The sequence below is a fragment of the Butyrivibrio sp. AE2032 genome (genome assembly GCF_000702965.1).
Genome location: NZ_JNLF01000003.1, coordinates 1,386,029 through 1,443,699 on the forward strand (window position 1 = coordinate 1,386,029; position 57,671 = coordinate 1,443,699).

The 57,671-nt window shown below is 44.6% G+C and carries 44 protein-coding genes (2 of these 44 running past the window's edge); 41 read left to right on the plus strand and 3 right to left on the minus strand.

Annotated features, from left to right (window positions below):
* From ftsH to BO18_RS08350, 31 genes are all read left to right on the plus strand, one after another.
* Positions 1-346, plus strand: the final stretch of a protein-coding gene (ftsH, locus tag BO18_RS08200; protein ID WP_034445266.1) for an ATP-dependent zinc metalloprotease FtsH. It extends 1,994 nt beyond the left edge of the window; the window shows 346 of its 2,340 coding nt (coding positions 1,995-2,340); its start codon lies beyond the left edge, outside the window; the stop codon is at positions 344-346.
* A gap of 106 nt (positions 347-452) precedes the next feature.
* Positions 453-2,324: an excinuclease ABC subunit UvrC gene (gene uvrC / locus BO18_RS08205; protein WP_034445268.1), complete on the plus strand. Its 1,872-nt coding sequence runs from the start codon at positions 453-455 to the stop codon at positions 2,322-2,324.
* Positions 2,325-2,399: 75 nt separating this feature from the next.
* Positions 2,400-3,344, plus strand: a complete 945-nt coding sequence (hprK, locus tag BO18_RS08210) for an HPr(Ser) kinase/phosphatase (RefSeq protein WP_034445270.1) — start codon at positions 2,400-2,402, stop codon at positions 3,342-3,344.
* A 1-nt stretch (position 3,345) separates the two neighbouring features.
* The gene (locus BO18_RS08215) at positions 3,346-4,281 is read left to right on the plus strand and encodes an ROK family glucokinase (RefSeq protein ID WP_034445273.1); all 936 of its coding nucleotides are present in this window, start codon (positions 3,346-3,348) and stop codon (positions 4,279-4,281) included.
* A gap of 13 nt (positions 4,282-4,294) precedes the next feature.
* A complete protein-coding gene (gene murB / locus BO18_RS08220) occupies positions 4,295-5,206 on the plus strand; it encodes a UDP-N-acetylmuramate dehydrogenase (RefSeq protein WP_051688579.1) in 912 nt (303 codons plus the stop codon).
* 1 nt (position 5,207) lies between these two features.
* On the plus strand, positions 5,208-6,077 hold the full coding sequence (rapZ, locus tag BO18_RS08225) for an RNase adapter RapZ (RefSeq protein ID WP_034445276.1): 870 nt from the start codon (positions 5,208-5,210) through the stop codon (positions 6,075-6,077).
* Between the two features lie 3 nt (positions 6,078-6,080).
* Positions 6,081-7,025, plus strand: coding sequence for a DNA-binding protein WhiA (gene whiA / locus BO18_RS08230; RefSeq protein WP_034445277.1), 945 nt, complete (start codon positions 6,081-6,083; stop codon positions 7,023-7,025).
* Between the two features lie 19 nt (positions 7,026-7,044).
* Positions 7,045-7,308: an HPr family phosphocarrier protein gene (locus tag BO18_RS08235; RefSeq protein WP_034445279.1), complete on the plus strand. Its 264-nt coding sequence runs from the start codon at positions 7,045-7,047 to the stop codon at positions 7,306-7,308.
* A gap of 279 nt (positions 7,309-7,587) precedes the next feature.
* Positions 7,588-11,373 carry a diguanylate cyclase gene (locus tag BO18_RS32550; RefSeq protein WP_081860960.1) on the plus strand — a complete coding sequence of 1,262 codons (3,786 nt, stop codon included), beginning with the start codon at positions 7,588-7,590 and terminating at the stop codon, positions 11,371-11,373.
* Entirely contained in the window at positions 11,373-12,275 is a 903-nt protein-coding gene (locus BO18_RS08245) for a GNAT family N-acetyltransferase (RefSeq protein ID WP_034445282.1), read from the plus strand. Before BO18_RS32550 ends, BO18_RS08245 begins: the two co-directional genes overlap by 1 nt.
* 153 nt (positions 12,276-12,428) lie before the next feature.
* Positions 12,429-14,222, plus strand: a complete 1,794-nt coding sequence (locus tag BO18_RS08250) for a Na/Pi cotransporter family protein (protein WP_034445284.1) — start codon at positions 12,429-12,431, stop codon at positions 14,220-14,222.
* Positions 14,223-14,243: 21 nt separating this feature from the next.
* Positions 14,244-15,398, plus strand: coding sequence for a serine hydrolase domain-containing protein (locus tag BO18_RS08255; RefSeq protein WP_034445285.1), 1,155 nt, complete (start codon positions 14,244-14,246; stop codon positions 15,396-15,398).
* A gap of 15 nt (positions 15,399-15,413) precedes the next feature.
* Positions 15,414-15,974 (plus strand): NUDIX hydrolase, encoded by a 561-nt coding sequence (locus BO18_RS08260; protein ID WP_034445287.1) that lies wholly within the window; start codon positions 15,414-15,416, stop codon positions 15,972-15,974.
* 5 nt (positions 15,975-15,979) lie between these two features.
* Entirely contained in the window at positions 15,980-16,729 is a 750-nt protein-coding gene (locus tag BO18_RS08265) for a Crp/Fnr family transcriptional regulator (RefSeq protein WP_051688581.1), read from the plus strand.
* Between the two features lie 178 nt (positions 16,730-16,907).
* Entirely contained in the window at positions 16,908-18,263 is a 1,356-nt protein-coding gene (mgtE, locus tag BO18_RS08270) for a magnesium transporter (RefSeq protein ID WP_185752447.1), read from the plus strand.
* A gap of 99 nt (positions 18,264-18,362) precedes the next feature.
* The gene (aspS, locus tag BO18_RS08275) at positions 18,363-20,171 is read left to right on the plus strand and encodes an aspartate--tRNA ligase (protein WP_034445290.1); all 1,809 of its coding nucleotides are present in this window, start codon (positions 18,363-18,365) and stop codon (positions 20,169-20,171) included.
* Between the two features lie 223 nt (positions 20,172-20,394).
* Positions 20,395-20,673 (plus strand): AtpZ/AtpI family protein, encoded by a 279-nt coding sequence (locus tag BO18_RS08280; RefSeq protein WP_034447170.1) that lies wholly within the window; start codon positions 20,395-20,397, stop codon positions 20,671-20,673.
* 25 nt (positions 20,674-20,698) lie between these two features.
* Positions 20,699-21,109: an ATP synthase subunit I gene (locus BO18_RS08285; protein WP_034445292.1), complete on the plus strand. Its 411-nt coding sequence runs from the start codon at positions 20,699-20,701 to the stop codon at positions 21,107-21,109.
* Between the two features lie 10 nt (positions 21,110-21,119).
* Positions 21,120-21,887 (plus strand): F0F1 ATP synthase subunit A, encoded by a 768-nt coding sequence (locus BO18_RS08290; RefSeq protein ID WP_034445294.1) that lies wholly within the window; start codon positions 21,120-21,122, stop codon positions 21,885-21,887.
* A gap of 72 nt (positions 21,888-21,959) precedes the next feature.
* On the plus strand, positions 21,960-22,241 hold the full coding sequence (gene atpE / locus BO18_RS08295) for an ATP synthase F0 subunit C (RefSeq protein WP_034445296.1): 282 nt from the start codon (positions 21,960-21,962) through the stop codon (positions 22,239-22,241).
* A gap of 181 nt (positions 22,242-22,422) precedes the next feature.
* Positions 22,423-22,917, plus strand: coding sequence for a F0F1 ATP synthase subunit B (atpF, locus tag BO18_RS08300; protein WP_034445298.1), 495 nt, complete (start codon positions 22,423-22,425; stop codon positions 22,915-22,917).
* 118 nt (positions 22,918-23,035) lie between these two features.
* Positions 23,036-23,575, plus strand: a complete 540-nt coding sequence (atpH, locus tag BO18_RS08305; RefSeq protein WP_034445300.1) for an ATP synthase F1 subunit delta — start codon at positions 23,036-23,038, stop codon at positions 23,573-23,575.
* Between the two features lie 178 nt (positions 23,576-23,753).
* Positions 23,754-25,277 (plus strand): F0F1 ATP synthase subunit alpha, encoded by a 1,524-nt coding sequence (gene atpA / locus BO18_RS08310; RefSeq protein ID WP_034445303.1) that lies wholly within the window; start codon positions 23,754-23,756, stop codon positions 25,275-25,277.
* Between the two features lie 20 nt (positions 25,278-25,297).
* Positions 25,298-26,161, plus strand: coding sequence for an ATP synthase F1 subunit gamma (atpG, locus tag BO18_RS08315; protein ID WP_034445305.1), 864 nt, complete (start codon positions 25,298-25,300; stop codon positions 26,159-26,161).
* Positions 26,162-26,179: 18 nt separating this feature from the next.
* Positions 26,180-27,574, plus strand: coding sequence for a F0F1 ATP synthase subunit beta (gene atpD, locus BO18_RS08320; RefSeq protein WP_034445307.1), 1,395 nt, complete (start codon positions 26,180-26,182; stop codon positions 27,572-27,574).
* 5 nt (positions 27,575-27,579) lie between these two features.
* Positions 27,580-27,993, plus strand: a complete 414-nt coding sequence (gene atpC, locus BO18_RS08325; protein WP_034445309.1) for an ATP synthase F1 subunit epsilon — start codon at positions 27,580-27,582, stop codon at positions 27,991-27,993.
* Between the two features lie 483 nt (positions 27,994-28,476).
* A complete protein-coding gene (locus BO18_RS08330) occupies positions 28,477-30,279 on the plus strand; it encodes a sugar ABC transporter substrate-binding protein (protein WP_242856534.1) in 1,803 nt (600 codons plus the stop codon).
* A gap of 82 nt (positions 30,280-30,361) precedes the next feature.
* The gene (locus BO18_RS08335; protein WP_051688582.1) at positions 30,362-31,318 is read left to right on the plus strand and encodes an ABC transporter permease subunit; all 957 of its coding nucleotides are present in this window, start codon (positions 30,362-30,364) and stop codon (positions 31,316-31,318) included.
* A gap of 12 nt (positions 31,319-31,330) precedes the next feature.
* A complete protein-coding gene (locus BO18_RS08340) occupies positions 31,331-32,245 on the plus strand; it encodes a sugar ABC transporter permease (protein WP_034445313.1) in 915 nt (304 codons plus the stop codon).
* Between the two features lie 348 nt (positions 32,246-32,593).
* Complete coding sequence (locus BO18_RS08345; protein ID WP_034445314.1) at positions 32,594-33,637, plus strand: hypothetical protein; 1,044 nt, start codon at positions 32,594-32,596, stop codon at positions 33,635-33,637.
* 42 nt (positions 33,638-33,679) lie between these two features.
* Positions 33,680-34,708, plus strand: coding sequence for a hypothetical protein (locus BO18_RS08350; RefSeq protein WP_034445325.1), 1,029 nt, complete (start codon positions 33,680-33,682; stop codon positions 34,706-34,708).
* A gap of 274 nt (positions 34,709-34,982) precedes the next feature.
* Here BO18_RS08350 and BO18_RS36275 read toward each other — a convergent pair whose 3' ends face one another.
* Positions 34,983-37,796, minus strand: a complete 2,814-nt coding sequence (locus tag BO18_RS36275) for a carboxylesterase family protein (protein ID WP_330379472.1) — start codon at positions 37,794-37,796, stop codon at positions 34,983-34,985.
* Positions 37,797-38,048: 252 nt separating this feature from the next.
* Here BO18_RS36275 and BO18_RS08360 point away from each other — a divergent pair, with 252 nt between their 5' ends.
* The 3 genes from BO18_RS08360 to BO18_RS08370 all read left to right on the plus strand — a co-directional run bounded on the left by BO18_RS08360 (position 38,049) and on the right by BO18_RS08370 (position 43,396).
* Positions 38,049-39,614, plus strand: a complete 1,566-nt coding sequence (locus tag BO18_RS08360; RefSeq protein WP_034445327.1) for a glycoside hydrolase family 43 protein — start codon at positions 38,049-38,051, stop codon at positions 39,612-39,614.
* A 15-nt stretch (positions 39,615-39,629) separates the two neighbouring features.
* A complete protein-coding gene (locus BO18_RS08365) occupies positions 39,630-41,381 on the plus strand; it encodes an SGNH/GDSL hydrolase family protein (RefSeq protein ID WP_081860961.1) in 1,752 nt (583 codons plus the stop codon).
* A 113-nt stretch (positions 41,382-41,494) separates the two neighbouring features.
* A complete protein-coding gene (locus BO18_RS08370) occupies positions 41,495-43,396 on the plus strand; it encodes a sialate O-acetylesterase (protein WP_051688583.1) in 1,902 nt (633 codons plus the stop codon).
* 201 nt (positions 43,397-43,597) lie between these two features.
* Here BO18_RS08370 and BO18_RS32555 read toward each other — a convergent pair whose 3' ends face one another.
* A complete protein-coding gene (locus BO18_RS32555) occupies positions 43,598-44,500 on the minus strand; it encodes an AraC family transcriptional regulator (protein ID WP_051688584.1) in 903 nt (300 codons plus the stop codon).
* A gap of 89 nt (positions 44,501-44,589) precedes the next feature.
* Between BO18_RS32555 and BO18_RS08380 the strand changes: the two genes are divergently transcribed.
* On the plus strand, positions 44,590-46,590 hold the full coding sequence (locus tag BO18_RS08380; RefSeq protein ID WP_034445329.1) for an alpha-glucuronidase: 2,001 nt from the start codon (positions 44,590-44,592) through the stop codon (positions 46,588-46,590).
* Here the strand turns inward: BO18_RS08380 and BO18_RS08385 are convergent.
* Positions 46,587-47,447, minus strand: a complete 861-nt coding sequence (locus BO18_RS08385) for an AraC family transcriptional regulator (protein WP_034445331.1) — start codon at positions 47,445-47,447, stop codon at positions 46,587-46,589. The two genes, BO18_RS08380 and BO18_RS08385, sit on opposite strands and share 4 nt — an antisense overlap.
* A gap of 172 nt (positions 47,448-47,619) precedes the next feature.
* On the opposite strand from BO18_RS08385, the gene BO18_RS08390 reads away from it, so the two are divergent.
* The 6 genes from BO18_RS08390 to xylB form a co-directional block, all read left to right on the plus strand.
* A complete protein-coding gene (locus BO18_RS08390) occupies positions 47,620-50,472 on the plus strand; it encodes a glycosyl hydrolase 115 family protein (protein WP_207643566.1) in 2,853 nt (950 codons plus the stop codon).
* A gap of 1 nt (position 50,473) precedes the next feature.
* Positions 50,474-51,415 carry an ABC transporter permease gene (locus BO18_RS08395; protein ID WP_034445336.1) on the plus strand — a complete coding sequence of 314 codons (942 nt, stop codon included), beginning with the start codon at positions 50,474-50,476 and terminating at the stop codon, positions 51,413-51,415.
* 15 nt (positions 51,416-51,430) lie between these two features.
* Complete coding sequence (locus tag BO18_RS08400) at positions 51,431-52,303, plus strand: carbohydrate ABC transporter permease (RefSeq protein WP_034445338.1); 873 nt, start codon at positions 51,431-51,433, stop codon at positions 52,301-52,303.
* 74 nt (positions 52,304-52,377) lie between these two features.
* Entirely contained in the window at positions 52,378-54,099 is a 1,722-nt protein-coding gene (locus tag BO18_RS08405) for a sugar ABC transporter substrate-binding protein (RefSeq protein ID WP_034445340.1), read from the plus strand.
* Positions 54,100-54,295: 196 nt separating this feature from the next.
* Positions 54,296-56,410, plus strand: coding sequence for a glycoside hydrolase family 3 C-terminal domain-containing protein (locus BO18_RS08410; protein ID WP_034445342.1), 2,115 nt, complete (start codon positions 54,296-54,298; stop codon positions 56,408-56,410).
* A gap of 165 nt (positions 56,411-56,575) precedes the next feature.
* Positions 56,576-57,671 carry the 5' portion of a xylulokinase gene (gene xylB, locus BO18_RS08415; RefSeq protein WP_034445343.1) on the plus strand. The gene runs 443 nt beyond the window's last position, so only the first 1,096 of its 1,539 coding nucleotides appear in the window; it begins with the start codon at positions 56,576-56,578; its stop codon lies off the right edge, out of view.

A 57,671-nucleotide genomic window follows, 5' to 3' on the forward strand; every position in this document is an offset into this window, starting at 1 on the left:
TCCGGTAAAGAAGCCCAAGAAGGATGAGCCTGATGTTAAGGACGTAGCCAGCGAAATTGGAGCGGCAGCAGGCGCTGCTGTTGCTGAAGCTCAGAACGCCATTGAGGCGGCTGCTTCAGAGGCCATGGGAAAAGCTGCTGATCCAGGCGCAGTAGTTGACAGCGCTGAGAAAGCAGTTGGTGAAGCTATAGAAAAGGCTGCAGATATTGAGGAACAGGTGGCTGAGACTATTGTTGACGATAAGCCCGGATTTATTGAGGAGAAAGCTCCTGATAATGAAAAGCCTTCAAAGGGCAGAGACGGACTGTTCTCACACGTTCCACAGGATTTTGACAAGAAGGACTGATAATTAATTATGTGTATGAAAAGAGCTATGGGAGGACATGTTAAATGCGCCCATAGCTCTTTTGCATCCTCTTTAAAAGTTCCGGGAATGGTGGTTTAATTGAAGTATGTCGGGATTTGATATCAAAGAAGAACTGAAAAAGCTCCCCAATAAGCCGGGAGTTTATATAATGCATGACGAGGCTGACACCATAATGTATGTGGGAAAAGCCATAAACCTTCACAACCGTGTAAGGTCTTATTTTCGTTCAAATATCGGAAGAGGCCCTCAGATTGACAGGATGGTAAAGCAGATCGCAAGGTTTGAGTACATTGTCACGGACTCTGAGCTTGAGGCCCTGGTCCTGGAGAACAACCTTATCAAGGAACACAGTCCCAGATATAACACTATGCTCAAGGATGACAAAACCTATCCTTATATTAAGGTGACGGTGTCTGAGGATTATCCAAGGATTCTTTTCTCCCGCCTCATGAAGAAGGACAAATCCAGATATTTCGGGCCTTTCACCAGTGCTGCAGCAGTGAAGGATACTATAGAGCTTATCAATAAGCTTTATGGCCTTAGAACCTGCAATAGGGTTTTGCCAAGAGATATTGGTGCTGAGCGTCCCTGCCTCAACTATCATATGAAGCAGTGCTGCGGACCCTGTACCGGAGAGATTTCCAAGGAGGACTACAGAGCCAGGATAGATATGGCGCTGGATTTCCTCAATGGTAATTATGGCGTCATATTAAAAGACTTGCAGGAAAAAATGGAGGCTGCTTCAGAGGAGCTTGATTTCGAGAACGCAGCAAAATATAGAGATCTCATAGCTTCTGTAAAGGTGGTTGCCCAGAAGCAGAAGATGACGGATTCATCAATGGAGGACAAGGATATTGTTGCCATCGCCTCGGATGATAATGACGCAGTGGTGCAGGTTTTCTTTGTGAGAGATGGACGTCTTATAGGAAGAGAGCATTTCTATATGACCCACGTTTCTGAGAATCCCCAGTCGGAGATTTTGGAGAACTTTGTTAAACAGTTTTATGCCGGAACACCCTTTATTCCGAGACAGCTTCTTTTGCCTGAACCCATAGAGGATATGGAGATTATTGAGAAGTGGCTCACTCAAAGGAAGGGAAGCAGAGTATACATAAGTGTTCCTGAGCGCGGACAGAAGGAAAAGCTCATGGAGCTGGCTGCCTCTAATGCCCAGCTGGTTCTTTCCAAGGATAAGGAGAGGATAAAGCGGGAGGAGGGCCGTACCATAGGCGCAGTAAAGGAGATAGAAAACCTATTGGGAATAAAAGGCCTTAACCGAATGGAGGCCTATGATATTTCCAATATAAGCGGGTTTGCCAATGTTGGCTCCATGGTGGTCTATGAGAAGGGTAAGCCTAAAAAGAGTGACTACCGTAAATTCAGGATAAAGACTGTTGCAGGGCCTGATGACTACGCCTGCATGCATGAGGTCCTTACAAGAAGGCTGCTCCATGGAATTGAGGAAAAGCATGAGCTTCAGGTCAGGGACATAGATGCGCAGTATGGCTCTTTTACCAAATTTCCGGACCTTATCCTTATGGATGGTGGAAGGGGACAGGTGAATATCTGCCTCCAGGTTCTGGAAGAACTTGGAATCAGCATCCCCGTCTGCGGAATGGTAAAGGACGACAATCATAGGACCAGAGGTCTTTACTTTAATAATGTAGAACTTCCTATAGATACCAGGTCAGAGGGCTTTAAGCTCATCACAAGGATACAGGATGAGGCCCACAGATTTGCCATAGAGTACCACAGGTCTCTTAGGAGCAAGGCTCAGGTAAAGAGTTCTTTGGATGATATACCGGGCATAGGACCTGCCAGGCGAAAGGCTCTCATGAAGAATTTTGAGACCATAGAGGACATCAGAAATGCCTCAGCAGAAGAGCTTTCAAAGGTGCCTGAGATCCCTGAAAATGTGGCGGAGCAGATTTACGATTTCTTTCACCAAACGGATTGATAATATTTGAACAGGCCCGTTTTCTGTGATATTATTTAGGCGTCGCAAATATAGATTTTTTCAAAGGAGATTCCCATGTCTAGTGTAAGTTTGAAAACTATCATTGAGAAAATGAAGCTTGAGAACCTCACTCCTGAGCTGGATGTCAAGAAGATCAGGATAAGCCAGCCGGACATTAACAGACCGGCTCTTCAGCTGGCTGGTTATTTCGAGCACTTTGAGGCAACAAGACTTCAGATCATTGGCTTCGTAGAGTATACCTATATGGAGTCGCTTCCAGATAACAAAAAGGAAAAGATGTACAGGGAATTCCTTTCTTTTGATATCCCGGGAGTTGTTTTCTGCAGAGAGCTCACTCCGGATCCACTTTTTGTAAAGATTGCCGTTGAGGAGAAGGTGCCTGTTCTTATTACAAAGAAGTCCACTTCCTCATTTATGGCAGAGATAATCAGATGGCTCAACGTTAAACTTGCGCCCTGTATTTCAATTCACGGCGTTTTAGTTGATGTCTTTGGTGTAGGCGTTCTTATTACCGGTGAGAGTGGTATCGGTAAATCAGAGACAGCCATTGAGCTTATAAAAAGAGGACATCGTCTTGTTTCCGATGACGTTGTTGAGATCAGAAGAGTAAGTGAAGAGACTCTTATTGGTACGGCCCCTGACATAACCAAGCACTTCATCGAAATGAGAGGTGTTGGTATCATCGATGTTAAGACCCTCTACGGTGTATCAAGCGTTAAAGAGACCCAGAACATTGACCTTGTTATCAAGCTTGAGGATTGGGACAAGGATAAGGAATATGACAGACTTGGACTTGAGGAAGAGTACACAGAATATCTTGGAAACAAGGTTGTGTGCCACAGGATCCCTATCCGTCCAGGAAGAAACCTTGCTGTAATCTGTGAGTCGGCAGCAGTTAACCACAGACAGAAGGCAATGGGCTACAATGCAGCTCAGGAGCTTTATAACAGAGTACAAAACTCCCTTGCAAAGAGAAGAAATGAGGAGGATGACGACTAATATGACAAGATACGTTTTTGGTGCAGACGTTGGAGGAACAACTGTTAAGATAGGACTTCTTACTGAGACCGGTGAGAAGGTGGATTTCTGGGAGATCCCCACAAGAACAGAGAACCACGGCGAGAACATTATTCCTGATATAGCTGATTCAATCAGAGCTAAGATGAAGGAAAAGAATATAGAAGATACCCAGGTAGTTGGTGCAGGTGTAGGAGTTCCCGGAGCAGTAAATGCAGACGGACTTTGCTACCAGGCTGTTAACCTTGGCTGGGAGAGAGTAAATGTAGTAAATGAGCTTCACTCAAAGCTTAAGCTTCCTGTAAAGGCAGGAAATGACGCTAACGTAGCAGCTCTTGGAGAGGCCTGGAAGGGCGGCGGACAGGGCTATCCTAACATGTGCCTTGTTACTCTTGGAACCGGAGTTGGAGGCGGAATCATCATTGAAGGAAAGATCCTTACAGGTGCTAAGGGATCAGGCGGAGAGATCGGACACATCCACCTTGTAGACGATGAGCCTGAGACCTGTGGATGTGGTAAGCATGGCTGCTTTGAGATGTATGCCAGCGCAACAGGTGCAGTAAGACTTGCAAAGAGAGTTCTTGCTTCAACAGATGAGGACAGCGTTCTTAGAAATAAGGACTTCGAGTGCAGAGATATCTTTGATGCAGCAAAAAGTCGCGATAAGCTTGCTGTAAAGGCAGCAGAGCAGTATGGCTACTACCTTGGAAAGGGAATTGCAGCTGTTGCTTCAGTAGTAAACCCTGAGATCATCGTTCTTGGTGGCGGTGTTTCTAAGGCGGGAGATATGCTCTTTGATCTCCTTAAGCCAAGCTTTGAAAAGTACGTATTCCCAGGATGTAAGGATGCAAAGTTTGCCCTTGCTAAGCTTGGTAATGATGCAGGCGTTTACGGCGCAGCAAAGATGATGATCAATTGATCGGGGACACAACTTGAACAACGAGATAATAACGTATTTAAAGGATATAGTTTCAGAAGAATATATCCATATAGATGAACCTATGAGCAGGCACACCACATTTAGAACTGGTGGGCCTGCCAGCTTATTTTTATGCCCCGGAAATGAAAAGGAGCTTGAAAAGGTTGCGGACATAGTCAGAAAGCTTGGTCTGCCTTCCTTCATTATAGGAAATGGAAGTAACCTTCTGGTTTCTGATTCCGGCTTTGACGGTGTAGTAATTTCCCTTGAGAGACTGAACAACATAAGCCTTGTGGGAGATATTGAAATTCTCGCTGAGGCGGGAGCTTTGAACAGTGCCATAGCCTCTTTTGCCAGAGATAATGCCCTTACAGGCTTTGAGTTCGCTGCAGGGATTCCCGGAACCATAGGCGGAGCCATGATAATGAATGCCGGAGCATACGGCGGAGAGATGAAGCTTATTACCAAAGAGGTAAAGGTTATTTCTCCATCCGGTGAGATCATGACCTTAAGTGCGGACACAATGGAGTTTGGTTATAGGACCAGCGCCATTAAGGGCAGAGGATATATCGTAATTTCTGCGCTTCTTGCGCTTACTAAGGGTTCGGCAAAAGAAATATCGGAAACAATGAAGGAGCTTGCCTTAAAGCGAAAGGAAAAACAGCCCCTGGAGTACCCAAGCGCCGGATCTACCTTTAAGAGACCTGAGGGATATTTTGCAGGAAAGCTCATTGAGGACGCGGGTCTTCGTGGTTTTTCCGTGGGCGGAGCACAGGTTTCTGAGAAGCACTGCGGTTTTGTCGTAAATAAGGGCGATGCCACATCTTCAGATATTTATGAACTGATAAAAGAAGTAAAGAGCAGAGTTTATGCATCTTCCGGAGTTACGCTGGAGCCGGAAGTAGTGATGGTTGGAGAATTCTGATATGAGATTTGTGATCGTAACCGGAATGAGTGGCGGTGGAAAAGCAACGGCCATACATATGCTTGAGGATGCAGGATTTTACTGTGTTGATAACCTGCCGGTTTCTCTGATAGAAAAGTTTACAGAGCTGATAACAATGCCCGACTCAGGAATCAGCAAGGTTGTACTTGGAGTGGATGCCAGAGCGGGCCAGAGTTTTGAAGGAGTTGCCGGTATCATAGATTCCATGAAAGAGCGTGGAATACCGGTTGAAGTTCTTTTCATGGATGCCAGTGATGAGGTCCTGATAAAGCGATATAAGGAGACCAGAAGGATCCACCCAATGAATTCCCCCGGAGACAGGATCGAAGACGGAATTTCCAAAGAGAGGGCAGTTCTTGCTGAGGTTAAGAAAAAGGCGGACTATATTTTAGACACCTCAACCCTTCTTACCAGAGAGCTGAAAAAGGAGCTGGATAGGATATTCGTAGAGGATGCAGAGTATAACTCTCTTATGGTAAATATCATGTCCTTTGGGTTTAAGCATGGGATTCCATCAGACGCGGATCTGGTGTTTGATGTGAGATTCCTGCCTAATCCCTACTATATTGATGAACTCAAGCATCAGACAGGAAATGACAAGCCTGTTCAAGACTATGTAAAAAGCTTTCCTGCCTGCACAGAATTTGTTGACAAGCTAACGGATATGCTTACATTCCTGATCCCGGGATATGTCCAGGAGGGCAAATATCAGCTTGTTGTTGCCATTGGATGTACCGGCGGCCAGCACAGAAGTGTTACTATCGCAAATGAGATTTATGACAGGCTTAAGAGTGTGGGAGGTAACTTCGGTCTTAAGCTTTATCACAGAGACGTTAAAGAGGCTAAGTAAGAAATGTCTTTTTCCTCAGAGGTAAAAGAGGAACTGGAAAAGCACACTGGTTCTTCCCGGCATTGTCAGCTGGCGGAGCTGACAGCGATCATAACCAGCATAGGTTATGTGGGCATTGGAGAAGATGGCGAAATGACGCTGTATCTGCAGGCGGATAACAGCCTGGTGCTTAGAAAGTTCTTTACATTATTAAAAAAAGCATTTAATATAGTTACTAGCATTTTGGAGGATATTCCCGATGTGAAGAGCAAAGGCCGTATTTACAGGCCGGTTCTTCGTGACAGGGAACAGCTAAGGGCTGTACTGAAGGCCACCAGGCTGATGGAAACAGACGGAAGTGTCAGGGATTTTGAGAATGGGGTAAGCCCTATGATCACGAAGAATTCCTGCTGTAAAAGAGCTTTTCTCCGGGATGCATTTTTGTGTATAGGCTCAATCAGTGACCCAAATAAAGGTTATCATCTGGAGTTTGTCTGTACCAGTGAAGGACAGGCAAATCAGTTAAAAGAGCTTATAGAGAGCTTTGATATAGAAGCAAGAATTGTACTTCGAAAGAAGTATCATGTCCTCTATGTAAAAGAGGGCGCCGGAATCGTAGATCTTCTTAACATCATGGAGGCGCCTGTTAGTCTTATGAATCTTGAGAATCTAAGGATACTCAAGGAGATGAGAAATTCTATTAACAGACGAGTCAACTGTGAGGTTGCTAACATTACCAAGACTGTTAATGCAGCCACTAAGCAGATAGAGGATATCACCTACATAAGGGATAATTTTGGTTTCAGACAGCTGCCAAAGAGCCTTAAGGAAATGGCCCAGGTGCGGCTGGAACACCCGGATGCAACACTTTTGGAGCTGGGTGAATACCTGGATCCCCCGGTAGGAAAATCTGGAGTTAATCACAGGCTTCGTAAGCTATCCGAGCTTGCGGACAGGATAAGAGGTTAAAGGTTCTAAGGAGGAAATTATGTTAACAAAATCTATCGAGATCAAGCTGCCAAGAGGATTGGAAGCAAGACCTGTTGCTGAGCTGGTTCAGCTTGCAAGCAAGTATGAGAGTACCGTACACATCGAAGCTCAGTCTAAGAAGGTTAATGCAAAGAGCATCATGGGAATGATGACACTTAACCTTACTTCTGGCGAAGCTGTTACAGTTATTGCAGAGGGAAGCGACGAGGAGTCAGCAGTAGCTGATCTTGAGAACTTTCTTCAGGGAAGTGGCCAGAACTAAGCCGTAAAATAAAAAAAGCCCCTATAAAAGGGAGGATGCCAGGTAAGCTTCCTTACCTGGCATATTATGAAAAAGTTTTTGTTTGGTATTGTCTTAACTCATCTGACAATATTATAATAACAAGCTTTTATGTCTAAAAGATGATTTGAAGTAACCATTCTTTTAATGATTTGTAAACAAATTATGAACACCAAAAAGCGAGATTATTAATCTTCTTTTTGGTGTTTTTTTATCATTAATTCGTTGAGTAGCTACTTGCATAATGATAAAATTAAGTGTATGAAGGCATTCCTTTCGTGGAAGAACTGGATCATTATAGCTATTTGTGTCGGTGTGAATCTTTGCGGCAGAAAGTTGGCGTTAGGTTTAGATCTGCCGTTGTGGCTTGATTCTGCAGGCACTATTTTTGCTGCAATAGAACTGGGACCGATAGCCGGAGCGTTTTGTGGTGTTCTTCTTAACTTTTTTGCGTCCCTGGGTAAACCACAGGAGATGCCCTATATGCTGGTATCTGCAGCAATTGGTATATCTATAGGTGTTCTTTATCCAAGGCAGAAGTCTGCACATTTCAGGATTATTTCGGCAGGAGTTCTGACGGGTATTCTAAGTTCAATTATTTCCACCATAATTAATATGTATACGTACAACGGCGGAACAGGTAATGCCTGGGGAGATGCTCTTATGGAGATGCTCTCAAGGGATATTCAGCTTCCTGTGGTGAATACTTTTTTGGGGCAGGCATTTGTGGATGTGCCGGATAAAGTAATAAGCCTTTTGGCTGCTGTTTTGGCCTCAAGACTTTTCCATACGTTGGAAAAGAAGCCGTCAAATGCAGCGCCTTTCATGCTTCTTCCTCTTATTGCTTCTGCCCTTGTTTTCTCAGTGCCGGTTCCGGTAAAAGCTGCGGATTTCGGGGCAGAATACGCCGGGAATGTGTATGATGTTGAGAATGGTCTGGAGGCTGTAGAAGTAAATGACGTTGCTCAGACTGATGATGGATATATGTGGATAGGATCCTATTCAGGACTCTATGTCTACGATGGCTATAAATTCAGGCTTGCTTCTTTGGATTCCAGGATAAAGAATGTGATGGCTCTTTTTAAAGACAGCAAGGGCAGACTGTGGATAGGAACCAATGACAGTGGTGTGGCCTGCTATGATCCTAAATCGGAGCAGGTAGATTTCTATTATACCGATAATGGGCTGTCATCTGATGCAATAAGAGATATTACAGAGGACAACAAAGGAAATATCTACATAGCCACTATATCTCAGTTGTGTATGATAACTCCCGAAGGCTCAGTGGATACCTTTGCTGCCAGGAGTTTTTCCGGAATTCTCAAACTGTGTTCAAGTGGCGACTCTGTGGCCGGGATCAGAAGTGACGGATATCTCATCATATTTAATGAGGATAAGATCACTTATGTGTTGGCAGGGGATTTTACTGAAGTTGCAGTAGAAGAAGAGGGAAATTATATAGTAGGAACCAGCTCAAATATGACTGCAAGGCTGAGGATCAAGGATGGAGCAACTGATCTTATGACCAAGCAGTATACCGGAAAGCTGAAGTACTTCAATGACATTTTGTATTCAAAGAGTTTAAAGGGATACTTTATAGCCTGTGAAAATGGTCTGGGATTTGTCTCTGATAAAGGAACGGTAACAGATCTTTCCAGCAATGACTTTGACAGTTCTGTGGTAAGCGTTTTTTCCGACTACCAGGGTAATATATGGTTTGGATCCAGTAAGCAGGGAGTTAAAAAGTTTTCCTGGAATCCTTTCGAGGATATTTTTTCAAGAGCCAGCGTAGACGGAGAAGTTGTAAACAGCGTAATGGTAAAGAAAGGGCTCTTGTATGCGGGAACCAATAACGGACTTGTGACTATAGATCTTAAGACCTATTATTCTGTTCCGGTACCACACCCGGAGTTTTTTAAGGATGTTCGTATCAGAAATATAATGTGTGACAGCAATGAAAACGTTTGGGTCAGCACCTACGGCCCTTACGGACTTATTAAGCTGCGCAGCGATGGCACTGTTGCATCATTTAACAGTCAGAATGCAAAGACAGAAGGAGACAGGTTCATATTCAGTGTGGAGCTGTCTGATGGCAGGATTGTGGCAGCAAGTAATACGGGACTTACTTTTATCAAAGGTGAGAAGGTGGTAAAAACTCTTGGGGAAAATGAGGGGATATCCACTCAGATATTGTCTTTGGTAGAAAGAGAAGACGGAACCCTCTACGCAGGAACTGACGGCGGCGGAATTCTTGTGTTAAAGAACGATGAGATTGTAAGAACCATCGGAACAGCAGAGGGCTTAAGGACTCTGGTTGTCATGAAGATCGTGCCTTGTACAGGAGGATATCTGTATGTGACCAGTAATGCCATCTACTATGATAATGACAAAGAGATAAGAAGACTTGAGAATTTTCCTTACAGCAATAACTACGATATTTTTATCTCCGAAGAGGGGAAGGCGTGGGTATTTTCAAGTGGTGGAATCTATGTGCTGGATGAAAAGGATCTTTTAAATGACACTCAGTACAGTTTTATGCTGCTTAACAGAAGCAGAGGTCTTAATACGGCAATTACCGCCAACGCCAATTATGTTCTTAACGTAGAGAGACTCTACATATCCTGTACAGATGGTGTACGAAGAGTATCCATCAAGAATTACGATTCCTTCAATAACGAGTTCAAGATTGGTCTCTCTGAAATAATGGTTGGAGATCAGAAGATAAAACCTATTGATGGAGTATATACTATTCCTGCTGTGTCCGGACGAATTCAGTTTGACGTGGCAGTGATGAATTATTCACTTTCTAATCCTATGATCCACATTTTCCTTGAGGGGGCTGAGGATCAGGGTATTACCTGCTACCAGAAAAATATGCAGCCACTTTCCTTTACAAATCTTCCCTATGGAGATTATAAGCTCCATGTTCAGGTGCTGGATACAGCCGGAATTGATGTGGTAAGGGATGAGGTGTTCCCGGTAAGGAAGGAATCCCAGCTCTTTGAACGCGGATATTTCAGGGTTTACCTTTACCTTGTATGCTTTTTGTTTATACTATATCTTGGATGGGCGATTGGCGACATCCTTCATAACATGAACAACGTGCAAAGATTGCAGCAGGAGGCTACCAAGGACCACCTGACAGGGCTTCTTAACAAGAGGGGCGCTGAGGATACCATGAACGAAGCCTGCAGGAATAACTCTGGAATTTTGGCGGTTTTGGACCTGGATAGCTTTAAGCCTGTAAATGATATTTTTGGTCATGACAATGGTGACAGACTTCTCATGGCTCTTGCAGATCTTATGCGAAGAACAGCTGGAAGCGATGATGTGCTGTGCCGTGTGGGCGGCGATGAGTTTGTTGCCTTTTATAAGTATGCCACCGGAAGTGATATAAAGGAAAAGACAAGGATCCTCAATGAGGAGCTCATAGAGGTTGCGAAGCATATCCTGGGCGAAGATATGAACATTCCCCTTGGCGTGTCCATAGGCGCTGTTGCTGTTGCAGAAGACAACGAGGAGAGCTATGAGGAGCTGTTTAAAAAGGCGGATAAAGCTCTTTATATAGTGAAGAATTCCGGCAAACATGACTATGTGATCTACGAGGAGTCACTGTTCAGGAGTGAGGAAAACTCAGACAGGGCCAACATAAGCGGAATTGCTGAGATCAGGGCAATTATCGGAGAGAGAAACAAGAGCAGCAAACCATACAGAGTTGAGGACGGAAGGCTCAGAGAGATCTACAGGCTTCTTGTAAGGCTTGGGGACAGTGCGGTCATGAACTCCGTTATGATACACTTTATTGTGACCGGAGAAAAGGGCAAGATAGTTCCCCACGACATAATGGATATATTCCTGGAGGTGCTGGACGACAGTCTTAGAAGTACGGATGTTTATGGCTATGACAACCACAACACTGCTATTGTGATCCTTACAAATACCGATCCTGATTTTGCTGTGGTGACAATAGAAAGAATAGAAAATAAATGGAAAGAGCACCCTAGGACCCAAGGATACTCAGTCACCTATGAGAAGGAGATGCTTTAATGCTTAGATCCGTTGCTTTTTTGATGGATGAAAAAGATAGAAATAATGAGACTCTGCGCACTGCCATTCTTGATGAAACTGGATATATCAGGGATTGTGGCTATGGCGCAGAGATTTCTTTTGACAAAGAAAAGCTCCCTAAGGAACGGGAGACGCTTGTTGTAACGGACAGCCCCGATCTGGCAAAAGAGCTTTTGGATGCGGGATTCTATGTTACCGGAATGCTCCATGACGGGAACAAGGGAATGCAGTTTCCTCAGGTGAAGTATGTGTTTGGCGAGATCGATCAGGTGGACATGGATTCTTTTGTTAAGGTCTACCAACGCTATGCAGGGGAGCCCTGGGAAATACTGCGGACGGAGCGCCTTATCATAAGAGAGACCACCCTGGAAGATGTGGATGAGTTTTACAAGCTGTATGCGGATCCGGAGATGACTCTTTATATGGAAGGACTCTTCGAGGATCCAAAGGATGAAAAGAGATATCAGAAGGATTACATTGAAAAGGTGTATTATCTTATGGGCTTTGGGGTTTGGACCTTGCAGCGCATAAGTGACGGAAAGGTTATTGGAAGAGCAGGGTACTCGGTGAGGAACGGCTTTGACGAGGTGGAACTGGGATTTCTTGTGGGTAAAGAATACCAGAGACAGGGCTACTGTATGGAGGCCTGCAGAGCGATCCTGGATTATGGAAGGGATATGCTGTCCTTTGATAAGGTACAGACTTTAGTAAAAGAGAAAAATGAGGTTTCCATTCATATATGCAAAAAGCTGGGCTTTCAGGAGACCGGCAAGGTAAATGTGGAAGAGAATATCTATGGCAAGCAATATAACCAGGGGAAGAAGGTGGCATTAAGCCAGTCTCAGTATGGGGATTATGTAAAGATGACACTGAGTTTCTGAGCCCCGGGGGACTTTTTTGACCATAGTCAAACTTTTTATGGTATTTTTTAGGTTTATCCTGTAATATATAGCATGTAACATGCAGAAATAGTATGGATTGGCAGGTATGAAGAGCGAGAAGCTCTTGAGGAGAGTGCCTGTCTCGGAGGAAAAATGGATTCACTTGAAGTATTTACATTGATAGCAGGCCTGGTTGGAGGCCTTGCGATGTTCCTTTACGGAATGAATGTTATGAGCGGCGGTCTGACAAAAGCCGCAGGTGGCAAGCTCGAAAGCGTTCTTGCCAAGGTTACTGAACATCCCTTTATCGCATACCTTTTTGGTGTGGGAGTAACGGCGCTGGTTCAGTCTTCTTCAGCATCTACCGTTATGGTAGTTGGTCTTGTTAACTCAGGAATCATGACTCTAAAGCAGGCTGTAAATGTTATCCTTGGTGCTAACCTTGGTACAACCTTTACTGCATGGCTTCTTTCATTAAATGCGATCAGCAGCGACAATTTTCTTATCAATCTCTTAAAGCCAAGGTCCTTTACGCCTTTCCTGGCGCTTATCGGTATTGGGCTTTATATGTTCGCAAAGAGCGACAAGAAGAAAAATGTGGGAACCATTTTATTAGGTTTCTCTGTTTTGATGTTTGGTATGAGCACCATGTCAGATGCTGTATCACCACTTAAGGATGTGGAAGGCTTTAAGGCGGTTCTTACAACCTTCAGCAATCCGCTTATCGGATTTTTGGTTGGTATCATCTTTACTATGGTAATCCAGAGTTCAGCAGGAACCATCGGTGTACTGCAGGCTTTGTCCCTTTCTGTAAAGATCGATTACGGCATTGCAATTCCAGTGGTTGTTGGTGCGGAGGTAGGAACCTGTATCACAGCTATCCTTTCATCTCTTGGTGCCAATAAAAATGGTAAGAGAACAGCTCTTATGCATCTGTTCTTTAATGTCATTAAGGCATCAACCTTTATGATCCTATTCTATGCAATCAATGCAGTTGTTCATTTTGCATTTATGGAAGACCAGATCGGTATGGTTGGCATTGCGGGAATACATACACTTATAAATCTTGTGGCAACACCACTTATGCTGCCATTTTCCGGACTCCTTGTTTCAATGGCTCTTAAGGCAATTCCTATTGATGACAGGGAAAAGAAGGAACAGGAGGAACAGCAGGGTATCAGAACTCTGGATCCCCGCTTCCTTTCAAACCCTCCATTTGCATTGGAGCAGGCAAGGCAGGCAGCTATTGCCATGGCTAACATGTCTAAGGAGGCCCTTGATAAGGCTATCGGGCTGATCGATAAATTCGATGATGAGGCAGCAGCTGATGTGGATTACCTTGAGAGAAAGGTGGATAAGTACGAGGATCAGCTGGGAACATATCTTATGCAGATCAATGCACACCATCTTGGGGTAAAGGACTCACACACACTGTCAGTTCTTTTGCATTGTATTACTGACTACGAGAGGATCAGTGATCATGCTCTGAACATTATGCAGAAGGCAAAAAACATGTCGGATAACAGCAGAAGCTTTTCACCTAAGGCCCAGTCTGAGATGGAGATTTTTGCATCAGCAGTTCAGGAGATCATGGATCTTTCCATCAGGTCTTTTGAGAATCAGGATGTGGAGCTCGCAAAGATGATCGAGCCACTTGAGGAGACTATTGACGGAATACATACAGAAATCAAGCGCCGCCATGTGCGAAGGCTTCGTAAGGGCAAGTGCACTATAGAGCAGGGCTTTGACCTTAGCGATATTGGAACAGATTACGAGAGGATCGCAGACCACTGCAGTAATATTGCAGTTGGTATCATAGAAGTCGACGAGGATGCCTACGATGCCCACGGCTACATTGAGCAGCTTAAGGCTGACAAGGGCGAGGGCTTTGAGAAGGCTGTTGAATTCTATCAGAATAAATATCTGCTTCCAGCAGTAAAATTCTAATTATTTACCGGGGAAAGTGTTATGAATATCAGAAAGCTTAACAGGCTCGATACTCTCATTGAGATGCAGAGAGAACAGGGCCGTCTTCAGGGTGCAACAATACTTGTGGAGCACAAAGGAAAAAGAGTATACGAGAATCAGTACGAGCCTGACAGGCAGGACAGTATCTATAAGATATTCAGCATGACAAAGCCTGTTACGGCAGTTGCTGCAATGATACTTTATGAGCGCGGTCTTCTTGACCCCATGAGCAAGGTTTCCGAGTACCTTCCTGGATATGTGGACTGCAAAGTGGTGTCCTCAGATGGAATCAAGAGAGCAAGAAATGAGATCACAATAAAAGATCTTTTAAACATGACCTCGGGAATCGTTTACTCCGGGGATTTTGGTGAGGCTGAAAGGCTTATGTCCAAGATCTATAAGGAGGCAAGGACCCAGAGTGAGTCAGGAATATTAAAGAGCAGCGCTGATATATGCAACAAGATCGCAGAAGCAGGAGTTGCCTTTGAGCCGGGCGAGACCTTCAGATACGGCCATTCTGCCGATATCATGGGAGGAATCATTGAGGTCATCAGTGGCCAGAAGCTTTCAGAATTCTTCAAGAAAGAGATCTTCACACCCCTTAATATGGAGGATACTGATTTTAAGATTGGAGAGGGCAAGGAGTTCAGACAGGCAGTCCTTTATAGAAGAGATAAAAATGGCAAGGTAGTAAGGGCTGAAGATGATGTAAGAAGACGCCTTGAGATGGAGAATCCTTCCGCTGATCCCTGGTGGGAGAAGGGCGGTTCCGGACTTTACTCAACAGCCAATGACTATGCCCATTTTGCCCAGATGCTTCTTAATAAAGGTTCCTATCATGGAAAAGAGCTGATTGGCAGACGAACATTTGCATACATGACATCTCCGCAGCTGACTGATAAACAGCTTCAGACCTTGGATTTTGAGGCTTGTATCGGCTATAACTACGGAAATTATTTCAGGATACTTACAGATCCTGCAAAGGGATGCTCCAACGGAAGTGTAGGAGAGTACGGCTGGGATGGTAAGGCCGGAACATACTTTTTCGTTGATCCTACAGAGGAGCTTATCTTTATTTATATGCAGCAGATCGAAGGGGACTGTGATTACAGCTTTATCAGAGGTCTCAAGCAGATAGTATACGGGGCATGTTAAGGAGCTTTTTAGCAAATGGAATTTGAGTATATAGAGAAAAAGGAACCTGGAAAATTCATCAACCGCTATGATGTGCATTACAAGATGGCTGATGGCCAGGAGAAGGTCTACGAAATGATCAGTCGTGACAAGGACATTCAGACTTTCGAGCAGCTTCACAATGACAAGGAAGATGCAGTAGCCATTATCATGCACGATGAAAGTGGAGAGAAGATCCTGCTTAACAGAGAATTCAGGATGGCCATGGGAAGATGGGTTTACAATTTCCCTGCGGGACTTATCGATGAGGGAGAAACCCCTGAACAGGCAGCAAGGCGTGAGCTGAAGGAGGAAACCGGACTTGATATCCTTGAGATAAAGGACTGGTGGGGACCATGCTACAGTGCCATAGGTTTTTCAAATGAAAGAAATGCATGCTGTGTTGGCGTTGCCGGAGGAGTTTTTTCCGAGAGCACATCAGCTCAGGAAGAGATAGAACCGGCCTGGTTCACAAAGGATGAGATAAGGAAGTTATTGGCTACAGAGCCTTTTGCAGTAAGGACTCAGGCATATTGCTACTGCTGGGTCAACAGGTAATTTAAATGGGAGTTAAAAGAGGTGCTTACCATGACAGGGAGCATGGTAAAGAGTTAATGAGAGGAATAACGGGACTGAATATCTGCGAAGAGTGTGGTGGATTCTGCACTCAGAGCGTGCCCCTTATTGAGGGACTTCCTGTTAATGCGCAGGTGAGTCTTATGGAGCATTCCGTTCACGAGAATCTGAAGAAGAACAGTTATCTCTTCAGGGAGGGTGAGCCGGTTGAATCCATCTGTATAATAAGAAAGGGAAGAGTAAAGCTGTGCAGATATGATTCCCTTGGACGTGAACAGATAGTTACAATCCTTGCGGATCACGACATAATATGGGAAGGAATGTTCCTGGATGGAAGCATATATCCCTACTCGGCAGTATGTCTTACTAATTCGTCAATCTGTCAGATTCACAGAGATGATTTCATAAAGGTAGTAAATGACCCTTCGGCGGCCATGAATACGATAATTCTTTTAAGTAAGAAGCTTCATGATGCAAATGAAAGAAACATGCTTTTGTCCACCAAGGATCCGATGGCAAGACTGGCAGGATTCTTGATGTACAGAGTAGACAGAAGCATTGATGATGACATAGTCCTTAAGTTGGATGATATTGCTGCCAGTGTAAGTCTTCGCACAGAAACAGTATCCAGAAAGCTTCGTGAAATGGAGAAGATGGGACTTATTTCAAGACTTGGTCATGCCAGGATCCGTGTCCTTGATAGGGACGCACTCCGGGATATCTACGTATCACAGTAAGGTGCAGAAAAAGTTAAGCGCCAAGTCACGTTTTGTGGTAAAGTATAGAAGTGTAATCGAAATCTCTTAGGAAAGGTGGTGGTTTTTATGAAGTCAGATCCTTATTTATGTGGCAGTGATTCTGCTCCTTATCGAAGTACAATAAAAACCATACACAAAGGAGATTTCTATCATGGAAATGGAAGAGAAGAACATCGCAGAAGAGCTTAAGGAACTTCTGACTTCCAGGCAATACACATTGCTGCGTCAGACCATTTCAGACATGAACCCAGCGGATATAGCCGGTGTCATGAGTGAAATGGAAGACGAGGATTCACTGAAGATGTTCAGAATCCTGCCCAAGGACATTGCGGCAGATGTATTCGCCGATCTGGAAATTGATGTACAGCAGTACATTATCCGGTCAATGTCAGACCGAGAAGCATCCAACATAATTGAAAATCTGATGGCCGATGACGCTACGGACCTTTTGGAAGAAATGCCCGCCAGCGTTGTTAAGCGCATCCTTGCAAATGCCAGTCCTGAGACAAGGGCTGATATCAACCACCTGCTTCGATATCCGGAGGATTCCGCCGGATCTATCATGACGGTGGAGTATGTGGATCTCCACGAAGATATGACAGTCAATGATGCCATAGAGCGTATAAGAAAAAAGGGCGTTGACTCAGAGACCATCAATATCTGCTACGTTGTTACCAAGCAAAAGATCCTGGTAGGAACTGTGGCTTTAAGATATCTGCTCATTATGAAGCCTGATGAGATCATCGGTGACATAATGAACACCAATGTCATCAGCATCAACACCATGACCGACCAGGAAGAAACGGCCAGGATGTTCCAGAAGTACGGCTTTACAGCCATGCCCGTTGTGGATAATGAGTCCCGAATGGTGGGAATCATCACCATTGATGACGTAGTGGACATCATGGAAGAAGAGGCTACCGAGGATATCGAGAAGATGGCAGCTATCGTGCCATCGGATAAGCCCTATCCGAAGGTTGGTATATTTGAGACCTATAAAAACAGGATCCCATGGCTTTTATTCCTGATGATAAGTGCAACATTTACCGGAGCGATCATCACCGGGTTTGAGGATGCGCTTTCCGCTTTCGTTATACTAACTGCTTATATCCCGATGCTTATGGACACCGGAGGAAATGCCGGCTCCCAGGCCAGTGTATCAATTATCCGTGGACTTTCCCTTAAGGAAATTGAATTTGAGGATATTTTCAAGATCATCTGGAAAGAGCTCAGGGTTGCGATGCTGTGTGGTCTTACCCTGGCAGTAGCCAACTTTGTTAAGCTTCTTTTGCTGGACAGGCTGACAATTACCGTGGCTTTGGTTATTTGCCTGACATTATTTGTTGTGGTGCTCATTGCTAAGCTTGTTGGATGCTGTTTGCCAATGCTGGCTTCAAAGGTTGGATTTGACCCTGCGGTTATGGCAAGTCCTTTTATCACAACTATCGTAGATGCCCTGTCACTTCTGGTGTATTTCAATATTGCCACCAGACTGTTGCACATCGCTGCATAAGGTAGGGGCCTATTAACAACTGTTACTTGCAAGGTTGAGGCAGATGTTTTAGAATGTTCTGTGGCTTAATTTTGATTTATTAGAAATGGAGTAATACAAATGATGCAATCACGTACACATAACTGTGGTGAGCTTCGCATAGAGAATGCCGGCGAGAGCGTTAAGCTGGTTGGCTGGCTTGAGAATATGCGTGAGGTTGGTTCAGGACTTGGATTTGTTGTCCTTCGTGACTTCTATGGCACAACACAGATAGTTCTTGAGACAGAGGAGATGGTTAAGACAGCAAAGGCCATCAACAAGGAATCAACAATCTCTGTAAAGGGTGTAGTAAGAGAGAGAAGTTCCAAGAACCCTAAGCAGGCAACCGGTGATATCGAGGTTGTTCCTGAGTCTATCGAAGTTCTCGGAAAGTGCCGTCATAACGAGCTTCCTTTTGAGATCAATCGTTCAAGAGAGGCTGATGAAACAGCACGTCTTAAATACAGATATTTAGACCTGCGAAATCCTGATGTTAAGAAGAATATTATTCTTAGATGCAATGTTGTAGCAGCTCTTCGTCAGGCTATGACTGAGCACGGTTTTTTGGAGATCACAACTCCTATACTTACAGCTTCATCACCTGAAGGAGCAAGAGATTACCTTGTTCCTGCAAGAAAGCACCCAGGAAAGTTCTATGCACTTCCTCAGGCTCCTCAGCAGTTCAAGCAGCTTCTTATGACAGCTGGCTTTGACCGTTATTTCCAGATCGCGCCATGCTTCAGAGATGAGGATGCTCGTGGTGACAGAAGCCCGGGAGAGTTCTATCAGCTTGATATGGAGATGGCATTTGCTTCTCAGGAAGATGTTTTTTCAGTATGTGAGGATGTTCTTCCTCCAATCTTTGCTAAATATGGTACTTATGACCGTGCTTCAGGATCTCCTTTCATGAGGATCCCATATCTTGAGGCAATGGAGAAATACGGTTCAGATAAGCCTGACCTTCGTATCGACCTTACAGTTCAGGATGTAACAGATAAGCTTGCTGATTGTGGATTTGGTCCTTTTGCTACAAAGGCAGAGGATGGAACAGCTACAGATGTCCGCATCAAGGCTGTTGTAATATCTGACTTCAAGGAGAGCCGTAAGTTCATTGATAAGACAATCGGCGATGTTGAGGTTCAGTCAGGAAATAAGGCTTACTGGTTTAGAATGGATGAGAACGGCGAACTTGTTGGAGGTATCTCCAAGTTCGTTGCACCTATAAAGGATGCTGTTGTTTCAGCTCTTTCACTTAAGTCCGGAGATCTGGTTGTTCTTTCAAGTGGTAAGCTTGGAGCAGCACAGAAGACTGCTGGTGTTATCGTTAAGACCTTCGGAGCAGCTGTTCCGGGACATATGGATAAGGAGCAGTACGCATTCTGCTGGATCGTTGACTTCCCTATGTATGAGATTGGCGAGGAATCTGGTGAGCTTGAGTTCTGTCACAACCCATTTTCAATGCCATCAGGCGGTCTTGAGACACTGCTTAAGGCAGAGAGAGGAGAGATTGATCCTCTTTCAATCACAGCAGACCAGTACGACCTTGTATGTAACGGAGTAGAGCTTTCTTCAGGAGCTGTCCGTAACCATGATCCTGAGATCATGATCAAGGCTTTTGAGATGGTAAGACTTGGTGAGGACGATGTTAAGGCTAAGTTCCCTGCTATGTACAATGCCTTCACCTATGGTGCGCCACCACACGCAGGAATCGCTCCAGGTGTAGACCGTATGGTAATGCTTCTTGCAGGAGAGGACACAATCAGAGAGATCATTCCTTTCCCTATGAACAAGAATGCTCAGGATGTTATGATGGATGCTCCTGGATATGTAACAGACAAGCAGCTTGAAGAGCTTCACATTAAAACAACAGCTACAGAAGAGCAGGAATAATTGTCGAAATTTTGATAAAATTATTATAAAGTTTTAGGATGAAAGCCGCTTCCACCCAGTGTGGAAGCGGCTTTTTGTTGCTTTTTGGACAAAATGTTGCAAATGGTGTAAATTGTCTAACTTTGATTGTGAAATAGCGCTAAATGCAGTAAAATAGACTATGGGTCTTTGTTTTTTACAGAGACTATCAGGATACATGAGGAAGGAGCGAGAATCTTTTAAGATGGAAGTTAGAAAGGCGTCCAGATTAATAGGTCAGTTTGCGATGGTGGGCCAATTGGGTCTGTCACTTCTTATGCCGCTTCTTATGTGTCTTGTGGCTTGTTATCTCTTAGTAACTAAGGTTTCTGCACCTATTTGGGTTTATATACCGGGCTTTATTCTGGGCCTGGGAGCTTCTATGACAACTGCCTATAAGGTATATCTGTCAGTGGTTCACAAGGAAGAAAAGAATAGATTAAGAAGAGACCCTAATGAGGTTAATATCAGTAGACATATTTAATTTTGCAGGGGAGAAGAGTTAGGGTATGAAATTACAGCCAGCCGTAAAGACTGAAACGGGGAAAATTGCTTTGGGGACGTGCGTTGGTGTTCTTATAATGTACGCCGTATTCTTTGTTTTGCACATGGTGTTCCCTACATGGGCACCATTTGACTATAAAGTTATATTGGGAGGGTTGTTCGGAGCTGTGTATGCTATCGGCAATTTCTTCCTTATGGCAGTCACTGTGCAAAAGGTTGCATCAATGGAGGACGAGAAAGAGGCCAGAGCGGCCATGGGAGTCAGCTACAGAAACAGGACTCTTTTACTTCTCCTGTGGGGAATACTTGGAATAGCTATTCCTGTATTCAATGCAGCCGCAGTAATAATCACATTATTTATTCCAAGCTTGTTCATAAAACTACGCGGTATCATTTCTGCGGGGAAAGGAGGTTGAAGGCGAAAGCATGAGTCAAAGCTTTGAAGTTGATTATGCGAAGATATACGCCACCATTAAGACCGGGATCCCTATCCTGGGTGATCTGAAAATAACAGAGACGCTGATAGTCAGTTGGATCGTTATGATCATAATCACAGGTCTGTGTATCTTCCTTACGAGAGATCTCAGAGTTGAGAACATCTCAAAGAGGCAGGCTTTTGCAGAAATGCTGGTTGAAACGGGCAACAACTTTGTCCGCAATAACACAGGAGGCAATAAGTTCGACAAACTGATACCCTTTGTATCAGCTCTTTTCGCAACAAGTGTTGTGTCGAACCTCATAAGCCTTGTGGGGCTACGAAGTCCTACAGCAGATCTGTCAACGGAAGCTGCCTGGGCGATAGTCGTGTTCATCATGATCACGTCTACAAAGATTAAGACCAACGGATTTGGCGGATATTTGAAAGGATTCACAACTCCTATTGCAGTTATGACACCCTTCAATATTTTGTCAGAGTTGGCAACACCGGTAAGTATGGCTTGCCGTCATTTCGGAAATATCCTTTCCGGCGTAGTTATTGACGGACTTATTTACTGGGCATTGGGACTTGCGTCAGCAGCCCTGTTTGGACTGATACCGGGAGCAGTTGGAAAGTTCCTTTCCAATATTCCAATCCTTGGCATAGGTCTACCTGCTATCACAGGCGTTTATTTTGACTGGTTCTCAGGATGTATGCAGGCATTCATCTTCTGTATGCTGACTGTAATGTACATTGCAAACGCCGCTGAGGAGTAACAGGTAATACAACTGAATATGGCAAGCAACACAAAATAAAAACAAAAAAGTGTTTTAGGAGGCAAAAGAACTATGGGTGATTTTCAGATTCTAGCAAAAGGTATTGCTCTTGCAGGTTGTGGTATTGGTGCAGGATGTGCACTTATCGCAGGTATCGGACCTGGTATTGGTGAAGGAACTGCTGTATCAAAGGCTCTTGAAGCTATCGGACGTCAGCCTGAGTGTAAGGGCGATGTAACAGGAACAATGCTTCTTGGTTGTGCCGTTGCAGAGACAACCGGTATTTACGGTTTCGTTACAGGTCTTCTTCTTATCTTCGTTGCACCTGGTATGTTCATGGGATATTTACAATGATATAGGGATTCAAAGTCAGAAATTTTTCGTGCTGGCACGAAACAATTTATGACCTTGAAGGCCGAACAAAAATGAGGAAAAAAGATGTGCGAAGCATATCGATTTCCGAATTTTTGGAGGATTGCGAGAGCGTAAGCGAAGCAATCCGTATATCATTGGGCATCAGTAAAGGAGATAAAATATGCAGACACAAGAATTGGTAACACTTGTGCCCTGGACCTTTATCATTCAGATAATCAACCTTTTCATCCAGGTATACTTGATCAAGAAATTCTTGTTCAAACCAATCAACGATATCCTGCAGAAGAGGAAGGATCTGGCGGATAAAGAGATAAGAGAAGCCAGGGAAGCCCAGGATGAAGCCACATCTCTTAAAACTCAATATGAAGAGAGCCTGACAAATGCCCATGCTGAGGCAGCTAAGATCGTGTCAGATGCACAGAAGGAAGCTGAGACTAAGGCAGAGACAATTGTCCGGGATGCAGAACAGCAGGCAAATGCTTTGAAGGCAAAGGCCAACGCTGATATTGAGCAGGAAAAGAAAAAGGCCATCAATGAGGCTAAGGATGAGATCGGTTCACTTGCCATGGAAATTGCAGGCAAGGTAGTAGAAAAAGAAATCAGTGAAGCCGATCACAAGAAGCTTATAGAAGACTTTATTACTAAAGTCGGTTAGGATCAGCCTGAAGCATTTACTGTTGAAGGCGTAAGAAAATGAAGTAAAGGTGAGCATGCCCTTGCCAAAGGCAATTTACATGGCATGCGAATAAGAAATTTCGACGAAGGAGAAATTTATGACTAAAGCTGGAGATCTTTATGGGCAGAGCCTGTATGATCTGGCAGCGGAAGAGAACCTTACGGATGATATACTGGGCGAAATGGAGGCAGTGAAGGGAATCTTTAAAGAGAATCCCGACTATGTGACACTCCTTTCGGAGCCTTCAGTTCCCAAAAAGGAAAGGCTGCAGCTGGTGGATGAAGCACTGGGCGAGAGTTTAACTCCTTATCATCTGAACTTCATCAAGATTCTCATAGAAAAGGGACTGCTTCGTGAGTACTCAGCTTGTTATAACAGATTCAGGAAAAATTATAATGAGACCCACGGAATAGCTGAAGCATTTGTAACTACAGCGGTTACACTGAGCGACAGTCAGCTGGCGACTCTTAAGGAGAAGCTTGAAAAGATCAGCGGTAAGAAGGTTCTTCTGCAGCAGAAAACAGACCCTGATATCCTGGGCGGTGTCAGAGTAGATCTTGAGGGACAGCTCTTTGACGGAACGGTCAAGGGAAGGTTATCCGAGCTTCGTAAAAAAGTTGATGACGTGGTGATATAGGCGTCATAAGTCAATAATGCGTACATGCGTGCATGTTAAGCATTGTGACTTTATGACCCGAACAGACATGAGGAAGTAGCATGGTAATGCGGATTCCGAATGGATGAAGGATTGCGAGAGTGGAACGGAGCAATCCGGATATCACCTAGTCAAATAAATATACGCATCGGAGGATGATATGGAACTAAAACCAGAAAAAATATCCGAGGTCATTCGAAGCCAGATAAAGAATTATCAGAACGCAATCATTCAGAATGAGACTGGAACAGTTCTTACCGTAGGTGATGGTATTGCCAGAGTCAGCGGTCTTTTGAACTGTATGTCCGGTGAGCTTCTTGAGTTTGAGAACGGTACATTCGGAATGGCTCAGAACCTCGAGGAAACAGTAGTATCTGCGGTTTTGTTCGGCGAGGATGTAGGTATCAGCGAGGGACAGACCGTTAAGCGTACAGGAAGAGTTGTATCTGTTCCTGTAGGCGAGCAGATGATCGGGCGTGTAGTAAACGCTATCGGTCAGCCAATCGATGGACAGGGTCCTATCGAAACATCAGAATACAGACCGGTTGAGTCTCCTGCTCCCGGTATTATCGCAAGACAGCCCGTTAAGGAGCCACTTCAGACAGGTATCAAGGCTATCGACTCCATGATCCCTATCGGAAGAGGACAGCGTGAGCTGATCATCGGCGACAGACAGACAGGAAAGACTACAATTGCTATAGATACCATCATCAACCAGAAGGGCAAGGATGTTATCTGTATTTATGTAGCTATAGGACAGAAACGTTCTACAGTTACTGCACTTGTTGAAGATCTTAAGAAGGGTGGAGCTATGGACTACACTATCGTTGTAGCAGCTACAGCGTCTGAGCCCAGCCCACTTCAGTACATTTCACCATACACAGGCTGTGCAATGGGTGAGTACTTCATGAATCAGGGCAAGCACGTTCTTTGTATCTACGATGACTTGTCTAAGCATGCGGTTGCTTACCGTGCTCTGTCACTTCTTATCAGAAGGCCACCGGGACGTGAGGCGTACCCAGGCGACGTATTCTACCTTCACTCAAGACTTCTTGAGAGGGCAGCTAAGCTTTCAGATGAGAACGGAGGCGGATCACTTACTGCACTTCCTATCATTGAGACACAGGCTGGTGACGTATCAGCCTACATTCCTACAAACGTAATTTCCATCACTGATGGTCAGATATTCCTTGAGACAGAGCTCTTCCACTCAGGTATCATGCCGGCTGTTAACCCAGGTATTTCAGTATCCCGAGTTGGTGGTAACGCTCAGATCAAGGCCATGAAGAAGGTTGCTGGTACCTTGAAGCTTGTTTACTCACAGTATCGTGAGCTGCAGAGTTTCGCACAGTTCGGATCAGACCTGGACGAAGACACAAAGAACCGTCTTGCACAGGGTGAAAGAATCGTGGAAGTTCTTAAGCAGGACAAGAATCAGCCGGTAGCGGTTGAAAAGCAGGTAGCAATTCTTTATGCGGTTATCAACAATATCCTCATGAAGGTTGACACAGCAGACGTAGCTAAATACGAGGCTGGCCTTTATGATTTCCTGGATACCGATCCAACAGGAATCGCAGCAATGCGTGAAATCCGTGAGACCGGTAAGCTCGAGGAAGAGACAGAGAAGAAGTTAAAAGAGGCACTGGACGCATATACAAATAAGTTCATAAGCCAGAAAGGCTAAAGAAACAGGAGGATTAAAAAATGGCTGGATCAATGAAAGCTGTTAAACTCCGAATCAAGAGCGTTCAGAGCACGATGCAGATCACGAAGGCCATGCAGCTGGTTGCAGCTTCAAAGCTTCGTAAGGCCAAGGAGAGAGCCGATGCATCAAAGCCTTACCTTGAAAATATGCTTCTTACGCTGACAGATATAGCCAATTCAAACACTGATTTCCAGTCGCCTTATACTAAGGCGACGGAAAGTGACAAGTGGCTGTATGTTGTAATTGCCGGAGACAGAGGTCTTGCAGGCGGATACAACTCTAACCTGTTTAAGTTCATGGAGCAGGAAACTAAGGGCAGAGGCGATGTTACGGTACTTCCTATAGGAAAGAAATCTGTAGAGCACTTTAAACACAGAAATGTACCTCTTTTCACAGAGGAATATGCTGAGATTGCAAAGGTAACTCTTTCAGATTGCTTCCAGGTGGCAAAACTGATCTGCAACGCATACAGTTCAGGAGAATATGGACATATTTATTTGTGCTATACAAACTTTATTTCCATGCTTTCCCAGGTTCCAACTGCTTCATCACTGCTTCCTTTATCAGATTTTAGGACTGAAGAGAAAGCTTCTGATGGTAAGGCAAAAGAGCTGATACTGTATGAGCCGGATTCAGATACAGTGTTCAATGCGATTGTTCCGGAATATCTGGCGGGAATTCTTTATTCCAGTATCAACATATCCTACGCGAGTGAGCTTGCTGCCAGAAGAACAGCCATGGAGGCGGCAACAGACAACGCAGAGGAAATGATCGATACACTTTCTCTGTACTACAACAGAGCGCGTCAGGCTAGCATCACCCAGGAGATCACAGAGATCGTGGCTGGTGCTGATACACAATAATATTAAGGAGTCAATACAATGAGTGAAAATCATGTTGGAAAGGTAATACAGGTAACAGGTCCTGTACTTGACATCCGCTTTAAAGAGGGTGAGCTTCCAGATCTTCACAATGCCATAGAGATCATGATAGGCGACAGAAGGCTGATCGCCGAGGTTGCACAGCAGGTTGGTGATGACGTAGTTCGCTGCGTTGCCATGAGTTCAACTGATGGTCTTGTTCGTGGAGCAGAAGCTAAAGATACAGGAGGCCCTATCACTGTACCGGTTGGTGACAAGTGTCTGGGCAGAATCTTTAACCTGCTTGGAGAGCCTGTAGATAATGAGCCTGCTCCGGAAGATGTAGAGAGATGGCCAATCCATCGTCCTGCACCATCCTTTGAGGATCAGGTTCCTGCTACTGAGATCTTTGAGACAGGTATCAAAGTCGTTGACCTTATCTGCCCTTACGCTAAGGGCGGTAAGATTGGTCTTTTCGGTGGTGCCGGAGTTGGTAAGACCGTCCTTATCATGGAGCTTATCAACAACGTTGCTAAGGCACACGGTGGTATTTCAGTATTCACCGGTGTTGGAGAGCGTACCCGTGAAGGAAATGACCTTTACGGAGAAATGAAGGAAAGTGGAGTTATTGATAAGACTGCACTGGTTTACGGACAGATGAACGAGCCACCGGGAGCCAGAATGAGAGTTGGTCTTTCAGGTCTTACAATGGCTGAATATTTCCGTGATGTAAAGAATCAGGATGTGCTTCTTTTCATCGATAATATCTTCCGTTTCACACAGGCCGGATCTGAGGTTTCCGCCCTCCTTGGACGTATGCCTTCAGCCGTAGGTTATCAGCCTACACTGGCTACTGAGATGGGTGCACTTCAGGAGCGTATCACATCAACAAAGAAGGGTTCTATCACATCTGTTCAGGCCGTATACGTGCCTGCGGATGACCTTACTGACCCTGCTCCTGCTACAACATTCACCCACCTGGATGCTACTACGGTTCTTTCCAGAGATATTGCATCAAAGGGTATTTATCCTGCGGTTGATCCTCTGGATTCCACAAGCCGTATTCTTTCACCTGATATCGTAGGAAAAGAACATTATGAGGTAGCAAAGGGTGTTCAGCAGGTTCTTCAGAGATACCGTGAGCTGCAGGATATCATTGCCATCATGGGTATGGACGAGCTGTCAGAAGAGGATAAGCTTACTGTTTACAGAGCGCGTAAGGTTCAGAACTTCCTGTCACAGAGCTTCTCAGTTGCTGAGCAGTTCACAGGTCTTCCTGGAAAATACGTTCCTCTTAAGGAGACAATCCGTGGCTTCAAGATGATCCTTGAAGGCGAGTGTGATGATCTTCCTGAGTCTGCATTCCTTCTTGTTGGAACAATTGACGAAGTATTCGAAAAGGCGAAGAAAGGATAACTAATATGTCCAGTTATCATTTACAGGTTATCTCTATGGATGGCCAGGAGTTTGAAGGACAGGTGCAAAAGATACTTCTTCGTACAATAGACGGTGATGTGGAGATACTGGCCCGTCACACGGACTACTGTACTGCAATTGGTATGGGCACAGCGAGGGTCACCCTGGAAGATGGCACAGAAAGAAAAGCAGCCTGTATCGGTGGAATGCTTTCAGTCATGAAGGGCGAGGTCAGAGTTTTCCCGACCACCTGGGAGTGGAGTGAGGACATTGACCTGGAGCGTGCGAAAGCCGCCAAAGCCAAAGCGGAGGAAAGACTTGCTGATCAGAAGCTTGACAAGGAGGCCCGTGTAAGGGCTGAGGCCAAGCTGTACAGAGCTTTAGTAAGAATTGGCACCCACGGTCAGGGGCACGAATAAAAAGATAAAGAAAATCCAGGTACCTTTTGATGGGTACCTGGATTTTAAATTGCCTGTAATTATTCCTCAGAGAATACCCAGAAGCAGGGCTTTGGTGCGTATCTTTCGTCGAAAAGAAGTGGGCTTTGTTTGCGATCTGCACTGCTTCGCACCTCATTGATAAGCAGATGGCAATATTTGATTAGATTGCCATGTGAAAAAGCGGTAAATTAAAATTAATAGATAACTTGTTAAGGAATGGAACAATAAATGTACAAAATGCCAAATGCGTTGGTACATTTACTGGATTAGTGCGTTGTTTTTTGTGAATAACGCACAATTTTTATGCCTAATTTATAAATTTTTTGTTAAATAAGTAAAAAATGTGCTAACTAAGGTAAAAGAAATCCATTCTATATAAAAATGCAAGGTTCTATAATGTTCCATGAAAAGTGTTGAATGAGCACTTAATGATGAAACTAAAAAAGGGAGAAAGGGGTTATTATGAAAAACAAAGCAATGAAAAAAGTAGTTGCACTTTCAATGAGCACAATGCTCATGGCAACAGCTCTTGTTGGATGCGGCGAGCAGGCAACAACCGGCGGCGACAGTGCAGGAACTACAAGTGGTGGGGAAACAGCTACAACTACTACTGAAACAACTTCAACTGACGCAGGTGCAGCAGAGGATAAGACATACTCAGCTGACGAGATCGTTGATTTCACATTCTTCGCAGGAATGCCTGGAACAGAGATCAACAGTGGCGAGAACGAGATCCAGGACATGATCGCTGAGAAGACAGGTGTTCGTCTTAAAGAGACATGGCTTACAGGTCAGACAGTAGCAGAGGCTATCGGAAGCATCATTGCATCCGGTACATATCCAGACCTCATCGATGGTGGTGACGGATGTACAGACCTTTACAACGAAGGCGTACTTATTCCTTGGGATGAGTATCTTGAGAGTGGTAAGTATCCTAACCTTACAAATTACTACACAAAGAACGAGTGGGATCAGTTCAGACAGGATGATGGACACATCTACTGGTGCAACGTATTCCAGAACACAAAGGGCGCTCCTACAGGAACAGCTCACAACGACGAAGCATTCTGGATTCAGGCTCGTGTTCTTGAGTGGGATAACTATCCTGAGATCAAGACTCTTGACCAGTATTTCGATCTTATTGAGAGATATGCAGCAGCTAACCCTAAGACAAAGGACGCTAACGGCAACGAGATGGATATCATCCCTTACACATGCCTTTGCGATGACTGGAGATATTTCTGCATTGAGAATGCTCCTCAGTTTCTCGACGGATATCCAAATGATGGTTCTGTAATCGTAGACAACAGTGGTGATCCTAAGATCGTTGACTACAATACAACACCTACAGCTAAGAGATATTTCGCAAAGCTCAACGAAGAGTACCAGAAGGGTATCGTTGATAAGGACTTCGGAACACAGAAGTATGATGATTACATCACAAAGCTTTCAAACGGTAACGTACTTGGTATGTGCGATCAGTACTGGGATTTCCAGCAGATCAACGACGCACTCCTTACAGCAGGTCTTGACAAAGAAGGCTGCAACTATGTTCCTCTTGGACTTACAATTGATGAGGGCATGGAGAACCGTTGGCATACATACGGCGATACACTTAACACTGCATCAGGTATCGCAGTTACAACATCTTGCTCAGATCCAGATCTTGCATTCTCATTCCTTGACAAGATGCTTGACCAGGATATCATGAACCTTCGTTTCTGGGGGGTAGAGGGTGTTGACTACCTCGTTGACGAGAATGGTCTCTTCTACAGAACTCCTGAAATCAGAGCACAGGTTGCTGATCCTACATACAAGGCAAGCCACATGTGCACATACAGCTACCTTCCTCAGTACGGTGGAACAAGCGATGATGGAATCAACGCTAACCTTCCAGAAGAGCAGCCTTCAGAGTTCTATGACAAGCTGGCTGATCCTCTTAAGAAGTGCTTCGATGCATACGGTGCTAAGAACTATCCTGACCTTATCGGATCAGTTGTAGAAGATGTAAATGCTACACATCCTTGGTTCCCTATGTGGTCATACTCAAACAACCTCGACACATCAACAACAGGCGGTGTTGCTTGGACAAAGATGGGTGAGTGCAAGCACGAGTGGCTTCCTAAGGTTGTTATGGCTTCTGACTTCGAGAGCGCATGGAGCGATTACATGAAGGCATACGAAGGATGCCAGCCTCAGGACTTCCTTAACCAGATGCAGGAAGAACTTGACAGAAGAGTTGAGGCAGCTAAGAACGCAGGCTGATAAAGCTTAGATTTTGGTGTTAGAGGATAAGGCAGCCATATGCCTAAAAGTATATGGCTGCCTTTTTTTACAGATTTTTTGAATGAAAGGAACCCTTAGCATGAGTAAAACCGTAGCCAAACAAAAGAAAACGGTCATAACAAGAAAAGAACTCGCAAAGCAAAAGGTTCTTATAGCATGGTCTGCAGTGTTCGTTATTTACGGATTTATATTCTGTTATCTTCCACTTGCCGGCTGGCTGATGGCCTTTGAAAACTATAAGAACAAAACTGGCCTTCTCCACTCAAAGTGGGTAGGACTCGAGAAATTTAAATTTCTTTTCTCAGATGTAACATTCTTAAAGGTTATTAGAAACACATTCTGTATGGGTACTTTGAATCTGATATTCACAACCCTTACAGCCATCATATTTGCTATTTTGTTAAATGAATTCAGGTTGCTTAGAGCAAAGAAGGTAGTTCAGACAATTTCCTATCTGCCACACTTCCTTTCTTGGATCATTGTTACAGGTATCTTGAATGATGCCCTTTCATCAACTGGTATTATAAACGAATTACTTATTAAATTCGGACTTGTAAAAGATTCTGTTCCGTTCTTCTCGATACCGGCATTGTTCTGGCCTATCGTAACCTTCGCCCACGTGTGGAAGGAAACAGGATGGAATGCTATTATTTATCTTTCAGCTATAACATCCATAGATCCTTGTCTTTACGAAGCAGCATCAATTGATGGCGCCGGAAGATGGGGCAAGATTAAGAATGTAACGTTGCCTGGAATCAGGCCTACGATAATTATCCTGCTTATTATGAACATGGGTAATCTGCTTAACGCAGGTTTCGAAGTACAGTATCTCTTAGGAAACGGCCTTGTAAAGAGCGTTTCAGATACCATCGATATCTACGTACTGACCTGGGGTATCAGCCAGAATGACTATTCACTTGGTACCGCAGCAGGTATCTTCAAGAGCGTGGTATCCATTGTGATCATCGTGGTCGCAAACCAGATCGCCAAGAGACGCAGCGGAGAAAGGTTATTCTAAGGGAGGTGCGACATGGAAAAGAATGAAAATAAGTCAGGCGGAATTCATAAATTAACAGTAGGGGATATGGTCTTTTACTTCTTTCTCTACCTGTTCATGCTGTTATTCTGTATTGTAACCGTTTATCCCGTAGTAAACACTCTGGCAATCTCCTTCAACGATGGTGTAGATGCCATGAGAGGTGGAGTTCATCTGTGGCCCAGAATGTTTACCACACAGAACTACAGCGTAGTACTTGCTCTCAGAAGTATTGGCCGAGGCGCTATTATCTCAGTGCTTAGAACTGTCCTTGGTACACTCTTTGCAGTTGTAGCCAATGCACTTTTGGCTTTCATAGTAAGCCAGAAGAACTTCATATTCAGATCCCAGCTTTCACTGTTCTGGGTTATAACAATGTATGTTAACGGTGGTATGATCCCTATCATGCTCCTGTACAGAAACCTTCATCTTACAAATTCCTTCTGGGTATATGTAATCCCAGGAATGATCAGTGGTTTCAACATGCTGGTTATGAGAACTTACATGGAAGGTCTTCCGGATTCACTTCAGGAAGCTGCCCAGATTGATGGTGCAGGTTACATGAAGATCTTTGTATCAGTTGTATCTCCTTTGTGTAAGCCAATTTACGCTACAATAGCTCTTTTCGTAGCAGTTGGACAGTGGAACTCCTGGTTCGATACAATGCTGTACAACCGTATGGCAGATCAGTACACAACACTGCAGTACGAGCTGATGAAGATGCTTTCAGCTGTAACATCTCTTAAGGGTAATGCCGGAGCTGCTACTACAGGAACATCAGTTAACATCACACCTATTTCAGTAAGGGCTGCTGCAACTATCATCACTATGGCACCTATCGTAATGCTGTATCCTTTCCTTCAGCGATACTTCGTTACAGGTCTTACAATCGGTGGTGTTAAAGAGTAAATTGAATTTTGAAGTGTTAGCTCTTAAATGAGCGCATTAAAAGACCCGGAACAAAAACGTTCCGGGTCTTTTTGGGAGTCGCTGGGGACGGTTCTCGTCCCCAGGAAAGCGTCTGTGGGTACAGATAGTTAATGTGTGATATACTGTTATTATATATTCGAAATGAAAGGTCTTTACATTTATTATGGCCATGACAGATAATCACGTAGACAAACAGACAGACAGAAGAGATTCTGTAAGTCTGTCTTTTTCAATATCAACGTATGTAAAAACATGCCTTAAGATGGCTGCTATTTGATTGGCGGATATTTTAAGGCTTTTGTATTTTCAGGGAAGGGAGAAAAGTGGATGAATATCAAAGCGACAGGAGTAATAGCTACAATACTGGCATTTGGTGTTGGTGTTGCAATACCAAATATCGCAGGACCTGGAACAATTGACGGATACGACGAGGCGCTGGCAATTGTGGAAGGCAAATCTACAGAAAAGAAAGTGGATGACTCTAAGTCAGAAGATACTGGTACCAAAGATGATAATGCTAAGGTGAAAGAGTCAGCTGAAACATCTGAAAATACTGTCACTAAGAATGAAGCCAAGAAAGAATCGGATACAGAAAAAGAAAAACTGAATAACGCGAACGTAAATCTTGATGCTGATGTTGTTCTGGGGTTCATCTTTGATGACATTGAAGTAAATGGCATTAAGTTTATTGAAGCAGATTATGACAGTATGCTGGAAGGTTTCGGATTTAATAAGGTACAGGTCGAGTATACAGATGGTGGTTTTAAGATCAACTCAGATCAATTTGAGTGGAAGGGTAAAAAAGCCAGCTATCATGGGGGATATCAGGACGAGAATAGGCAATCTCATGATCTCTATTTTGATGGAGAGAAATTCGTGACCAGTGATCTCACTGAAAAAGAATCTATAAATAATAGCATATTCATAAATGGTTCCTGGGAAGACAAAGATAATTATACGGATTACTGGAGCTTTGATTATAGCAATTGGACACAGGATAATGCGTCGGATTATATTCGCTTTGGAAATTATGCACATGGATTATCTGATAAAGATATAAATGAGATAAGCAGCTTTGTGAAAGCACCATTTTGTGGTGGTGACTATGCTGCCATGAATGAAGTGATGCGCACCGAGGAGATGATAGAAAAGGGGTTAAAGGATCAATCAGCCTCTAAGGAGAACTACGAGAAATACATAGTAGATACCAGTCTTGGAAAATGTGTTTTAACCATCAGTACAGCAGATAATAATGATGGAAAGCAAACAAATTACAGCTATGAATTTGAAGATGGGAAGTATACTGTGAAGATCTGGTTCCGGGATGGCATCGAATCATCCACCAGCATCAGTTATTACTATAAGCATTGATCAGGAAAACCACAGTTGAACATATAAGAGGGGATATTAAGCATGGATGAGAATAAAAAGAAATCATATATAATCATTGCTATCTGCTGTGTAGCAGCGCTGGTAATAGGTCTTTTTGTAGGAAAGACGATAGTAGATAAAAGAAAACTGGCAAAAGCGGAAGAATACCTTGCCATGAAAGCTGCAAATGCATCGACAACAGATGCATCAATTGAGGAGACATCAATTGATGCGGCAACCGAAGATGCATCAGAGGAGGCCTCTGTAGTAACTGAAGAAGTAGTAGCAAATGAGCCGCAGGTGAAATGGATTGTATCCAAGGAAATTGTTTTTTTTATTCCATTAATGGGAAATCAGACAGAGCATGATCATGAATATACGGTAAATTATACGCTTTATGATAATGATAGTAATGGACTGTGTTCTGAGAGTCATTCAATATATAATTTTTCATATTGGTATGATGGCGAGGAAATTGCATTTGAAGATATAGCTAAAGAGCTGGATGATAATTATGCTGCTGGTGAACTAGACAACTACAGCAGTACTAATACTGTATTCGAATATGATAGCGATGGTAATAGATTAAAGGAAACATCTACAAGCAGCTTTATTTCAGATGAGGATACATCCACAGACACCAGCGTAGGTGAATATGAGTATGAAAATGGCAGTTTGATTAAGCTGACAGAAAAGGGAAATAATGGAGAAGTTTATAAAACTACTACGTATGAATACGATGACAATTCTAACCTGGTTAAAGAGGTTTCTGATAATCTGGGGTGGGGGCGAACAACTACATATGAATATGATGAAAATGACAGTCTGATTAAAGAAACAAATACAGATGATTTGAGGACTACAACTATCACATATGAGTATGATAATAATGGTAATGAAGTAAAGAGTGTATACACATATGAATCTGCTGACTCTGATACGAAAAGCAGTGTACACGAAAGCCAGAATGAATATGACGAAAATGGAAATTTAATAAAAGTGATACAAACGAGCGATGGTGCCTTTAGTAGCTGTACTCTCTACACATATGAAGCAAAAGCAGGCAACTAAACATTGTAAAAATGGACCCAAAAGGTCAAAACAATGCAAGAGAACTTTCTAAATTGATTCTAAAATGCAAGTTTACATAATCTTTATAATTTGAGATAACAACATTTGGGGTAATAACATCATAATCCACAAGACATAGTGTATTAACATCATTCCGATAATATTTTTGCAAGAAATAGGAAGCGGAAAGATAATGATGGCTTTGGGAGAATCAAACATAATAAAACGTCAGGAGCTGCTTGCTGACAGCGCCTGACGCTTCGTGTATAGATAGTTAGTGAAAAAATTCTATGGATTTAAGGCTGCAGTTTCCGGTGCCCTTGTAGACAAGGTAAAGGGCGGTGGTGCCTGAAACAGGAGCAAAAGTGCATTCGTGGGCGGTCCAGATGTTGGAACCATTAGCCTTGATGCGGCCAAGGATCGGGCCGACGCCGGAAGCTGCACTTCCTGCTGGTGCGGATTCAAGGGTAGTGCGAACTTCAAACTCTCCGTCGAAGTAGGCTCTGGTCTTGATGCGAAGGCCCTTAGCGCCCTTGAGGTTGAAGTACTTAAAGCCAACAGTGGTTCCATCTACGATTCCCTTGATGTAGCCGTCATTCTGATCGCCATCGCCGCCCTCCTGTACAACTCTTGGAGCGCTTTCCTCAACGTACATCTTCTTTTCGGGAGTGAAGATGTTGCAGGCGATGTAGGCTGGATACTCACCGATGTCTGAAAGAGGTCCGCCATTTAGTCCACAGGAAGTTATCTCTACCTGCTTGATCTTTCCGTCTTCTTCAAAAGAAATCTTCTCAGCGCAGCCCTGTCTTGAGAACCAGGTTCCGTGGGTGTGTCTGTGATAGAAGATGTACCAGTCATTGCCTATTTCTACGATGCTTCCGTGGTTGTTGGCGCCGTAGCAAGAAGGATCTTCAGCGGGCTTGTAGGTTCCGATATGCATATCGCAGTTACTTACGATCACGCCACCGTAGGTGAAGGGGCCTACAGGCTTATCTGATGTAGCATAACACAGCTCGTGCATTACTTCTGAGGAATAGATGAAGTAGTAGGTATTGCCGTGCTTTCTGATGGAAGGAGCTTCGAAGAAAGCATGACCCTCAAAGCCTGTTCCCTGGCTGTACATGTTTCCAGGAGCGATAAATTCAGGAGCTTTTTTGATGGTCAGCATATCCTTATCAAGGACAGTGAACATTGCTCCGTGCCTTGATTTATCTCCCTGTCCGCAAAATCCGGTGTAAAGGTAAGTCTCATTACCTTCAGTAAGAACTCCGGGATCAAACTGTGGTTCATCGCCTTCTTTGTCTCCGAGTTTTGTTCCATCCTCATAATGAACATATCCGTAGAACTCAAAAGGTCCAACGGGAGTATCAGCTACCGCAACAGATACAACGCTGACTTTATCAAGTACATAGTAGAGGTAGTACCTGCCGTCAGGACCAACTGTAACATCAGGAGCATAGAGGCACATGTGGCCGTTAGGATTAAGAGGATCAGCTGTCTTTGGATAGATGACTCCCTCGTAGTGCCAGTTTCCAAGGTCATTTATTGGAGCGGACCAGCATACATAATCTCCAAGGCAGAAGGTCTCGCCCTTACAAAGATCATGGGACCCATAGACATAAAGCCTGTCACCAAATACGTAAGGCTCTCCGTCGGGGATGTATTCCCAGGATGGAAGGTAAGGATTTACTGCCTGCTTTTTGCTTCCCTGTCTTATACCGCCTTCTTTTTTTGAGTGGGCGCCGTTTCCAAGAAATTCCATTTCATTTCTTTCTTCGTTTTTGTAGGTGTCCCATTTTGGAAGAGGAGTTCTGTCTTTTCCGTTTCCGTTGGGATCTCCAGTCTTAATAAAGTTTGCAAAGTAGTCGCACATCTGGCATGCCAGATCAAAGTGCCTTCCCTCATAGGGTCTGTGACACATATGCAGTGAATTAAAGAAAAACCAAAGGTCAACGGAGTGGAAGGTTCCTGGATAGGAATCTCCTTTATGCCCATCCCCGGGAATATCGGGATCAAATCTGTAGTAGTAGAAGTTCTGGTTTGGACGGTTCTCTTCAGCTTTCAGGAAGACATCCTTAACAGAGAGTTCTACCATATTAACGCCTGCATCAGAAAACTCATCTGTGGTATTTCCTGCAATTATTGGAACGTCAATACAGTTTCCTTTGATCAGGGCTTCTGTAGGATCTCCCAAGCTAAAATGTCCATCGACAATTGGGAACAATCTTCTGTGGTTTCCTACGAATTTGTTATAGCCATCAAGAACCTCTTTATCTGTGAGCTTTCTTGCCTCAGCCAAATCTTTAACTCCGAGGCTTTCAAAAAATTCTTTTCCAAGATCCTCTGCCTGGCTTAATGTCAGTGGATTAAAGATGTCGGCATCAGCATCCTTAAGTCGGATGATTCCGCTAAATATTGCAGCAGCCTTTATGATATCCTTGTTGTCCATGCAGGAAAGCTGGTGCTGTACACTGGCGCCGCCTGCTGACTGACCGGCAATGGTTATTCTGTCGGGATCACCTCCAAAGGCTGCGATATTTCTTTTAACCCAGGCAAGGCCTGCCTTCTGATCAAGGAGACCAAAGTTTGAAGGCGCATCCGGAGCTTCACCTGTTATTTCGGGATGGGCCATGAAGCCAAAGCATCCAAGACGATAGGCGATGCTTACAACGATGATGCCACGCTCTGCAAGAGCTTCTCCGTTAAATTCCATCTCTGCTGTGTAGCCCCACTGAAAGCCGCCTCCAAAGATCCAAACAAGGACAGGAAGCTTTTCGTTAGCTTTTTTTGCAGGTGTCCATACATTAAGGTACAGGCAGTCCTCACTCTTTGGGATATCAGGATCTACGTGCCATTCCCTGTTGTAGACCAGGTCGTCTCCGATTCCCGGTGTGTCCTGCATGGAGATCGGGCCAAAGCCAAAGGCTTCTAAAGTGCCCTCCCAGTCCTTGCAGGGCTGAGGTGCTCTCCATCTGTTCTCCCCCACAGGAGGTGCTGCAAAAGGGATGCCCTTAAAGACCGTGATACGTGGGTCGTTTCCGGGAAGTCCCTTAACTTTTCCGTTTTCAACTGTAGTTTCTCTAAGCATTTTCTTTCCCCTTAATCTGAGCCGGACATACTATCCGGCAATTATAGTTTCATGCTGATTCTAATGTAGCGCCCAGGGAAAGCGCCTTCCAATCAAATATTGTCATGGTCTTGTCATTGTGTGCGAAGGTACAGGACCTAAGCATTATTTGGAGAGAAGTGCGCATTATGTTGGTGGAGAGTGAGTGGCGAAAAAGGTTATATTTTATTGAGGTAACATGCAAAAGCATTGTTTAATTGGAGGATTACTAAGATGAATAATCAAAAGAGCTTTAAGCCCCTTGGGGACCACAATCCTGTAATGGTCCAGAGATTTGGCGCAGATCCATATGCCCTGGAGTACAAGGGGAGAATATATATTTACATGACGCTGGATGACCCGGAGCTTGATGAGAGCGGCGCTATTATAGAGAACACCTACAGCAAGATCGATAAGATCAGCGTTATTTCATCTGATGATCTTGTTAACTGGACAGATCACGGAACAGTTCATGCTGCAGGAAAGAACGGACAGGCTACCTGGGGTAATAATTCCTGGGCACCGGCAGCAGCATGGAAAACAATAGATGGTAAGGATAAGTTCTTTTTATACTTTGCAAACAGCGGGAACGGAATCGCAGTTCTTGAAGCAGACAGTCCTGTAGGCCCTTTCACAGACCCGATTGGGAAGGCACTTATTTCAAGGGATACACCAACCTGCGCAGAGGTTACATGGCTCTTTGATCCGGCGGTTCTTATGGATGATGACGGTGAGAACTACATCTATTTCGGAGGAGGCGTTCCTTCAGATGACAAGGCTTCAGATCCGGGAACAGCAAGGGTTGCCAAGCTGGGAAAAGACATGGTCTCCCTTGATGGTGATCCAAAGCCTATTGAAAATGTATCCTATCTTTTTGAGGATTCAGGTATAAACAAGATTGACGGAAAGTATTTCTATTCCTATTGCTCAAACTTTTCCATGACTCCCGAGGCTGAGAAGGAAAAGGGCTTCCAGCAGGGAGAGATCGTGACAATGGTTTCCGATGATCCCATGGGACCCTTTGAGATGTGCAATCCGGTTCTTAAGAACCCTGAGCATTTCTTTGGCCTTGGTGGAAACAACCACCACTGCATGTTCAAGTTCCAGGGACAGTACTACATCACTTATCACAGCAGGATCCTGGAGGAGAAGATGGGATTCCTCAAGGGTTACAGAAGCACCAGCATTGATAAGCTTGTGATCAACGAAAAGGGTGAGCCTTCAAAGAGTGAGGGAACAAGGGCAGGCGTAAAGCAGCTCAGGAACCTTGATCCATATCAGGAAACCAAAGCTGTTACCATGTCAAACGCAGCCGGAATTGCCACAAGACAGTTTGGAGAAACAGCCAGGAAATTCGGATCAGGAGATATGATCGCCACAGGAATCACCGAAGGTGGCTGGATAGAGGTGAGCGGAGTTGATTTTGGAAGCGAGCCGGCCAGAATTGTGGAGATCAATGTGACTGAGGCAAAAGAGCTGGCTGAGAAGTTAGCAGCATCTGGTGATATAGAAGCAAGAAGGAAAAGCGCGACAGACGAAGATGCGGATGAGTATGGAAAGCATAGTGATATCGATGCCAAGTGCCTTCTGGGCAAGGTGAATGTGTGCGTGGATTCACCGGAGAATAATCCTATCGAGGCGGTGGAGATCCTTCTTGCGCCTGCTATAAAGCATGACTATGGAGAAACACTCATAAAGTTTTCCTGCAGACTGGATGAGAAAGTGTCAGGAGTTCACGACCTATATTTTGTTTTCGAGGGTGAAGGCTACGAATTCTACAGCTGGAAATTCCTTAAGTGATCAGGGGGATGAATTATGTCAGATAACATGAACAGAGGGCCTGTGGCACCTAAGGACCCTACAAAGAAAAGAGATTTCTTTTACATAATGAAAGACAAGGAGATCTTCGGAGCTCCTCAGCCTGACGGAAGCTTTGTTCACTTCCTGTACATGGATTTTGGACGAGTTACTGATGCTGCAAAACTTACGGGAAATGTAACCGATGAGGAGATGATCCAGAACCTGACCACCAGGAAGGGGATTCAGAAGATGATCCATTCAATCGGTGTCAGTGTCTCAGCAAAAGAGGCAGATAAATCTGTAAAATTCGTTGCTGAGATGTATCCTAATGTTCCCGGGGAAGAGGTCACAATTATCGAAGCGGACGTTCCAATGGATGGAATGGAGATGGAAATCGACCTGTCAAAGGTGGACTGGAAGGACGGAGACAAAGAGCTGGGGCAGTTTAGATTTGTCTTTGATACTGAGGGAATCCAGGCAACAACTGATGTGAGATTCTATCTTAACGATGGCTTCGTGGCACCAAAGCAGCCTGAGGATAAGGCAGTAGACTTTGGCTCGACTGCTTATAAGACCATGATTGAAAAGAGTCTTATGCAGCTGGGGAATACTGAAAGGCTGTCAAAGGTTATTGATAAAGCAAAAAAGGGAGAGAATGTAACTCTGGGATTTATCGGTGGATCAATTACCCAGGGCGCTGGTGCTATTCCCATAAATGAAAAGTGCTATGCGAGAGTTTTTTATGAGGATTTTGCCAAGAGATATATGAATGGCGGAGAGTGCATTTTTGTGAAAGCAGGAGTCGGGGGGACTCCGTCTGAACTTGGAATGATCAGGTTCGAGAGAGATGTTCTAAGGGATGGGGCTGCAAAGCCCGATCTTATCGTGATTGAGTTTGCGGTTAATGATGAGGGAGATGAAACTAAAGGTGTGTGCTACGAGAGCCTTGTGAGGAAGGCGTTGGCACTGCCTTGGAAACCGGCAGTAGTTCTTTTGTTTGCTGTGTTCTCAAATGACTGGAATTTGCAGGACAGATTGTCACCTGTTGGAAGAAATTATGGTCTTCCGATGGTGAGCGTTCTGGATGCTGTAAGTCCCCAGTTTCCGCTTCTTCCCGGAGAGGGCAGGGTGATCTCAAAGAATCAATACTTCTATGATGTTTATCATCCAAGCAATCTGGGACATCAGATCATGGCTGACTGCCTGAGCAATCTGGTGGACAAGGTGAACGATAAGTGCGCAGGGGCTGCACCGGAGGGGGATGATTTTGGAATTGATATGGACTTGAATAAGATCAGGCCAGCTATAGGAGCAGATTTTGAAAGCATCGAGCTTCTGGACCGTAAAGAGCTGGAGGAGCTTAAGGACAAGTACGATATCGTGATTGACGATGAAGGTTCTTTTAACTGTAAAGATACTGACCTTCAGGCGGTAGAAATGGATAAGGACATCAAGATGATACCGGAGTTCCCAAACAACTGGTGTCATCCGGAAAATGGCGAAGATGCGGCTTTCAAAATGTCCCTGACATGTAAAAAACTTCTTCTTGTTTTCAAGGATTCAGCTTATGCCAGCCATGGCGTGGCTGAGGTTTTTGTGGACGATAAACTGATCCTGGAGGCAGACCCTCACATCAATGGATGGACTCACTGTAATGCAGTAGTTCTTTTGAATGAGGAAAAGAGCGCGCGGCGAGAGGTCAGGATCAGCATGAAAGAAGGTCATGAAGATAAGAAATTTACCATCCTTGGTTTTGGGGTTGCGTGACGTAGATGTCAGAAAATGAAAAGAACATAGCGGAAAATGTGAAGAAGGAAAATGCTATGTTTTTGTATAATCAATCATAGGAAAATTTTCGGGGGAAAATGGGGTTACATTTAATGAACAAGTTGACACTTCCAAAGATCATTTCCGACGGAATGGTCATTCAGAGAAGAAAGAGAATACATATCTGGGGATGGGATGAGCCCGGGACCAAGGTTGAGGTCAGGCTGGATAATCTCATTGGCAGAGGAGAAGCGGATGAGAGCGGAAGATTTGACATCTATCTTTCCGCAAAGGAAAGCGGAGGTCCCTATGAGCTAATTGTCTCCAATGAGAGGGACGAGGAGATCTCCGTAAAGGATGTCATGATAGGCATAGTCTGGCTTGTCACTGGTCAGTCAAACATAGAGCTTCCCATTGCCAGAGTTAAGGACAGATACCCTGCCCTTGCCAGCATCGAGGAGAACACCGGCATAAGGACCTTTAAGATCCTTGAGGATACGGATTTCCACGGCCCTTTGGGGGAATTAAGGAGCGGTAGCTGGAGCCACGTAAGCAGAGATACTATCATGAATTTCTCAGCTACAGGATACTTTTTTGCTGCTTATCTTCAGAAGATCACTGGCCAGACTGTGGGCTTTATAAATGCATCTTTAGGTGGCTCAAGGATTTCCTCCTGGATGTCAAGGCAGATGCTGGAAGGATATGACGAGCTGCTGGCTGAGGCGGACAAGTATGCTGATGATGATTTCAGAAAGAGCCAGGCAGACAAGAACGTGATAAACGGAACCTTGTGGCGCGAGAAGCTTGATAAGCTTGACAGGGGACTTTCAGAGAAATGGATGCAGGAAGAGCTTGACGAGCGCAGCTGGAAGGAAATGGATATTCCGGTGATGTTTACTGACACTGAGCTTTCCGGAATGTGCGGATCCGTCTGGTTCAGGAGAAGCTTTGACCTTCCAAAGGAACTTGCAGGAAAGAGCGCAAGACTGTTCCTTGGAACATTGGTAGACAGAGACGAGGTCTTTGTAAACGGTGTGAAAGTAGGAGGAATTGAATACCAGTATCCTCCAAGAAAGTACGACATACCCGAGGGACTTACTAAAGAAAAGGACAATCACATTGCTATAAGGCTTTGTGTGGAATATGGCCTTGGAAGGATCACTCCTGACAAGGAATACAAGATATTTAATGAGGATGCCCAGGTAAGGCTCGATGGCAAGTGGTATTACAAGGTGGCTGCAAGATGCCCCGAGATATCACCTACGGATTTTATCAACTGGCATCCAACCGGTCTTTTCAATGCCATGACCGCACCCTGCCACAACTTCCCAATTGACGGAGTTATCTGGTATCAGGGTGAGTCCAACACTCATGAGCCTTGGGACTATGAAGATCTGTCAAAGCGCATGATAAAAGGTTACAGGGACCTTTGGGGCGAGGAAAACCTCCCATATATCCTTGCCCAGCTCCCTAACTTTGTAATAGATGTTAAGCCTGTGGATGACCCCTGGCCAACCTTCAGGCTTACACAGTCAAAACTGCTTGATGATCCAATGGTGGGAATGACTGTCAACATGGATCTTGGTGAAGACAACGATCTTCACCCTACCGGCAAGCGACGTGTCGGAAAGCGTCTCGCTCTCTGGGCAGCCCACTTAAGATACGGCTATCCCGGCGAGTACAGCAGTCCCATACCGGTCTATGCCAAAGCCGCCAACTCCGGCTGGATCAAAGGCAGCGTCGTAGAGATCGCCTTAGACCACGCCGACGGCCTCGTTAGCCGCGATATTGGCAAGGGCTCAGAGATCCGCGATTTCGTAATTATAGATGATAAGGGAAAAGAACTATCAGTTGACGTTGAGCTAGCCGACAGAATGGTGATCCTTAAAACCACTCTCAAAGCAGACAAGATTCGAAAGGTAAAGTACCTTGTGGACTACACCTATAACGGCGCAATGATCTACAACAAGGCAAACCTTCCCATGGGACCATTTGAAATCGAAGTGAAGAATTAAGAAAAGCAGATATTAGAATGAGCCAGACCTGGGGGCGGGAAAAATTGCTACCCAGGCAACCGAAGGGTCATAGCTCGCGGCTGGCACTTATCGCCTGTCCTGTAGGCGATTAGTACCGTTGCCAGCGAGGTTTGTGCGCAAGCTTGCCCAAGGTGACCGAGTCAATTTCTCCCGACCACAACCAAGGGCTTTCGGACTAAATCATTTTGTATACGTCCTTCCAGCTCTGTCCGCACCCTGAAGGTAGAGTTTGCGGAACTCAGTGGGGGAGCAACCGTTCATATCCTTGAAGACTCGGTTGAAGGTTGACAGACTGAAGAACCCGGACTGCAGCGCAATGTCCATCACGGACAGATCTGTATCACCAAGAAGCTCCTGAGCCATCATGACACGTCGCTTTGTGATGTACTGGTAGCAGGAGATACCCATGCTTGACTTAAAGAGCCTCTCAAAGTGGTACTTGGAGAAACCTGCAAGCTCAGCGAGCTGCTCCACTGAAAGATCCTCGCTTCTGTGGGAATCAATATAGTTGGTGACAGCCACAAGTTTTTCGATGTTTTTAGACTGGGAATCTGAAGTGCCGGCAGGAACTACGGCATCCACAAGGTGCATGCTTCCTATCTGGGCAAGGATCAGAGTCACCAGAGAATATACAGAAATCTGAAGGAATTCATCACTCTCTCCGTAGAGTCGCTCAATCTCCCAGAAGTAGTTCTGGAGACGGGCAGTCTCAACAGGATACTCACTCTGCTTTACATGAACGTAAGGTGGGAGAGTTTTCAGGAGAGGCACCAGGAGAGAAACCTGGGAATAATTAGTTATATCGAATAAAAGTATCAGCTTCTCGCCGCCTGGTGCAACAGCCAGGTACTCGTGAAGGGTTCCGGGAGCAATCAGCATGATGTCGCCTGGAGCACAGTTCACTACGGCAGAAGAGTCATTGTGAAATTTAACCTGAAATGATCCTGATAAAGGCAGAATAAGCTCCACCTCGTTATGCCAGTGGAGTGGATATTCGTTCAGGGTGTTGTGATATAAGAGGACGCCCTTTAAGGTGTCGTAATAGATATCTTCCCTTGACTGGGAGTTAATATCTGAGATCATGGATCATTCTCCTTTATCTGCAGGTTAATACGTAGATATTCTAGCATCAATGGAAAAGAAATGTAAGACCAACATAATCGGAGGACCGAATGGAAACAAAGAAATGGACACAGCTCTGGCTGGATTACAAAAAGGCCTATGATGGTGAAGGAATCTGGAAGATAGTCCTTAATGGCTTTACAGACAGCCAGGTGGTTGTTGCTAATGCTCTCTATGAGTTCAGAAGAGGAATTGAAGCTCTTACGGGGGAGGCAGTCCTTGAAGCCGGAAAAGATGAGGAGCAGGGCAAAAAACTTCTGACTCTTACAATCTCAAATAACGACAGCGTATCAAAAGAAGGTTACCATATCAAGGGAAGCGATGAGGGAATCCTTGTGGAAGCCAGTGACGAGAGAGGCGTACTTTACGGCGTCTTCGCCATCCTTCGTCAGATAGCCTGTGGCAAAAGAGCTTTCGAAGTAAGTGAAGCTTCATCCCCATCCAACCCATTAAGAATGATGAACCACTGGGATAACATGGATGGCAGCATAGAGCGTGGATACTCCGGAGAGTCCTTCTTCTTTGAAAAAGATGAGATCATCATAAATGACAGGACCAGAGACTACGCCCGCTTCATGGCAAGCATAGGAATAAATGGTGTTGTTATTAACAATGTAAATGTAAAGGCAGCAGCTTCATACCTTATAACTGACAGATACTATGACCAGGTGGCAAGGTTTTCCGAGATATTTAATGACTATGGCATCAGCCTTTACCTGTCATTAAACTTCGCTTCACCTATTGAGATCGGGGATCTGGACACCTGTGATCCTCTGGATAAAAAAGTTATCTCCTGGTGGAAAGATAAAATGAAGGAGATCTACGAAAGGCTCCCTCTTCTTGGAGGTTTCCTTGTAAAGGCGGACTCAGAGGGAAGACCGGGACCATTTACCTATGGCAGGACTCAGGCAGATGGAGCTAACATGCTGGCAGATGTGATAAAGCCCTACGGTGGAATCATCATCTGGAGATGCTTTGTCTACAACTGCACTCAGGACTGGCGTGATACAAAGACTGACAGAGCAAGGGCCGGCTACGATTATTTCAAGCATCTTGACGGAGCATACCATGACAATGTCATCCTTCAGATAAAGAACGGACCTATGGATTTCCAGATCCGTGAACCCGTTTCACCTCTCCTTGGAGGCCTTCAGCACACCAATCAGATGCTGGAGGTGCAGATTGCACAGGAGTACACAGGTCACCAGATCGATCTTTGCTACCTTATCCCTCTGTTCAAGGAGGTCCTTGATTTCCACACCCATTGCTGTGAGGGAAAAGATACTGTGGCTGACGTTGTAAGTGGTCGCACCATGGGCAATAGTCTTGCTGGAATGGCGGCAGTTATCAATACCGGAAATGACGCCAACTGGACAGGAAATGATCTGGCAGCAGCAAATCTCTACGGATTCGGAAGGCTCTCTTTTGACACTGATCTTTCAGCTGAAGAAATAGCAAAAGAGTGGATCGCATTGACCTATAAGCTCCCTGAAAAGGAAGCAGGTGTTCTTTGCTCTATGCTCTTAAGATCAAGGGAGATATACGAGAAATATACAAGTCCACTTGGAATTGGATGGATGGTAACCCCTGGGGATCACTATGGTCCAAGCATTGACGGATATGAGTATTCAAGATGGGGAACCTACCACAGAGCGGATCACCTGGGAATAGGTGTTGACAGGACTGATAAGGGAACGGGTTATGCTCAGCAGTACTATGAAGAAAATGCTGTGATGTACAACGACCCTGAAAAGTGCCCGGAAGAACTGCTTCTTTTCTTCCATCACATTCCATATACCTGGAAGCTTAAGACGGGAAAGACTTTGATCCAGCATATCTATGACAGCCATTTTGAAGGCGAGGAAGAAGCTCGCGGACTTGCTGCAGACTGGGAGAGCCTAAAGGATGTGATTCCTGCCGTTTCCTTTGACAGAGTAAAGGAAAGATTTGAGAGGCAGCTCTACAATGCAAGAGAGTGGAGAGATCAGGTAAACTCCTACTTCTACAGGAAGAGTGGCATAGCTGACGAAAAGGGCAGAACAATATATTAATCTGCTCGGTTCGACAGCTGATACTGTTTTGGTGACATACCAATCTGATTGGAAAAGCGCCTGGAAAAGCTGGAATAGTTATTGTACCCCACCATGAAGCACACATCGTAGGGGGAGTTATTTTCCAGCAATAATTTTTGTGCAAGAGCAATTTTTTTTGCATTAATATAATGTTTAAGTGAGTCTCCGGTGGCTTCGCTGAAGGCGCGGCTTAAGTGGTCGCTACTGTAGTGGAGCTCCGCGGACATGGTATTAATAGTGATCTCATCGGAGAGATGATTGTTGATATATTCCAGTATTTTAGCCACTGCAACAGGCATGGTGCTGCTCTTTTTCTGGGGCGGAACATTCTCAGAATACTTGCAGGTCAAAAGAAGGAACTCTGCAAGGTAAGACTTGGCCAAAATCCTGTGGCCATAGCAGTCACTGTGAAGAGCTTCCTCAAGGTCTTTTGCCACGGAGATAAAGCGTGGAAGAGATTCCTCAGGAATCCTAAGGTGATTCATGTCGGCTGATTCGCTGCTTCTGAAAAGAGTGCTGAAGTCGGTTTCCGAGTCCCCGAGGTTCCTTAAGTACTCGTACTGGATATTGATGACAATCCTCTCATACCCGCTAACATCCTCAAGATCTACTCCGTGGAACACCAAAGGACTGATAAAGAAAATGTCCCCGGGCTTCATCTTGAAAAGCTCGGGTTCCACCATCATATTTACATCCCCTTTTAGGAAAAGAACTACTTCATAACCATCATGATTGTGAACTGTGCTTATATCAGTGGGATCTACTCGGGCCTTTTTGTGCTCGCAGATAACCTCGTTGGCGATCATGGTATATGGGAAGTTCAGACACTTTTTCATACCGCTCCTTTGCATGGGAAAAGAACTTGTGCAGTTTATATCGGAAAATGCAAAAATTATATTGTTTTTTGTGTATTTCTATTAAAATCCCATGTCTTATGATTTATTTATAGCATTGAAATGGGGAAACATCAACAAGCAAGAGTGAAATTCAGACCTGCTGGGGGTAATTGTGTCAAAGATAAGTTTTGATAACAGGTTAATGTTCACTTACGAGTCTAAATCATTTCCCGGGGTCAATAAGGTAGCAGCCTTAGTCAGGCAGGATATATACCTGGTGACAGGCTTTCATGCAGGAGAATATACCAGGGGCTGTAAATGCAGGAACCTGATAATATATGGAACTGTTGATAAGAGTGATTACCTGAAGGAACTTGAAGAGAAGGGGCTTATAGATTTAGAGGATGTAAGAGGGAAGTGGGAAGTCTACAGCTTTACAGTTTTGGATAACCCAATGGATGGTGTAGATCACGCCCTGGTTATTGCGGGAAGTGACAAGAGAGGAACCATCTATGGTCTGTTCCATCTGTCGGAGCTTCTCGGGGTATCACCCCTGGTCAACTGGAATCACGTAATACCCAAGAAAAAGAAAAATGTCTTCCTGACAGATTCCGTAAATAAAGTTACCAAGGAACCTTCAGTAAGATATAGAGGATTTTTTATAAATGATGAATGGCCTGCTTTTGGAAACTGGGCCACAGAGCATTTTGGCGGAGTAAATGCCAAGTGCTATGAAAGAGTTTTTGAACTGCTCCTTAGACTTAAGGGCAATTACTTATGGCCGGCAATGTGGCGTTCCAACTTCAGCATGGATGGACCGGGACTGGAGAGCGCGAGGCTGGCAGATGAATATGGTGTGGTAATGAGCACTTCCCACCATGAGCCGTGCATGAGAAGCGGTGAGGAATACAGCCTCCTTCGAGGTGAGAATTCACTTTACGGAGATGCATGGGACTTCATCAGGAATCGTGAAGGAATTACCCGTTTCTGGAGAGACGGATTACTTAGGAATCAGGCATTTGAAAATGTGATAACCCTGGGAATGCGAGGGGAGAGAGATTCCAAGATCCTTTCAGAGGATGCGACTCTGAAGGATAACATAGATCTTATAAGGGATGTACTAAAGACTCAGAACGGTCTCATCAGAGAGATTGTGAATGAGGATCTTACGAAGGTACCGAGGCAGATAGTTCTTTTCTCAGAGGTGGAAGAGTACTTCTACGGGAACGAGAAAGTCAAGGGACTTATGGGAGACCCTGAGCTGGACGGCGTTACGCTGATGCTTTCAGACAACAACGTTGGTTATACCAGGACTCTTCCAAGTAAGGAAATAGCTGATCATCCCGGCGGATTTGGAATGTACTATCACATGGATATGCATGGCGGACCCTATTCCTTCAAATGGATAGGAGCCACGTACCTTCCAAGAGTTTGGGAACAGATGACTCAGGCCTACGATTTCGGTGTGAGGCAGATATGGGTCACAAATGTTGGAGATATAGGCACTCAGGAGCTGGGGCTTTCTTATTTCTTAGACCTGGCTTACGACATAGATAAATGGGGAGGCACAGATGCAGCCATCACCCAGGAGTATATGAATGAGTGGGCAGAGAGGCAGTTCGGAGGAATGCTTCCTCTCTCCGGAAGAAATAAAGCTAAGAAGATCCTGTGGGATTACACCTCTCTTCTTGAAAAGAGACGCCACGAGATCATGAATGCTGACGTTTACCATCCACTGCATTTTGGAGAAGCTCAGAAGATCCTGTCCATCAGTGATGAGATCCTGAAGGAAGCCGGGGCTCTGAAAAAGAGAATAGAAGACGAAGACCTTTCGGCATTCATATCTCTTTTGTATTATCCGGCATGCGGAACTGCCAATCTGATGAAGATGTGGATCCTGGCTGGACGAAATGAGCTATATGCAAGACAGAACCGTATAGAAGCCAATGATATTGCCGATGAGATAGACATCTGTGTTAAAGAGGATGCGAACCTGATTGATGAATACGAGAAGGTGGACAACGGCTTCTACAAAGGCTTTGGAAAATCCGAGCATGTGGGCTTTGTGAACTGGAACGAAGAGGACAACAGATATCCCTTAAGGTATCTGGTATATGGGGCCAACTCCCCAAGGATGCTTGTTTCCAGAAAAGATGATGAGCACTACATGACAGGACTTGAGTGGTGTGACAGGCCTCAGACCTGGAGAGACATGCTCCGTCCCGATGTGGACAGCATAGAGTTTGATCTGATAAGCGGAAGCGACAAGCCCTTTAGCTACAGAATCCTTTCGGATTGTTGCTGGCTGAATTTCTCCAAGACAGAGGGGAAGGTTTCAAAGAGGGAGCGGATCACCCTTTCGGTGAACAAAGCTCTTTTGGATGAAAAAGTCACAGGTACTTTTGAGATTGAGAACCCTGGGATCGGGTGTGTGCATGTAACGGTGGAGGCAGCTCCGGCAGAGGCGCCAAAAGGTCTTTTCATAGAGAGTGATGGATATATCTGCATGGAAGCAGAACACTTTATGGATAGCGAGGATGCAGGAAACAGCGCATTCAAAGTCCTTTCTCCTTATGGAAGAAGTGGAAGTGCCATAAAGGTATTTCCTTCAACAAAGGACTTCCTTGAGGAAAAGAGACGTCCTTGGGTTGAATACAGGTTCTTTGCTTCGGAAGATGCAGAATATGAGGTCATCTTCGAACTGGCACCCACAACACCGGTAACCTTTACCGGCGGGCAGTTTATGGGATATTCCATGAACGGTGGAAAGACAAAGATAATCAATACGGTCAAGAGACCTGAGATACAGTTCTTCTTCAGCGAGCAATGGCAGGAGGAGGCGAAAGCAAATGTCAAGAAGGTTACAGACACAGTAAAGTGTGTCAAAGGGGAAAATAACCTAAGGTTCTATGGCATGAGCCCCGGAATTGTACTGGAGAGGATATTGCTTGTAAGGAAAGGAATAGAGCTTCCAAAGTCTTATCTTGGACCGAGGGAGAGCTATGTATGTTACGAGGAGGAGTAAAATGAGTAAACCGGCTGTGACTAAATCAAAAGTCAAATTCAGCGTGTACATGAAGAAGTACTGGCAGCTATATGCAATGCTGCTTCTGCCTCTTCTGTATCTGTTAATTTTTAAGTATTTCCCGATGGTGTATGTACAGATCGCCTTCAAGAAATACAGTATTGTTCAGAGTGTATGGGAAATGCCCTGGGCTCAGAACCACGGATTTGAGTTTTTTATCAAGGCGTTTGGCAACAACGATTTCAAGTATGCCCTTAAAAACACCCTGGTACTGAATATTCTTGATCTGATATTTGGATTCCCTGCACCTGTTTTATTTGCACTTATACTAAATGAGCTGTGCTTTGTAAGGTATAAGAAGGTTGTTCAGACAATAGCTTACATGCCCCACTTCCTTTCATGGGTCATCATCTACAGCTTGGCACTGCAGCTTCTTGCACCTAATGCAGGACTTATAAACATGGTCATCCAGAGACTCGGAGGAGAAGCAATTCCTTTCCTCAACGACGAAGCTCACTGGATCAGAAGTTACATCGGATTTGGTATCTGGCAGAACTTTGGATGGGGCTCAATCATCTACCTGGCAGCAATTGCAGGTATCAACCCTGAGCTTTACGAGGCAGCATCAGTAGATGGTGCAGGAAGATTCAGAAAGATCTGGCACATTACCCTTCCGGGAATCAAGCCAACAATCGTAGTTCTTCTTATCATGAGCCTTGGTAATATCCTTGGCGGCGGATTCGACAGACCTTTCGCTTTCCAGAACAACCTGGTAATGCGCGTGGCTGACGTTATTGCAACATATGTTTACAGAGTAGGTATTAAGGGACTTCAGTTCTCCCTCACAACTGCCGTTGGACTTTTCCAGTCTGTCGTAGGCGTTATCTTCCTGCTTTTGGCTAACTGGCTCTCACGTAAACTTGGTGAGAGAGGAATATGGTAAAGGAGGAGAAGAGACATGAAAGTAAAATCTACTGCAGACAGAATATGGGATTACGTGTTCGTGTTCCTGTGCCTCATAGTCAGTGCGATATGTATAATCCCAATGCTCAACCTTCTGGCGAAGTCTCTGAGCTCAACAGAATTTCTGATCAGGAATGAGGTATATATCATTCCAAAGGGCTTCAACTTTGATGCATACGGAACAGTTTTGAAAGATCCAAAATACACCAGGGCGTTTGTATGGACGGTTGCCCTTACTGTAATTTGCACAGTACTGTCACTTACCATGACAACCCTTTGTGCTTTCCCTCTTATATTCGAGAAGCTCAAGGGCAGAAAGATAATCAATATCTTTATTACCATAACAATGTTCTTCAACGCAGGAACTATTCCTAACTACCTGCTTATGCAGAAGCTTGGACTTTTAAGTAATCCTCTGGTTCTTATCATTCCCGGCGTGATGAGTGTTTACAACATGATCATCATGAGAAGTTTCTTCTACGGAATACCTGAGAGCCTTAGGGAATCAGCTGAGATCGATGGAGCATCTTTCTTCCAGATCCTTTATAAGATCTATGTTCCTCTTTCAAAGCCTGTTATGGCAACACTTGCACTTTTCTACGCTGTAGGAAGATGGAATGGTTACTCAGATGCTTTGATGTACATGAAGGAAGAAAAGTTTTATCCATTACAGCTCCTTCTGTATAACATCATCAATAACATCAACTCAGTTGAAGTTGCTACCCAGGAAGGTTTCTCCTCGCCTGGACTTGCAGAGTCACTTAAGGCTGCTATCGTAATGTTCTCTACGATACCGATCCTTTGCATCTATCCTTTCCTTCAGAAGTACTTCATTAGTGGAGTAACTCTTGGAGCGGTTAAGGAATGACACCATAAATATATTTGGTTGCAACCCTTTAAGGGTTCACATAGTTTCTTTTCACAAAAAAATGGAGGTATAGTATGAAGAAGAAAGTATTATCAATGTTCCTCGCTTCTGCTATGGCACTTTCAATCGTTGCCTGCGGATCATCAAACGGTGGAACAACAACAGAAACTGCTCCTGCAGCTACAGAGACTGCACCAGCAGCAACTGAGACACAGGCAGATGCACCTGCTGCAGAAGCTCAGGGATCATCAGAGCTCGTAGACGGTAAGTTTGCTGAGACACGCCAGATCACTGTTGAGGTTTACGACAGAGGAAATGATGGCGGATCAGACCCTGAAAACAACATGTACACAGAGTACATCAAGAAGGGAATGCTCGAGGAGCACAACGTAGAAGTAACATTTAAGAAAGTTGGAAGATGGACAGAGACAGAGGATATCAACAACCTCCTTGCATCACAGGAAGCTCCTGATATCTGCGTAACATACAGCTATCCTACAGTTCTTACATACGCTAACATGGGCGGTGTTATCGACCTTCAGGACCTTGTTGAGCAGTACAAGGCAGATACACCAAACCTTTGGAACTGGCTTGGCGAGACAAACATGCTCTGGGATAAGGATCCTAAGACAGGCGCTCTTTGGGCAATCGAAGGTAGGAGAGCAGAGCAGCAGAGAATCGTTACATTTGTTCGTCAGGACTGGCTTGACAAGCTGAACCTCAAGGCTCCTACAACAACTCAGGAGTTCGAGGATATGCTCGTTGCATTCAGAGACAACGCTGACACACTTCTTGGCAAGGATGCTGCACAGATGGTTCCTTTCGCTAGTGGCTATGATATAGGTTGGGAGTGCAACAACATCATCACATCTTTCATGGATCCTAAGATCACAGACAAAGAGTACTACATCAACGGATTTGATGACAGAATGGTTACAGAGCCTCAGACAAAGGAAGCTGTTAGACTTCTTAACAAGTGGTACAACGACGGCCTTATGTGGAAGGATTTCGCTCTTTACGGATCAGGCGATACAACAAAGGACGATATGATCAAGGCTGGTTACGTTGGTGCATTCCAGCACAACTGGGATTATGTATTCAGAAACGGTGAAGATTCAATCAACTCTAACCTTAGAAGAAACGTTGGCGAAGATGCTAAGTTCGTTGCAGTTGACTGCTTCCAGAACTCAGACGGAAAGTACGCTAAGTGGCTTTACTCTTCAGCTGGAGATAGAAAGATCTTCTTCCCTGTAACAAACGATGAGCCTCTTGCATCACTCCTTTACTGCGACTTCATCTCAAAGCCTGAGACAATCGCATATCTCCAGATGGGTGATGAGGGTGTTACACACGAAGTTCTTGATAGCGGTGCTATCCAGATCATCGCTGCAGAAGGCGATGCAATCCAGAACTCTGGTAAGAACATCGACTACACAATCACATGTAACGGAACAAACTTTGGTGATCAGAAGCTTGCTGAGCTTTCAATCAACTATGGTTACGCTGATCAGGATCCTGAGCTTGTTGCTGCAGCTAACAAGATCGCACTTACAGATGGTCTTCAGCCTCTTAACGTAAACGTTGGTGAGATCACAGCTGAGGCTGGTGTTGGTGATACTCTTTCATCAAAGAGAGACCAGATCTATGACAAGTCAGTTGTTGCATCTGTAGCAGATTTCGATTCTGTATGGGACAGCGCTATGGCTGATTACCTCTCATCAGGCGGACAGGCTATCATGGACGAGCGTGCTGCTAAGTGGACAGAGTACTTCGGCGACGCTGATATGCTTCCATAATATTAGCCTGATAGAATAACAAATTGACATTAAAGGGGTTGCACAGATTCTGTGCAACTCCTTTTTCGTGCGGACTTTGGGAGATTTTTTAAATAAGAATAATATGGCAAGATGTGGTGAGAATTAATGGACCCTGAAATATAAAATTAGAATGTAAGATTAACCACTAATATTTTGATGATATTGAGGGAGTGCTATGAACAGAGAAGAAGCCAGGAAATTAGCAAAAGAGCTTGTTTCCAAAATGACAGTAGAAGAGAAGGCATCACAACTGCGCTATGATTCACCGGCTATAGACAGGCTCGGTGTTCCAGCCTACAACTGGTGGAACGAGGCTCTTCACGGAGTTGCAAGAGCTGGTACAGCTACCATGTTTCCACAGGCAATCGGTATGGCAGCAGCCTTTGACAGAGACCTTATGAAGGAAGTTGGCGATGTTATTGCTGAAGAAGGCAGAGCCAAGTACAACGAGCAGTCAAAGCGCGGAGATAGAGATATCTATAAGGGACTTACATTCTGGTCACCTAACGTTAATATATTCAGAGATCCAAGATGGGGCCGTGGACATGAGACTTATGGTGAGGATCCATTCCTTACAGGCTCACTTGCCATTCCTTTTATAAAGGGACTTCAGGGAGATGGAGAGTACATGAAGGCAGCAGCCTGTGCAAAGCACTTTGCTGTTCACTCTGGTCCTGAGGGAGAGAGACATTTCTTTGATGCAAAGGCCAGCAAGAAGGATCTTGAAGAGACATATCTTCCTGCATTTGAAGCATGTGTTAAGGATGCAAAGGTTGAGGCTGTTATGGGAGCCTACAACAGAACAAACGGAGAGCCTTGCTGTGCAAATGAGCCTCTCATGAATGGAGTTTTGAGAGGAAAGTGGGGCTTTGAAGGCCACTATGTTTCTGACTGCTGGGCAATCAGAGACTTCCACGAGAACCACAAGGTAACAAATTCCGAGGAAGAGTCAGTTAAGCTTGCTCTTGAGGTTGGCTGCGATGTTAACTGTGGCTGCACTTACCAGAAGGTTATGAGTGCCTATGAAAAAGGAATGATCTCAGAGGATCTTATTACAAGAAGCTGCGAGAGACTTTTCACTACCAGATTCCTTCTTGGCCTGTTCACAAAGACAGAGTACGATGACATTCCATATACAGTAGTTGAGTGTGCTGATCACCTTAAGGTTGCAAGAAAGGCAGCAGCGGAGTCAGTAGTTCTTTTGAAGAATGACGGAGTCCTTCCTCTTGCAAAGAATATTAAGACCATAGGTGTAGTTGGACCTAATGCAGATTCAAGATATGCACTTATGGGTAACTACTACGGAACTGCTTCCCAGTATGTGACAGTTCTTGAGGGTATCAGAGAGCTGGTTTCTGAGGATACAAGGATCCTTTATTCAGAAGGCTGCCACCTCTGGAAGGAAAATGTGCAGAATCTTTCTGACAAGGATATGCAGGATAGAAAGGCTGAAGTTGAGACAGTTGCTGACTACTCAGATCTTTTGATCGTAGTAGTTGGTCTCGACGAGAGACTTGAAGGCGAAGAGGGCGATGAGAGTAACCAGTTCGCATCAGGCGATAAGCTGAGCCTTGATCTTCCTCTTTCCCAGAGACAGATGCTCAATACAGCGCTTAATTCAGGAAAGCCAACAATCGTTATCAACATGTCCGGTAGCGCCCTTGATCTTTCAGAGGCCCAGGACAAGGCAAATGCCGTTATCCAGGCATGGTATCCCGGGGCTCTTGGTGGAAGGGATGTGGCAGGAATCCTCTTTGGTGAGATTTCTCCTTCAGGAAAGCTTCCTGTAACCTTCTACAAGGACACAGACGATCTTCCTGACTTCAAGGATTACTCAATGAAGAACAGGACCTACAGATACTTCCAGGGAACACCTCTTTATCCATTTGGATATGGTCTCACCTACGGTGACTGCAGGGCAAAAGAGATGTCAGTAGATCTTAAAGGAGCTGGCGATTCCTTCGATGGAGCAACAGTGACTGTAACTGTTAAGAATGAAGGTAAGGTTGCTACAGATGACGTACTTCAGGTCTATGTTCAGGATACAGGATATGAGTTGGCAATCCCTAATCCATGTCTTGCAGGATTTGAGAGAGTACACCTTGATGCTGGTCAGGAGAAGAAGGTTGTTATAGAACTTCCAAAGAGAGCTTTCACTTCAGTAGATGAAGAGGGTGAGAGAAAGCTATTTTCCCAGAAATTTACAGTGTTTGCGGGATTTGGACAGCCTGATAAGAGAACTGAAGAATTGACCGGTGTAAAGGCACTTTCAGAAGATGTATCGCTTTGAAAAATGATAGGTACAACCGCAAGTATTTTTGTATAAAAATCGCGATATATTTTCTATAAATTTGTCACGTTGTATTTTAAGTTGTACTGATATAGGATGATAAGGGATTGTGTAATAAGGCAATTCGCTTATCATCCAATCGTATTTGAATGACAGGAGGACGGTATGAATTTTTTAATCGGAATTGATGTTGGTACTTCCGCTACAAAGACAGTTCTTTTCGACGAGAATGGAAATGTTATCGCTGAGAGAGCTTATGAGTATCCAATGTACACACCTCAGAACGGCTGGGCTGAGCAGGAGCCTTCAGATTGGAGAAAGGCTTCCCTTGAGACTGTTGCAGCTGTTGTAAAAGAGGCTTTGGACAGTGGAAAGGTTGCTAATGCAGCTGATATTAAGGGTATTGGTATTTCCGGACAGATGCACGGCCTTGTAATGCTGGATGAGGCAGGCGAGGTTATCAGACCTTCAATCATCTGGTGCGATCAGAGAACCGGCGACGAAGTTGAGGAAATGCTTAAGATCATGCCCAGAGAAAAGTGGATCGAGATTACAGCTAATCCACCTCTCACAGGCTGGACAGCAGCTAAGATCCTTTGGGTAAGAAATAAGGAACCAGAGAACTACAAGAGATGCAGACACATTCTTTTGCCTAAGGATTATATCAGATATGTCCTTACAGGCGAGTTTGCAACAGAGGTTTCAGATGCATCAGGAATGCAGCTGATGGATGTGGCAAAGAGAGACTGGTCACAGGAAGTTCTTGATAAGCTCAACATCGACAGAAGCCTTCTTGGAAAGATGTATGAATCCTGCGAAGTGACAGGAACTCTTTTACCAGATGTTGCTAAGATGCTTGGTCTTACTACAGACACAGTTGTTGTTGGCGGTGCTGGTGACAATGCTGCTGCTGCAGTTGGAACAGGCGTAGTAAGAGAAGGAACAGCTTTCACAACAATCGGAACTTCAGGCGTTGTATTTGCCCATACTGATAAAGTATCTATCGACCCTAAGGGCCGTGTACATACCTGCTGCTGCGCAGTTCCAGGCGCATGGCACATCATGGGTGTTACACAGGCTGCAGGATTCTCACTGAAGTGGTTCAGAGACAACTTCTGCCAGAGCTACATCACTGAAGCTGAAGAGAAGGGTGTAGATCCATACGATCTTATCAATGCAGACATTGAGACAGTTCCTGTAGGAAGCGACAGACTTATCTACCTTCCATACCTTAACGGTGAGAGAACACCTCATCTTGATG

Coding starts and splice junctions, on each gene's coding strand:
- uvrC (WP_034445268.1), top strand. CDS start 453: ATGTCGGGATTTGATATCAAAGAAGAACTGAAAAAGCTCCCCAATAAG.
- hprK (WP_034445270.1), top strand. CDS start 2,400: ATGTCTAGTGTAAGTTTGAAAACTATCATTGAGAAAATGAAGCTTGAG.
- BO18_RS08215 (WP_034445273.1), top strand. CDS start 3,346: ATGACAAGATACGTTTTTGGTGCAGACGTTGGAGGAACAACTGTTAAG.
- rapZ (WP_034445276.1), top strand. CDS start 5,208: ATGAGATTTGTGATCGTAACCGGAATGAGTGGCGGTGGAAAAGCAACG.
- whiA (WP_034445277.1), top strand. CDS start 6,081: ATGTCTTTTTCCTCAGAGGTAAAAGAGGAACTGGAAAAGCACACTGGT.
- BO18_RS08235 (WP_034445279.1), top strand. CDS start 7,045: ATGTTAACAAAATCTATCGAGATCAAGCTGCCAAGAGGATTGGAAGCA.
- BO18_RS32550 (WP_081860960.1), top strand. CDS start 7,588: ATGAAGGCATTCCTTTCGTGGAAGAACTGGATCATTATAGCTATTTGT.
- BO18_RS08245 (WP_034445282.1), top strand. CDS start 11,373: ATGCTTAGATCCGTTGCTTTTTTGATGGATGAAAAAGATAGAAATAAT.
- BO18_RS08250 (WP_034445284.1), top strand. CDS start 12,429: ATGGATTCACTTGAAGTATTTACATTGATAGCAGGCCTGGTTGGAGGC.
- BO18_RS08255 (WP_034445285.1), top strand. CDS start 14,244: ATGAATATCAGAAAGCTTAACAGGCTCGATACTCTCATTGAGATGCAG.
- BO18_RS08260 (WP_034445287.1), top strand. CDS start 15,414: ATGGAATTTGAGTATATAGAGAAAAAGGAACCTGGAAAATTCATCAAC.
- BO18_RS08265 (WP_051688581.1), top strand. CDS start 15,980: ATGGGAGTTAAAAGAGGTGCTTACCATGACAGGGAGCATGGTAAAGAG.
- mgtE (WP_185752447.1), top strand. CDS start 16,908: ATGGAAGAGAAGAACATCGCAGAAGAGCTTAAGGAACTTCTGACTTCC.
- aspS (WP_034445290.1), top strand. CDS start 18,363: ATGATGCAATCACGTACACATAACTGTGGTGAGCTTCGCATAGAGAAT.
- BO18_RS08280 (WP_034447170.1), top strand. CDS start 20,395: ATGGAAGTTAGAAAGGCGTCCAGATTAATAGGTCAGTTTGCGATGGTG.
- BO18_RS08285 (WP_034445292.1), top strand. CDS start 20,699: ATGAAATTACAGCCAGCCGTAAAGACTGAAACGGGGAAAATTGCTTTG.
- BO18_RS08290 (WP_034445294.1), top strand. CDS start 21,120: ATGAGTCAAAGCTTTGAAGTTGATTATGCGAAGATATACGCCACCATT.
- atpE (WP_034445296.1), top strand. CDS start 21,960: ATGGGTGATTTTCAGATTCTAGCAAAAGGTATTGCTCTTGCAGGTTGT.
- atpF (WP_034445298.1), top strand. CDS start 22,423: ATGCAGACACAAGAATTGGTAACACTTGTGCCCTGGACCTTTATCATT.
- atpH (WP_034445300.1), top strand. CDS start 23,036: ATGACTAAAGCTGGAGATCTTTATGGGCAGAGCCTGTATGATCTGGCA.
- atpA (WP_034445303.1), top strand. CDS start 23,754: ATGGAACTAAAACCAGAAAAAATATCCGAGGTCATTCGAAGCCAGATA.
- atpG (WP_034445305.1), top strand. CDS start 25,298: ATGGCTGGATCAATGAAAGCTGTTAAACTCCGAATCAAGAGCGTTCAG.
- atpD (WP_034445307.1), top strand. CDS start 26,180: ATGAGTGAAAATCATGTTGGAAAGGTAATACAGGTAACAGGTCCTGTA.
- atpC (WP_034445309.1), top strand. CDS start 27,580: ATGTCCAGTTATCATTTACAGGTTATCTCTATGGATGGCCAGGAGTTT.
- BO18_RS08330 (WP_242856534.1), top strand. CDS start 28,477: ATGAAAAACAAAGCAATGAAAAAAGTAGTTGCACTTTCAATGAGCACA.
- BO18_RS08335 (WP_051688582.1), top strand. CDS start 30,362: ATGAAAGGAACCCTTAGCATGAGTAAAACCGTAGCCAAACAAAAGAAA.
- BO18_RS08340 (WP_034445313.1), top strand. CDS start 31,331: ATGGAAAAGAATGAAAATAAGTCAGGCGGAATTCATAAATTAACAGTA.
- BO18_RS08345 (WP_034445314.1), top strand. CDS start 32,594: ATGAATATCAAAGCGACAGGAGTAATAGCTACAATACTGGCATTTGGT.
- BO18_RS08350 (WP_034445325.1), top strand. CDS start 33,680: ATGGATGAGAATAAAAAGAAATCATATATAATCATTGCTATCTGCTGT.
- BO18_RS36275 (WP_330379472.1), bottom strand. CDS start 37,796: ATGCTTAGAGAAACTACAGTTGAAAACGGAAAAGTTAAGGGACTTCCC.
- BO18_RS08360 (WP_034445327.1), top strand. CDS start 38,049: ATGAATAATCAAAAGAGCTTTAAGCCCCTTGGGGACCACAATCCTGTA.
- BO18_RS08365 (WP_081860961.1), top strand. CDS start 39,630: ATGTCAGATAACATGAACAGAGGGCCTGTGGCACCTAAGGACCCTACA.
- BO18_RS08370 (WP_051688583.1), top strand. CDS start 41,495: ATGAACAAGTTGACACTTCCAAAGATCATTTCCGACGGAATGGTCATT.
- BO18_RS32555 (WP_051688584.1), bottom strand. CDS start 44,500: ATGATCTCAGATATTAACTCCCAGTCAAGGGAAGATATCTATTACGAC.
- BO18_RS08380 (WP_034445329.1), top strand. CDS start 44,590: ATGGAAACAAAGAAATGGACACAGCTCTGGCTGGATTACAAAAAGGCC.
- BO18_RS08385 (WP_034445331.1), bottom strand. CDS start 47,447: ATGAAAAAGTGTCTGAACTTCCCATATACCATGATCGCCAACGAGGTT.
- BO18_RS08395 (WP_034445336.1), top strand. CDS start 50,474: ATGAGTAAACCGGCTGTGACTAAATCAAAAGTCAAATTCAGCGTGTAC.
- BO18_RS08400 (WP_034445338.1), top strand. CDS start 51,431: ATGAAAGTAAAATCTACTGCAGACAGAATATGGGATTACGTGTTCGTG.
- BO18_RS08405 (WP_034445340.1), top strand. CDS start 52,378: ATGAAGAAGAAAGTATTATCAATGTTCCTCGCTTCTGCTATGGCACTT.
- BO18_RS08410 (WP_034445342.1), top strand. CDS start 54,296: ATGAACAGAGAAGAAGCCAGGAAATTAGCAAAAGAGCTTGTTTCCAAA.